The sequence below is a fragment of the Roseateles sp. genome (genome assembly GCF_039595595.1).
Classification (GTDB): domain Bacteria; phylum Pseudomonadota; class Gammaproteobacteria; order Burkholderiales; family Burkholderiaceae_C; genus Roseateles.
Map to the genome: position 1 here is coordinate 1 of NZ_JBCNLG010000028.1, position 55,090 is coordinate 55,090.

At 65.7% G+C, this 55,090-nt stretch carries 54 protein-coding genes; 27 read left to right on the top strand and 27 right to left on the bottom strand.

Annotation, left to right across the window (positions count from 1 at the left end; genetic code table 11):
- The 6 genes from ABDW61_RS22470 to ABDW61_RS22495 form a co-directional block, all read right to left on the bottom strand.
- The coding region (locus ABDW61_RS22470; protein ID WP_343641931.1) for an AAA family ATPase at window positions 1–554 on the bottom strand (554 nt) is incomplete at its 3' end.
- 21 nt (window positions 555–575) lie between these two features.
- Complete coding sequence (locus tag ABDW61_RS22475; protein WP_343641932.1) at window positions 576–2,240, bottom strand: TIGR03016 family PEP-CTERM system-associated outer membrane protein; 1,665 nt, start codon at window positions 2,238–2,240, stop codon at window positions 576–578.
- Entirely contained in the window at window positions 2,167–3,150 is a 984-nt protein-coding gene (locus ABDW61_RS22480; RefSeq protein WP_343641934.1) for an XrtA-associated tyrosine autokinase, read from the bottom strand. The genes ABDW61_RS22475 and ABDW61_RS22480 overlap by 74 nt, the downstream gene beginning before the upstream one ends.
- A gap of 13 nt (window positions 3,151–3,163) precedes the next feature.
- Complete coding sequence (locus ABDW61_RS22485; RefSeq protein WP_343641936.1) at window positions 3,164–4,756, bottom strand: XrtA system polysaccharide chain length determinant; 1,593 nt, start codon at window positions 4,754–4,756, stop codon at window positions 3,164–3,166.
- Window positions 4,757–4,889: 133 nt separating this feature from the next.
- On the bottom strand, window positions 4,890–5,495 hold the full coding sequence (locus tag ABDW61_RS22490; protein WP_343642004.1) for an XrtA/PEP-CTERM system exopolysaccharide export protein: 606 nt from the start codon (window positions 5,493–5,495) through the stop codon (window positions 4,890–4,892).
- 226 nt (window positions 5,496–5,721) lie between these two features.
- On the bottom strand, window positions 5,722–6,603 hold the full coding sequence (locus ABDW61_RS22495) for a ThiF family adenylyltransferase (protein ID WP_343641938.1): 882 nt from the start codon (window positions 6,601–6,603) through the stop codon (window positions 5,722–5,724).
- Between the two features lie 326 nt (window positions 6,604–6,929).
- Between ABDW61_RS22495 and ABDW61_RS22500 the strand changes: the two genes are divergently transcribed.
- The 7 genes from ABDW61_RS22500 to ABDW61_RS22530 all read left to right on the top strand — a co-directional run bounded on the left by ABDW61_RS22500 (window position 6,930) and on the right by ABDW61_RS22530 (window position 13,111).
- A complete protein-coding gene (locus ABDW61_RS22500) occupies window positions 6,930–7,886 on the top strand; it encodes a PEP-CTERM sorting domain-containing protein (protein WP_343641940.1) in 957 nt (318 codons plus the stop codon).
- Window positions 7,887–8,048: 162 nt separating this feature from the next.
- The gene (locus ABDW61_RS22505) at window positions 8,049–8,549 is read left to right on the top strand and encodes a hypothetical protein (protein WP_343641942.1); all 501 of its coding nucleotides are present in this window, start codon (window positions 8,049–8,051) and stop codon (window positions 8,547–8,549) included.
- A gap of 26 nt (window positions 8,550–8,575) precedes the next feature.
- Window positions 8,576–8,836, top strand: a complete 261-nt coding sequence (locus tag ABDW61_RS22510; RefSeq protein WP_343641944.1) for a hypothetical protein — start codon at window positions 8,576–8,578, stop codon at window positions 8,834–8,836.
- Window positions 8,837–8,845: 9 nt separating this feature from the next.
- Window positions 8,846–9,910, top strand: coding sequence for a DUF2169 domain-containing protein (locus ABDW61_RS22515; protein ID WP_343641945.1), 1,065 nt, complete (start codon window positions 8,846–8,848; stop codon window positions 9,908–9,910).
- A complete protein-coding gene (locus ABDW61_RS22520; protein WP_343641946.1) occupies window positions 9,907–11,052 on the top strand; it encodes a beta-ketoacyl synthase in 1,146 nt (381 codons plus the stop codon). Before ABDW61_RS22515 ends, ABDW61_RS22520 begins: the two co-directional genes overlap by 4 nt.
- Window positions 11,043–12,092 carry a DUF4150 domain-containing protein gene (locus ABDW61_RS22525; RefSeq protein WP_343641948.1) on the top strand — a complete coding sequence of 350 codons (1,050 nt, stop codon included), beginning with the start codon at window positions 11,043–11,045 and terminating at the stop codon, window positions 12,090–12,092. Before ABDW61_RS22520 ends, ABDW61_RS22525 begins: the two co-directional genes overlap by 10 nt.
- Window positions 12,093–12,121: 29 nt before the next feature.
- Window positions 12,122–13,111, top strand: coding sequence for a type VI immunity family protein (locus ABDW61_RS22530; protein ID WP_343641949.1), 990 nt, complete (start codon window positions 12,122–12,124; stop codon window positions 13,109–13,111).
- 99 nt (window positions 13,112–13,210) lie between these two features.
- Here the strand turns inward: ABDW61_RS22530 and ABDW61_RS22535 are convergent, their stop codons facing one another.
- From ABDW61_RS22535 to ABDW61_RS22550, 4 genes are read right to left on the bottom strand one after another with little or no spacing between them, the layout of a single operon-like run.
- Window positions 13,211–13,927, bottom strand: a complete 717-nt coding sequence (locus ABDW61_RS22535) for an ABC transporter ATP-binding protein (protein WP_343641950.1) — start codon at window positions 13,925–13,927, stop codon at window positions 13,211–13,213.
- Window positions 13,928–13,951: 24 nt separating this feature from the next.
- Complete coding sequence (locus tag ABDW61_RS22540) at window positions 13,952–14,743, bottom strand: ABC transporter ATP-binding protein (RefSeq protein ID WP_343641952.1); 792 nt, start codon at window positions 14,741–14,743, stop codon at window positions 13,952–13,954.
- Between the two features lie 21 nt (window positions 14,744–14,764).
- Window positions 14,765–15,880, bottom strand: coding sequence for an ABC transporter ATP-binding protein (locus tag ABDW61_RS22545; RefSeq protein WP_343641954.1), 1,116 nt, complete (start codon window positions 15,878–15,880; stop codon window positions 14,765–14,767).
- A 10-nt stretch (window positions 15,881–15,890) separates the two neighbouring features.
- Complete coding sequence (locus tag ABDW61_RS22550; protein ID WP_343641956.1) at window positions 15,891–16,814, bottom strand: branched-chain amino acid ABC transporter permease; 924 nt, start codon at window positions 16,812–16,814, stop codon at window positions 15,891–15,893.
- 270 nt (window positions 16,815–17,084) lie between these two features.
- On the opposite strand from ABDW61_RS22550, the gene ABDW61_RS22555 reads away from it, so the two are divergent.
- Window positions 17,085–18,983, top strand: a complete 1,899-nt coding sequence (locus ABDW61_RS22555) for an ATP-binding protein (protein ID WP_343641957.1) — start codon at window positions 17,085–17,087, stop codon at window positions 18,981–18,983.
- Window positions 18,976–20,316 carry a sigma-54 dependent transcriptional regulator gene (locus ABDW61_RS22560; RefSeq protein ID WP_343641958.1) on the top strand — a complete coding sequence of 447 codons (1,341 nt, stop codon included), beginning with the start codon at window positions 18,976–18,978 and terminating at the stop codon, window positions 20,314–20,316. The genes ABDW61_RS22555 and ABDW61_RS22560 overlap by 8 nt, the downstream gene beginning before the upstream one ends.
- A gap of 231 nt (window positions 20,317–20,547) precedes the next feature.
- Here ABDW61_RS22560 and ABDW61_RS22565 read toward each other — a convergent pair whose 3' ends face one another.
- Window positions 20,548–20,922, bottom strand: coding sequence for a response regulator (locus ABDW61_RS22565; protein ID WP_343641959.1), 375 nt, complete (start codon window positions 20,920–20,922; stop codon window positions 20,548–20,550).
- A 284-nt stretch (window positions 20,923–21,206) separates the two neighbouring features.
- Between ABDW61_RS22565 and ABDW61_RS22570 the strand changes: the two genes are divergently transcribed.
- Genes ABDW61_RS22570 through ABDW61_RS22590 form a run of 5 tightly spaced genes read left to right on the top strand, consistent with a single transcriptional unit; the run spans window position 21,207 to window position 26,847 of the window.
- The gene (locus tag ABDW61_RS22570) at window positions 21,207–21,818 is read left to right on the top strand and encodes a biliverdin-producing heme oxygenase (RefSeq protein WP_343641960.1); all 612 of its coding nucleotides are present in this window, start codon (window positions 21,207–21,209) and stop codon (window positions 21,816–21,818) included.
- Window positions 21,815–24,091, top strand: a complete 2,277-nt coding sequence (locus ABDW61_RS22575) for an ATP-binding protein (protein WP_343641961.1) — start codon at window positions 21,815–21,817, stop codon at window positions 24,089–24,091. Before ABDW61_RS22570 ends, ABDW61_RS22575 begins: the two co-directional genes overlap by 4 nt.
- A gap of 11 nt (window positions 24,092–24,102) precedes the next feature.
- Complete coding sequence (locus ABDW61_RS22580; protein WP_343641962.1) at window positions 24,103–24,561, top strand: response regulator; 459 nt, start codon at window positions 24,103–24,105, stop codon at window positions 24,559–24,561.
- Between the two features lie 3 nt (window positions 24,562–24,564).
- Window positions 24,565–26,586 carry a response regulator gene (locus ABDW61_RS22585; RefSeq protein WP_343641964.1) on the top strand — a complete coding sequence of 674 codons (2,022 nt, stop codon included), beginning with the start codon at window positions 24,565–24,567 and terminating at the stop codon, window positions 26,584–26,586.
- A 57-nt stretch (window positions 26,587–26,643) separates the two neighbouring features.
- Window positions 26,644–26,847: a hypothetical protein gene (locus ABDW61_RS22590; protein WP_343641966.1), complete on the top strand. Its 204-nt coding sequence runs from the start codon at window positions 26,644–26,646 to the stop codon at window positions 26,845–26,847.
- A 284-nt stretch (window positions 26,848–27,131) separates the two neighbouring features.
- Here the strand turns inward: ABDW61_RS22590 and ABDW61_RS22595 are convergent, their stop codons facing one another.
- Window positions 27,132–27,527, bottom strand: coding sequence for a type II toxin-antitoxin system RelE/ParE family toxin (locus ABDW61_RS22595; RefSeq protein ID WP_343641968.1), 396 nt, complete (start codon window positions 27,525–27,527; stop codon window positions 27,132–27,134).
- Window positions 27,528–27,678: 151 nt separating this feature from the next.
- Window positions 27,679–28,455: a glycosyl hydrolase gene (locus tag ABDW61_RS22600; RefSeq protein ID WP_343641970.1), complete on the bottom strand. Its 777-nt coding sequence runs from the start codon at window positions 28,453–28,455 to the stop codon at window positions 27,679–27,681.
- Window positions 28,456–28,971: 516 nt separating this feature from the next.
- Here ABDW61_RS22600 and ABDW61_RS22605 point away from each other — a divergent pair.
- From ABDW61_RS22605 to ABDW61_RS22615, 3 genes are all read left to right on the top strand, one after another.
- On the top strand, window positions 28,972–29,298 hold the full coding sequence (locus tag ABDW61_RS22605) for an EthD family reductase (RefSeq protein ID WP_343641972.1): 327 nt from the start codon (window positions 28,972–28,974) through the stop codon (window positions 29,296–29,298).
- 456 nt (window positions 29,299–29,754) lie between these two features.
- A complete protein-coding gene (locus ABDW61_RS22610; RefSeq protein ID WP_343641974.1) occupies window positions 29,755–30,363 on the top strand; it encodes a hypothetical protein in 609 nt (202 codons plus the stop codon).
- A gap of 651 nt (window positions 30,364–31,014) precedes the next feature.
- Complete coding sequence (locus tag ABDW61_RS22615) at window positions 31,015–33,069, top strand: LamG-like jellyroll fold domain-containing protein (protein ID WP_343641976.1); 2,055 nt, start codon at window positions 31,015–31,017, stop codon at window positions 33,067–33,069.
- Window positions 33,070–33,074: 5 nt separating this feature from the next.
- Here ABDW61_RS22615 and ABDW61_RS22620 read toward each other — a convergent pair whose 3' ends face one another.
- Window positions 33,075–33,557, bottom strand: a complete 483-nt coding sequence (locus ABDW61_RS22620; RefSeq protein WP_343642005.1) for a GreA/GreB family elongation factor — start codon at window positions 33,555–33,557, stop codon at window positions 33,075–33,077.
- A 151-nt stretch (window positions 33,558–33,708) separates the two neighbouring features.
- Between ABDW61_RS22620 and ABDW61_RS22625 the strand changes: the two genes are divergently transcribed.
- From ABDW61_RS22625 to ABDW61_RS22635, 3 genes are all read left to right on the top strand, one after another.
- The gene (locus ABDW61_RS22625; RefSeq protein ID WP_343641978.1) at window positions 33,709–34,113 is read left to right on the top strand and encodes a GFA family protein; all 405 of its coding nucleotides are present in this window, start codon (window positions 33,709–33,711) and stop codon (window positions 34,111–34,113) included.
- Between the two features lie 148 nt (window positions 34,114–34,261).
- Window positions 34,262–34,666 carry a hypothetical protein gene (locus ABDW61_RS22630; RefSeq protein WP_343641979.1) on the top strand — a complete coding sequence of 135 codons (405 nt, stop codon included), beginning with the start codon at window positions 34,262–34,264 and terminating at the stop codon, window positions 34,664–34,666.
- A gap of 7 nt (window positions 34,667–34,673) precedes the next feature.
- Entirely contained in the window at window positions 34,674–35,285 is a 612-nt protein-coding gene (locus tag ABDW61_RS22635) for a hypothetical protein (protein WP_343641980.1), read from the top strand.
- Between the two features lie 193 nt (window positions 35,286–35,478).
- On the opposite strand, the gene ABDW61_RS22640 is transcribed toward ABDW61_RS22635, so the two are convergent.
- The 3 genes from ABDW61_RS22640 to ABDW61_RS22650 form a co-directional block, all read right to left on the bottom strand.
- Window positions 35,479–36,201 carry a hypothetical protein gene (locus tag ABDW61_RS22640; RefSeq protein ID WP_343641981.1) on the bottom strand — a complete coding sequence of 241 codons (723 nt, stop codon included), beginning with the start codon at window positions 36,199–36,201 and terminating at the stop codon, window positions 35,479–35,481.
- Between the two features lie 148 nt (window positions 36,202–36,349).
- Entirely contained in the window at window positions 36,350–36,793 is a 444-nt protein-coding gene (locus ABDW61_RS22645; RefSeq protein ID WP_343641982.1) for a hypothetical protein, read from the bottom strand.
- Window positions 36,794–36,799: 6 nt separating this feature from the next.
- Window positions 36,800–38,050, bottom strand: a complete 1,251-nt coding sequence (locus ABDW61_RS22650) for a hypothetical protein (RefSeq protein ID WP_343641984.1) — start codon at window positions 38,048–38,050, stop codon at window positions 36,800–36,802.
- Between the two features lie 566 nt (window positions 38,051–38,616).
- On the opposite strand from ABDW61_RS22650, the gene ABDW61_RS22655 reads away from it, so the two are divergent.
- On the top strand, window positions 38,617–39,039 hold the full coding sequence (locus tag ABDW61_RS22655; RefSeq protein ID WP_343641985.1) for a hypothetical protein: 423 nt from the start codon (window positions 38,617–38,619) through the stop codon (window positions 39,037–39,039).
- 789 nt (window positions 39,040–39,828) lie between these two features.
- Window positions 39,829–43,320, top strand: a complete 3,492-nt coding sequence (locus tag ABDW61_RS22660) for a DEAD/DEAH box helicase family protein (protein ID WP_343641986.1) — start codon at window positions 39,829–39,831, stop codon at window positions 43,318–43,320.
- 196 nt (window positions 43,321–43,516) lie between these two features.
- Here ABDW61_RS22660 and ABDW61_RS22665 read toward each other — a convergent pair whose 3' ends face one another.
- Window positions 43,517–43,939, bottom strand: coding sequence for a helix-turn-helix domain-containing protein (locus tag ABDW61_RS22665; RefSeq protein ID WP_343641988.1), 423 nt, complete (start codon window positions 43,937–43,939; stop codon window positions 43,517–43,519).
- A 92-nt stretch (window positions 43,940–44,031) separates the two neighbouring features.
- Here ABDW61_RS22665 and ABDW61_RS22670 point away from each other — a divergent pair, with 92 nt between their 5' ends.
- The 3 genes from ABDW61_RS22670 (at window position 44,032) to ABDW61_RS22680 (ending at window position 46,966) form a co-directional block, all read left to right on the top strand.
- Window positions 44,032–44,985, top strand: a complete 954-nt coding sequence (locus tag ABDW61_RS22670; protein WP_343641989.1) for an aromatic alcohol reductase — start codon at window positions 44,032–44,034, stop codon at window positions 44,983–44,985.
- Between the two features lie 297 nt (window positions 44,986–45,282).
- Entirely contained in the window at window positions 45,283–45,855 is a 573-nt protein-coding gene (locus tag ABDW61_RS22675; RefSeq protein ID WP_343641990.1) for a hypothetical protein, read from the top strand.
- A gap of 4 nt (window positions 45,856–45,859) precedes the next feature.
- Window positions 45,860–46,966 (top strand): DUF4268 domain-containing protein, encoded by a 1,107-nt coding sequence (locus ABDW61_RS22680; RefSeq protein WP_343641991.1) that lies wholly within the window; start codon window positions 45,860–45,862, stop codon window positions 46,964–46,966.
- 123 nt (window positions 46,967–47,089) lie between these two features.
- Here ABDW61_RS22680 and ABDW61_RS22685 read toward each other — a convergent pair whose 3' ends face one another.
- The 3 genes from ABDW61_RS22685 to ABDW61_RS22695 all read right to left on the bottom strand — a co-directional run bounded on the left by ABDW61_RS22685 (window position 47,090) and on the right by ABDW61_RS22695 (window position 47,897).
- Entirely contained in the window at window positions 47,090–47,386 is a 297-nt protein-coding gene (locus ABDW61_RS22685) for a hypothetical protein (protein ID WP_343641993.1), read from the bottom strand.
- 14 nt (window positions 47,387–47,400) lie between these two features.
- Window positions 47,401–47,580 (bottom strand): hypothetical protein, encoded by a 180-nt coding sequence (locus ABDW61_RS22690; RefSeq protein WP_343641994.1) that lies wholly within the window; start codon window positions 47,578–47,580, stop codon window positions 47,401–47,403.
- Between the two features lie 74 nt (window positions 47,581–47,654).
- Entirely contained in the window at window positions 47,655–47,897 is a 243-nt protein-coding gene (locus ABDW61_RS22695) for a hypothetical protein (RefSeq protein WP_343642006.1), read from the bottom strand.
- A gap of 179 nt (window positions 47,898–48,076) precedes the next feature.
- On the opposite strand from ABDW61_RS22695, the gene ABDW61_RS22700 reads away from it, so the two are divergent.
- Window positions 48,077–49,486: a PLP-dependent aminotransferase family protein gene (locus ABDW61_RS22700; RefSeq protein ID WP_343641995.1), complete on the top strand. Its 1,410-nt coding sequence runs from the start codon at window positions 48,077–48,079 to the stop codon at window positions 49,484–49,486.
- 59 nt (window positions 49,487–49,545) lie between these two features.
- Here ABDW61_RS22700 and ABDW61_RS22705 read toward each other — a convergent pair whose 3' ends face one another.
- Window positions 49,546–50,559: a tRNA pseudouridine(13) synthase TruD gene (locus ABDW61_RS22705; protein WP_343641996.1), complete on the bottom strand. Its 1,014-nt coding sequence runs from the start codon at window positions 50,557–50,559 to the stop codon at window positions 49,546–49,548.
- A gap of 253 nt (window positions 50,560–50,812) precedes the next feature.
- Here ABDW61_RS22705 and ABDW61_RS22710 point away from each other — a divergent pair, with 253 nt between their 5' ends.
- Window positions 50,813–51,667, top strand: coding sequence for a hypothetical protein (locus tag ABDW61_RS22710; protein ID WP_343641997.1), 855 nt, complete (start codon window positions 50,813–50,815; stop codon window positions 51,665–51,667).
- A gap of 135 nt (window positions 51,668–51,802) precedes the next feature.
- Here the strand turns inward: ABDW61_RS22710 and ABDW61_RS22715 are convergent, their stop codons facing one another.
- The 5 genes from ABDW61_RS22715 to ABDW61_RS22735 form a co-directional block, all read right to left on the bottom strand.
- Window positions 51,803–52,081, bottom strand: coding sequence for a hypothetical protein (locus ABDW61_RS22715; protein WP_343641998.1), 279 nt, complete (start codon window positions 52,079–52,081; stop codon window positions 51,803–51,805).
- 8 nt (window positions 52,082–52,089) lie between these two features.
- Entirely contained in the window at window positions 52,090–52,338 is a 249-nt protein-coding gene (locus tag ABDW61_RS22720; protein ID WP_343641999.1) for a hypothetical protein, read from the bottom strand.
- 707 nt (window positions 52,339–53,045) lie between these two features.
- On the bottom strand, window positions 53,046–53,393 hold the full coding sequence (locus ABDW61_RS22725) for a hypothetical protein (RefSeq protein ID WP_343642000.1): 348 nt from the start codon (window positions 53,391–53,393) through the stop codon (window positions 53,046–53,048).
- 251 nt (window positions 53,394–53,644) lie between these two features.
- Complete coding sequence (locus tag ABDW61_RS22730; RefSeq protein ID WP_343642001.1) at window positions 53,645–54,262, bottom strand: 3'-5' exonuclease; 618 nt, start codon at window positions 54,260–54,262, stop codon at window positions 53,645–53,647.
- Window positions 54,255–54,905 (bottom strand): radical SAM protein, encoded by a 651-nt coding sequence (locus ABDW61_RS22735; protein WP_343642003.1) that lies wholly within the window; start codon window positions 54,903–54,905, stop codon window positions 54,255–54,257. Before ABDW61_RS22735 ends, ABDW61_RS22730 begins: the two co-directional genes overlap by 8 nt.
- Window positions 54,906–55,090: the final 185 nt, after the last annotated feature.

Sequence of the window (55,090 nt, forward strand, 5' to 3'; positions counted from 1 at the left end):
GCCGCGATGCGCTGGCGGAACTGCTCCATCTCGGGCCGCTGCAGGATGGCGCGGAACTCCGGCTGCCCGACCAGGAAGGTCTGCACCAGCGACTGGTTGCCGAACTGGAAGTTGGACAGCATGCGCAGCTCCTCGACCGCGCGCGCGGTCAGGTTCTGCGCCTCGTCGACGATCAGCAGGCAGCGCTTGCCGCGGCTGGCCTCGCTGACGAAGAAGGCCTCCAGCGCCATCAGCAGCTCGCTCTTGGGCAGGTCCTTGACCCGCACGCCGAAGGCCGCGCCCACCAGGCGCAACGTGTCCTCGGCATCCAGCTGCGTGGTGACGACATTGCCGATGACGACGTTGCTGCGGTTCAGGCTGTCGAGCAGTCCGCGCACCAGCGTCGTCTTGCCGGCGCCGATCTCGCCGGTGATGACGATGAAGCCGTCGCTGCGCAGCACGCCGTAGTCCAGGTAGGCCTTGGCGCGGCGATGCTGCTTGCTGCCGAAGTAGAAGCTGGGGTCGGGACTGAGCTGGAACGGCTTGCTGGCCAGCCCGTAGAAGGCCTCGTACATGGCGATGGGTGCGTGGATGCGTTAGAAGCGCTGCGACAGCGAGGCGTAGATCGCGTGCTCGCGATAGCCGGCGTTGCCGAGCGCGTTGTCATCGAACTTCGTGTACCGGACGCCGAAGCTGGCGTCGGCGCGCGGGCCCATCCGCATGACGACGCTGGCCAGCAGCGAGCTCATGTCGGTGGAGCCGACCTCGTCGCCGCTGGTGTGCTGGCGCGTGAGGCTGAGGCTGCCCGTGGTCAGCGGCGTGAAGCGGTAGCCCAGGCTGACCGAGGCGCCGCGCTGGGTCAGGCGGTTGGTCAGCGCCAGGTCGCCGCTGCCGGTGGGCGAGACGCCCAGGCGCCGGCTCAGGCTGTCGTTGGCGGCCAGCGTCACGACCAGGCGCGGGCCGGTGTAGCCGATGGACAGGTCGGTGCGCCGCTGCAGCATCGCGGTGTTGGAGATGAAGCCGTTGCCGGTCAGCGCGTCGCCGTTCAGGCCCATCGCCGCCAGCACCGCCCGCACCAGCGCGTCGCGCTTGACCGGGTCGGGCTGCAGGCCCTGGAACTGCAGGTCCAGCAGCTGGTAGTTGGTGGCCTGGCCGCTGGGCGAGTCGTTGGTCTGCACGCTCTGCGAGCTCGACGCGCGCAGCGCGATCTGCTGCATGCGGTGCTCGATCGCCAGGTTGTGGCTGTTGCCGTAGCTGTGGTGCTGCCACTCGCCGTCGATGCGGGTGCGCGGCGTCGGCGTCCAGCGCGCGGTGACGCCGTAGATCGTCGAGGTCTCGGGGCCGAAGTAGTCGCTGCGCTCGCGGCCGGTGTTGACGCCCAGCATCCAGTCGATGTCCGGGATCCAGTACAGCGAGCCCACCACCGAGGTGGTGCGGTTGTCGACACCGGTCTGGTCGAAGTGCACGCGCTGCGTGCTCGCGCTCAGGCCCCAATTGAAGACCCGGCCCTGCGGACCCGACAGGTTCAGCGACAGCGTGCCCTGCTTGCTGTCGCCGCTGCTGGAGCCGCCCAGCGTGCCATTGCCGCCATCGCTGGAGCTGCGGATCAGCCCGGTGGCGCGCAGTTCGAAGCTGGCCATGCCGGCCAGGATGCCGCGCCAGTACGGCGAGACCTGCAGCGAGCGCACTTCGGTGCGGTTGGGGCTGTCGAGCTGGTTGTTGACGGTCTGCTGGCCGAAGGCCGAGATCGACTGCTGGCTGATGTTGCCGCGCACGTCGACGAACAGCGCCTGCGGCACGAGCTCGGCCAGCACGCGCGAGTTGAGCTGGTTCTGCACGCGGGCCGAGCGCTCGCTCTTCGTGTAGACCAGGCCGTCCAGCGTGTAGTCGAAGTTGCCGCGCACCGCGCCGCTGTTGCTGGCGATGGAAACGCCGGGCGAGATGGCCGTGATGAGGGCCTTGTCGCGGAAACCGCTGGGCGCGAGCTGCAGGTTGTCGGTCCAGGTCTCGGTGACGGCGATCCGGGGTTCGAGCGTCCAGCCCTTGCGGCCGTCACTGCCGCCACCGCCCTCACCCGTCTGCTGGCCGCGGGCCGGCGCGTGCGCCAGCGCGCCCAGCATCGCCAGCGCGGCGAGGCTCGGCAGGGACAACGGCCGGCGGCGGTGGACGAGGGCCCGCGTCATCGCCTCAAGCCCGATCCCGGCCGGCACCGGCCGCGGGGTGCGCGGCATCGCCTTGGCCATCGGCCTGGCCATAGCCATACCCGTAGCCGTAGCCATACCCGTAGCCATAGCCGTAGCCGCTGCTGCGCTTGTTGCTGGCCTGGTTGAGCAGCACCATCTTCAGCGGGCAGCTCTCGATCGCGCTGACCGCCTGCTGCACCGCGCTCTGCGGCGTGCGCTCGGCCTGCACGACGATGACGATCTGGCCCATGTGCGTGGCCAGCACCCGCGACTCGGTGGTGAGCAGCAGCGGCGGGCTGTCGAAGATGATGATCCGGTCCGGATAGCGCTGGGCCATGTCGTCCAGCAGCGCGCTCATCGCGTCGGAGGCCAGCAGCTCGGTGGCCCGCGCGTGCGGACGGCCCGAGGGCAGCAGCGTCAGCTTGTCGACGTTGGTCTTGAGCAGCACGCCGGCCATGTCGGCCTCCTTCTCCAGCACGTCGAGCAGGCCCGGGCCGGGCGGCAGGCCCAGCATGCGCAGCATCGACGGGCGGGCGACGTCGGCGTCCACCAGCATCACGGTGTTGTCGAACTCGGCCGCGATGGACATGGCCAGGTTCAGCGAGGTGAAGCTCTTGCCCTCGCCCGGCAGCGCGCTGGTCACCATGATCAGGTTGGCGTGCTTGAGCGAGCCGGCCCCGCGCGCCATCGCGTTGCGGATCAGCGGGCGCTTGATGTTGCGGTACTGGTCCGCCATCACGGTGCGCGGGGCGTTGGGCGTCAGGAAGCCCTGCGCGGCCAGCGCCTCCAGGTCCAGCTCGACGCGCTTGGACTGGGCCTCGCCGGAGCGCGCCACGGCCGGCGCGGACGGCAACGGCACCACGGCGGGCGCGGCGGCCACGGGGGCCATCGCGGGCGCCGGGGCGGCCACCGGCGCCGGGCCGACGTCGACGCCGGCCTGCTTCAGTTGTTCCAGCCGCTGGGCGGCTTGTTCGATCAGGCTCGTCATGCGAAAACTCCCCTCACCCGGCCTGCCGGCTGATCCAGATGACCATGCCGATCAGGCCGACCGCGTACAGGCTGACCAGGCTGCCCGAGGCCACGCCGAAACGCAGCAGGTCCACCTTCAGGCGGCGCCGGTCCTCGGGCGTCTCCTGGCGCGAGACCGCGCCCAGGATCGGCAGCTCCAGGCGATGGCGCAGCTCGTTGAGGTCGTGGAAGACCGGGCGGATCTGGCTCGCGGCGAAGGCGGTCAGCAGCCCGGCCAGCAGCGCCACGACCATGCCCGCGGCCAGCAGCATCAGCCGGTTCGGCGCCACCGGCTTGGGCGAGGCGCGCGGCGGATCGATGATGCGGAAATCGGCCACGCCCGAGGTGTTGTCCAGGTCGGTGGACAGCGCGGCGGACTCGCGGCGCTCGACCATCTCCTGGTAGTTCTTCTTGATGATGTCGTAGTCGCGGTTGAGCTGCGCGAACTCGGCCTCGAGCTGCGGCGCCAGCTTGATCGCGCCCTGCGCGGCGTTGTAGCGGGCGGCGTATTCGTCGACACGGGCGCGGATCTGCGCCACTTCGACCTCCTTGGTCGCCAGCACGCGCGCCAGCTCCTGGTTGGCCAGGCTGTCGTTGCGGCCGCCGGCGGCCGCGGGCTGCGCCAGCGCGGCCTTCTGCAGCTCGGCGACCTCGCGCTTGCGCTGCTCTTCCAGGTCCTTGATCTGGCGCCTGGTGTTGATCACGTCCGGATGCTGGTCGGTGTAGCGCTGCTGCAGCTGGTCCAGGCCGCGCTTGAGCTCGGCGATGCGGGCGTCGAGTTCGGGCGTCGCGAACTTCTGCGCGCTCTCCTGCAGCAGGCTGGACAGGCTGCCGCCGGCGGCGCTGCGCTTGGTCTCCAGGTCGAGCTGGGCCTTGGCCGCGTCGCGGGCATTGACCGCCTCGCGCAGCTGCAGCCGGGCGGCCTCGAGCTGGTTGCTGGACTCGGCCAGCCGCGCCGCGGCGTCCTTGCCGTCGGCCTGCGTCAGCTGCAGGTTGCGCAGGCGGAATTCCTTGCGGCGCGCTTCCGCCTCCTCGAGCTTGGTCTCGTAGGTCTTGATCTGCTCGTTCAGGAAGGTCGCGGCGGTGGTGCTGTCCTTGCGGCTCGCGCCCAGGCTGGACTCCATGAAGATCGACAGCAGCGAGGCCACCACCTTCTTCGAGATCTCCGGCGAGGAGTCGCGGTACGACAGCAGATACAGGTTGTTGGCCGAATTGCCGGCGGTCTGGATCGACAGGTTGCGCGTGACGCGATCGATCAGCGCCTCCTGCTCGGACTTGCTGGTGGCCTTGAGGTCCAGGTCGGCCATGCGCACCAGCTTCTCGACGTTGGGCCGGCTGATCAGCGTGCGGCTGAGCATGTTGACCTGCTGCTCGGTGTTGGTCAGCACGGCCATGCCGGACATCAGCGGCTTGAGGATGGACTGGGTGTCCACGTAGACGCGCGCGCTGGCCTCGTAGCGATCGGGCACGACGAACACCACGATGGCGGCGGCGATGCCCACCAGCCAGGCGGCGATCAACCCCGGCCAGCGGTAGCGCCACATCCGCTTGAACACGGCCATCAGTTGCGCGATCAGGGAATCCATGCGGCGGTCTCGGTTGCGCCGGCGTCGATGCCGGCTGGGCCCGGCGCGGAGCGGGCCGGTACTGCGGGAATCGGGTGCGCGGAGGCCGGCGCGGGAGCCTGCGGACGGCCGGGCGCGGCGCTCCGGGCGCGGGTCAGAAGAAGCTCTGCGGAATGATGAGGATGTCGCCCGGGCGCATTTCGACGTTGGCCGACACGTCGCCGCGGCGGATCAGGTCCTTCAGGCGCACCGAGTACTGCTTGTTGCCTTCGGCCGTGCGCAGGATGGTGGCGGAGTTGCCGGCCGCGAAATCGGTCAGGCCGCCGACGGCGATCATCACGTCCAGCAGCGTCATCTTCTGCTTGTAGGGCAGGAACTGCGGCTTGGCGGCCTCGCCGACGACGCGGATCTGCTCGCTGTACGGGCCGACGAAGCTGGTGACGATCACGGTGACGACCGGGTCGCGCACGTACTTGCCGAGCTGCTTCTCGATGTCGCGGGCGATCTCGACGGAGTTCTTGCCCTGCACCGGCAGTTCGTCGATCAGCGGGGCGGCGATCTTGCCGTCGGGACGCACGGGCACGGTCAGCGACAGCTCCGGGTTGCGCCACACGATGATGTTGAGGTTGTCGCCGGCGCCGACCACGTAGCTGTAGTCGGCCTGGGAGGCGGACACCGGCGCGGGCGGGTGGTTGCCGGTGGTCGAGCAGCCGGCCAGCGCGGTGGCCAGCGCCAGCAGCGCGGCCTGGGCCGCCTTCATGGAAGCGATCTTCAATCCAGTGTTCTTCAACATGTCCACCCCTGCAGGAAGCTGACCGGATTGCACCTCAGCGCGCGCGGGTGTGGAACCCCCTGGACTGAGGGCGATCCCTCCCTGACGTGATGGATTTCCGTGCTAGCGGCGCCACCCCGAAAACCTGCGCGAACCCGCATGAATCCGGGGAAACCCGCTTTCCGGCCGGTATTTATCCCGTCCTGATCCGGTTTTATCGTCCCTTGAGCACCGGCTTGATCAGCGCGATCAGCAGGCGCTGCAGCGGATGCGAGTTTCCCCAAGGCCGCCAGGTGTGTTTGAGCGTGCCGCGATAGGCGTCGAAGTGCATTCCCCAGGGCGCGGCGCGCAAGGGCCCGCGATTCAGCAGCAGCTTCAGCACATTCGTTCCCATGACGCCGGCGCACAACTCGCAGGCCATGACCGTCGAGGGACCGCGCCGCTCCTTGAAATTGACCGCCTCGGGCGCCACCAGATACTGCCGGCTGAGCATCGCCGGCGATACCCCGGCGATGAAGCGCGCATATTGCTCCTCATGGTCGCGGCCCTCGACCTGGAAATAGTCCTCGAAACTCATGCCGGTGGGGCTGAAGTACAGAAAGGCGGTACCCATCCCCAGAGGCGCGGCGGTCATCGCCGGGATGCCCAGTTCGCGGCAGCGCCGGAACACCTTGCGGCGCACCTCCAGCACGAAGAAATCGAGGCTGTCGATATACACGTCGACGCCTTTGAGAAACTCGTCCATGTTGGCGTCGTTGATGCCTTGGCGAAAAAGCCGGACGTCGCTTTCGGGGTTGATGTCGCGCACCATCTCGCCGACCACGTCGAGTTTGGGGCGGCCCATCGTCGACATGAAGGCGGCGGCCTGCCGATTCATGTTGTGGACGTCGAATTCATCGAAGTCGGCGATATTGAAATTCGCCACACCGAGCCGCGCCATCGTCAGCGCATGCGAGCCGCCGACACCGCCCAGTCCCGCGATCGCGACGCGCGCCTTGCGCAATCGCTGCTGCTCGTCCTTCGTGATCCAGCCGATATTGCGCGAGAAGGCGCGGTCGTAATCGAAGGTGAAACCGGAAGGCGTGGCGCGGCTCATGGGGCTCCCTTTTTGTCGTATTTCCTGCCAGCGGCGAGTATGCGCCCGCGCGGTGACGGCCAAGCGCCGGGGAAGCCCGCTGGAGGGACGCGGTCGGCGGACGGCAGGTCCGTTCCGGTCCTGGGCGCGCCCCCGCGAATGTGGGGAAAGCCGCTGTCGAGAAACTTGACAAGGGACGCTGAAGATTCACGCCACCGAATGTCAAGTGCTTGATTTGAAAGGATGAAAGTGCGCTGGCACGCTCCTCGCTTTGAGGTCGGGCAAGAAGCCGGCACGTGCCGCTTCCTAACGTGCATCTGGCAAGACGCATCCTCAAGGAGAGACACATGTTCAAGCAAGCAAAGCTCGCACTGGCAGCCGCGGCGCTGACAGCGGCGACCTTGCCGGCGATGGCGGCCCCGCTGTACATCGACACCGGTCATGACTTCAACCTCGACCCCAACGGCCTGACCACCACCGCGGTGTTCGACCAGCTGGGCTACTCGGGCACGCTGGCCACCTCGATCTACCTGGGCTCGCCGGCCACGCCGGGCACCACGGTGATCGACACCAACATCCCGTCGGTGATGAACTCGTTCGGCTTCTCGGCCGGCAGCCACACGACGCTGAGCGGCGGCACCGCGAATTTCGCGTACCCGAACGCCCCGTCGCAGACCAACATCGACTCGCTGAACAACCCGCGTCCGGGCAATGACCTGAACGGCTTCACGGGCGGCGTGAGCTTCCCGCAGTACGGCGCCGGCAACGTCGGCGGTCTGGGCGGTGCCTGGGGCCTGACCTATCAGTATCAGATCACCGGCAAGACGGTGGACTCCAACGGCGACGGCGTGTCGGACTTCGTCCAGTACACCGGCGGCGTGTTCCACGTCTACTACCAGAGCGCCGCGACCGACCCGAACAACGGCAAGGAAGTCCTGCGTCTGGTGGTCACGGGTTCCGACATCCAGCTGACCAACCTGAATGTCAAGGGCTACGTCGACTACAGCTACGCGGCTGGCGATGCCTTCGTCCAGAACTTCTTCAGCTCCGGTGAAGGCCTGGGCACGCTGTACAGCAACTGGCTGAACAACAACATCTCGGTGAGCTGGATCCTGGACACCAACGTGGATCCCCCGATCCCGACCCCGGACCAGCTGTGGAATACCGGCTCGGGCCTGATCCGTCAGTCGACGCTGGACGGTTCGCTGGTGATCAACGTGCCGGAACCGGGCTCCCTGGCCCTGGCCGGTCTGGCCCTGGCCGGCCTGGGCTTCGCCCAGCGCCGCCGCAGCCAGCGCAAGTAATCCGGAACCCCTCCGGCCAAGGCCGCTCAGCGAAGGCTGAGCGGCCTTTTTCTTTGCCTGCTCTTTCCTGTGCGGGCTTGCTCCCTGAGTGCTCATGCGAACGAGCTGCCGAGTCGCGCAGCTCAAGTCCTTTGTCTCCACCAGCCAGATGCGGCGCGCGAAGTGCTGCGCGATCTGCTCACGCGAGCGCCTCGACTGGCTGTTCAGATGCTGGGTTGGCTCGGCGAGCCTGCGGGCGTGCCGACCTTGATCCATGCCATGCGCCATCAAGAACTGGCGCGTGCCGCGGGTACGGCGGCGAGCCTGATCACAGGGTCCCATCCAGGTCGCGACGGCTGGTCCGGACGAGGTCCTGATCGCCGCTCAGATGATTCGAGCCCCGATGCGATTCCCGCCATCGAGGCCGATGCCGATTGGCCCTGGCCTGATGCTGAAGCTTTCGCGGCCTGGTGGGCGAGCCACGGCGACGCCATCGGCACGCAGCGGCGATTCGCCGGCCTGCCGGCGGCGCCGCCAGGGTGGCGCGAAGTGTTACGCCGTGGCCCCTTGCCGTGGCGGCCGATGGCCGCCGAGCACCTGCAACACCACCACCAAGGGCCGGCATTTCCCACCGACGCGCCAGCCTTTCGCCAATTGACCTGGATGGCTGGGCTGCCCGCCTGACCTGCCCGTCGCAGAAGGATCGCACCGTGACCGTTTCCGTTGACCTTTCGACCGCCAAGCCCGAGGCGCCAGCCGGTGCCGCCAAGCCCTCCAACCCCGACACCGCCGAGCCCGCGCCGATGCCGCAGGAACTGGTCTTCGAGGCGAGTCGGCAAGTCACCATCCGCTGCGGCAAGTCCAGCATCACCTTGTATCCGAACGGAAAGATCGCCCTGCGAGGCGAGTACATCGTGAGCGATGCGGAGGGTGTCAACCGCATCGTCGGCGGACAGATCGAGCTGAACTGAGCGTCGCTCATGTGGCAGGTCGACAACCGCACGCGCTACGTCTCGGATGGCGTTTGGCACCGGGATTCGGAAGGGGCCGAGATCTGGGTCGTCGCGGTCAAGGCGACCTATGACGTACTCCCTTCCGGTGTCCTTCGCCTGGCGCGTGTTCAAGAACCCCTTCGGTCGGGTCCGGAGCCATTTCCCGGTCTGGAGAGCCCGCGCTGGGAGACCGACTTCGGTCCTCGCAAGGCGGCCACTGACGTCGTGCTGATCGGACACGCTCATGCCCCCGTCGGCTCGGACGGACAGCCGCGTGCGGTCGATCAGCTCCAGGCGGGCTTCAGCGTCGGACCGGTGCATCGGCGCTTGCGCGTGTGGGGAGACCGCCATTGGCAGTCCTCTGCGCCCGACGCCTCGGCGTCAAAGCCCACCCCGTTCCTGCGCGTGCCACTGGTTTTTGAACGCGCGTTTGGCGGGCCGGGCGAAATTGATGGCCGGATGGCGTTGAACCCTGTTGGCCTTGGATGGCCAAGCCCGACTCGATCCGGCCGGAACTCGCTGCCCAACCTGGAGGACGAGAACCATCCGATCTGCCGTCCCACCGATCAGCCGGAACCAGCCGCGGTCGGCGTGGTCGCCGGCCACTGGCCCTGGCGAAGCCGTCATGCGGGCACGCACGATGACGCGTGGATGCTTCAGCGCTATCCGCTGCCTCCTGTCGATCAGGATCCCCGGTTGTTCCAGATCGCTCCGCCAGCGCAGCAGGTGCCTGGCCACCTCCGGGGTGGCGAGCCCGTCTCCCTGCTCAATCTCACGCCGCCAGGCTTCGCACGGGAGGGCCGCATCGACTTCCGGCTGCCCCGGCTCAGCCTCGCGTTCACCACGCAGTTCAGTCAAGGGCCAAAGGAGCGAGGCCGATCGGTCATCCACACGGTGATCCTCGATACCGATGCGCCGCGAGTGATCGTCGTTCACCACATGGCGCTGCCGTGCCACGCGCGCGTGAACGAGCTGCGCAAGACCGTCGTCGAGGAACTGGCGCGACCGCTTGACCGCGACGCCATGGTGGCCGCGCACGAGGAACCGGCATGAGCGCGGAACTACCGCTGTGGTTGTTGGCGGCCTCCTGCTGCTTTCCGTCGGGGCCGACCATGGCCCTGGCTGACGCGGCGCTGCGCGCTCAGTTGAGCCTGACGCGCCGTCATCCAAGCTACCGGGACCGCGCGGGCGTTCCCGCGCGCGTGAGCAGCTTCCCCGATCCGGACGGCCGTATCGAAGGCAGTCCGGATGCGCAGCGCTGGGGCTGGCTGGCGCGCCACGCGCTCGCGCAGCTGACAACGTCGCTCGCGCCACATTGGGAGTCACTGCTGGATCGCCCGCGGTGGCTGTGGCTGGTGCTGCCCGACGAGCACCGGCCCGGCGTGCCGGCGGACCTGCCAGCCGCGATACGGCACGCGATGACGCAGGACCTCTGGCCGTGGTCGAAGGTGAACGTGGTCCGTGGCGGTCATGCGGCCGGGCTGCTGGCGCTCGAACAGGCGCGCGATGCGCTCAGGGCCGCATCGGCGCTGACGACTGAGCTTCAGCCGCTTGCCGTGGTGCTGGCCACGGATGCGGCCACCGACGCCGAATCGCTCGCCTGGCTGGATGCCCAGAACCTGCTGCATGGCGCGCACGTGCATCGTCCTGCGGGCCCTCGCGCGCTGGCGCATGGGCGCGTGCCGGGGGAAGGGGCCGCGGCGCTGGCCCTGATGGCGACATCCGAGGCCTCCAATCTTGCAGCGCCTCCCTGGGCTCGCGTGCTGGGGTGCTCGACGGACCTCGAGCCCACGGATCGCCACGGGGAGCGTCCCTGTGTCGGCGCCGGGCTCTCGGCCGCCGCGCGAAACGCGATCGCTCAGGCCGGAAGCGGCCGTCCGCCGATCGGACTGCTCTTCTCCGACATGAACGGTGAACCGTATCGGGCGGATGAGTTCGGATTCACGGCGCTGCGTCTCGGTCCTGAGCTGCGCGAGGGGTGGAGGCGGCACACGCCGGCGCTGGCGAGTGGCGACCTGCATGGCGCGAGCGGTGTGGCAAACCTCGCCATGGCGGCGTACCAGCTCTCGAAACTGTCGACCGCGCAGGGATGCCTCGTGCTGTCGAGCTCCGACGATCCCCTTCGCGGCGCGGCGCTTCTGGCAAGTGCCGGGACCGGAGCCCATCTGCCGATGGAGGCGCAGGCATGGCGGTAAGCATCAACATCAATGGGCTGACGCTCTGCCACAAGGGCAGCGATGGCGTCACTCGCAACACGCTGCCGGACGTCTGCAAGACGCCCGACAAGGGGCTGCCGCTGCCGTATCGCAACGAGGCTTACTCCCGCGATCTGGTCAAGGGCACCACCAGCGTCTTCGCCGATGGCCACATGAGCATCGCGAAGTACGGCAGCCAGTTCCACAAGAGCATCTATGACGAGGCCGGCAGCATGGGCGGCGTGGCCTCCGGCACCAACAAGGCCGAGGCCGACTGGATCACCCACAGCTTTGACGTCTTCTTCGAAGGCAAGCCGGCCTGCCGCCTGACCGACAAGATGTTCATGAATCACCGCAACACGGTGAACATGGCCGGGCTCAAACAGCGCGACCTGCCGCAGTCGGATCAGGACTTCTACGACGAGCTCTGCCGCATGGCGTGCGAGTGCCTGGCGCAGAAGGGATCCATGACCCAGGGGCAGACCTTCCAGGACTGCGTGCGCAAGAAGATCGACGAGGCGCATTACAACGGCCGCTATCCCAAGCCTGACGCGAAGATGTGGCGCGAGGTGCCGTACGACCGTGGCTCCGGCTGGGACATGATCGGCAGCAAGAACAATCCCGGGCTACCGACTTCCAACTTCATCCGCCCCGACTCACGTCGCCTGGACGTGGTCCGCCTCGGCGCGGACGGGAAGCCATCCAAGATCATCGACATGAAGTTCGGCGACGATTCCCTCTCGGTAGAAGCGGAGAAGGACTACAAGCGCATCGCAAGGAAGCACACCGGCTCGAGCGATGGATTTGAGGAGTTTCGTGTCGAAGAGAAGTGCGACTGCGACGATGGCGGCAATCCACCAGGACAGCCAGTCCCCGTGACCGCACCGGCTGAGCAAAAGGAAGGCTTCCTCGACAAGTTCGGCAAGGCGCTAGAACAGTCAACCGGCATCAAACTCGCCGGCGGCGCGCTGGTAGCCTTCTTCGTTGTCTCCGAGGTATCGCGACTCTTCCCTGCTCGCAACCTCGTACCGGTTCCCTGAGCGCCCGATCAAACGACGCGACCATCGACATGATGACCACAGACACCATCGCCCAGTTGGTTCAAGCGAACGGCGGCGCAGCCGTACTGGATCGCATCCATCTGCCCTATGCCGATCCCAAGGCCGGACCGGCAGCCAAGTTCGGGCTGGGCGCGGAGCTCTATCTGCCTGATATCGATCGATCGCTGCTGCGCGAGCATGCAGCGGAGTTTCTGTACGAGTTCTGGTCGATGTTTCCTGATCAGGTCAACGAGTTCCTGCAGCGCGATACAAAGCGCGCGAAGCGATTCAAGGGTGATCCGCGTGCCGCGATCGAAGCGGACATCGCAAACTATGCAGCGGAGACCGGTTACTCGGGCGCACTGTTCGGTCGCGTCGACATCGGACTGCCGAATGACGACGTCCCCCCCTACCAGGCAAATCTGCTCGTCAACCGAGCTGGGGATCCGGGACTGTCCTTCTTCCATGCAAACATGCCCCTCGCCTCTGCATCGGGACAGCTGCACACTTCGATGCTGCTCGAACGTTTCGTGGGCTGGTGCCAACGCTTCAGACCGCTTCATGGCTCGGCAGGTTTTGCAATCATCGTCTGTCCAGGCATGGGGCAAAACAGCGTCTACGCTTTACAGCTCATGACTCGGTTCCCGGGTTTTGATTTCCCAACCGCGGTCGATTTCACGCTGGAGGTCGATGACGTCCATGACCGAATCAAGTCCGTCAACTGGCTGACAGCATTGGGCGACGAACTCGTGGCGCAGCTCGGTGGCCTGGCAACGATGCGCGAGGCGCTCGAGCCGGCGTGCACGGTTCACGCGTATGACGGCGGCGTCGTGATCCAGGCGGGGCCGACGCCGCGGCTGGGGGATACGCACGCCGACGACATTCCCGCGGAATACCGGCTCGCGGCGCGTTTCACTCGGCCGGTGCGATTCGAAGATTACGACGAGGGATTGTTTCGAGTGCCGAAAGACCTCGACAAACGTGCCGAGACCTTGAAGTGGATCAGGCGCTTCGATTGATGGATGACGACTCGCCAGCCTTCCCCGCACATCGGCGAAGAACCAAGAAAAAGCGCCTTGCAGACCCTGCAAGGCGCTTTGTCGTGGACGGCGCTGCGCTTATTCGCCGAGGTAGGCGGCGCGCACCTTCGGGTCGTTGAGCAGGGCCTTGCCCTCGCCCTTCATCGTGATCGCGCCGGACTCCATCACGTAGCCGCGCGTGGCCAGCTCCAGCGCGCGGCTGGCGTTCTGCTCGACCAGCAGCACCGTCACGCCCTGCTGGTGGATGTCGTTCACGACCTCGAAGATCTTGTCCACCATGATCGGCGACAGGCCCATCGACGGCTCGTCCAGCAGCAGCAGCTTGGGACGCGCCATCAGCGCCCGGCCCATCGCCAGCATCTGCTGCTCGCCGCCGGACATCGTGCCGGCGAGTTGCGCGCGGCGCTCCTTCAGGCGCGGGAACAGGGCGAAGACCTTCTCGATGTCCGCGGCGATCTCGTTGTCCTTGCGGATGAACGCGCCCATCTGCAGGTTCTCGGTGATGGTCATGCGGGTGAAGGTCCCGCGGCCTTCCGGCACCATCACCAGACCCTGCTTGGCCAGGTTCCAGGCGCCCTGGCCCTTGATCGAGCGGCCCAGGAACTTGATGTCGCCCACGGCCACCGGCTGCAGCCCGGTGACCGCCTTGAGCGTCGTCGTCTTGCCCGCGCCGTTGGCGCCGATCAGCGAGACGAGCTCGCCCTCGCGCACGTCGAAGTCCACGCCCTTGACTGCCTGGATGCCGCCGTAGGCCACCTTGAGGCCCTCGACCTGGAGGAGGATGTTGTCTGCCATCTTTTCAATTTCCATGGGTCGGGTTCAGGGGGCCGCGTGGGCTTCCTGCGCCGCGTGGGCGCCGAGGTAGGCCTCGATCACCTTGGGGTTGCGCTGCACTTCCGCCGGCGTGCCGGAGGCAATGAGCTTGCCGTAGTCCAGCACCGACACGTGGTCGCACAGGCCCATCACCAGCTTCACGTCGTGCTCGATCAGCAGGATCGTGCGGCCGTCGTTGCGAATGCGGTCGATCAGCTCGCGCAGCACCACCTTCTCGGTCGCGTTCATGCCGGCGGCCGGCTCGTCCAGCGCGATCAGCTTGGGATCGGTCGCCAGCGCGCGCGCGATCTCGAGCCGGCGCTGGTCGCCGTAGGACAGCGTGCGCGCCTTGAAATCGGCGTGCTTGCCGATGCCCACGTAGTCCAGCAGCTCGCGGGCGCGGGCGGTGATCTCGGCCTCCTCCTTCTTGAAGCCGGGGCTGCGGAAGACCGCGCCCACCAGGCCCGAGTGCGTGCGCACGTGGCGGCCCACCATCACGTTCTCCAGCGCGGTCATCTCGGCGAACAGCCGGATGTTCTGGAAGGTCCGCGCGATGCCGGTCTTGGCCACCTGGTGCACCGCCTGCGGCTTGTAGGGCTGGCCGCCCAGCTCGAAGGTGCCGCCATCGGGCACGTACAGCCCGGTGATGACATTGAAGAAGGTCGTCTTGCCGGCGCCGTTCGGACCGATCAGGCCATAGACCTGGCCCTTCTTGATCTCGATGCCGACATCGGACAGCGCCTGCAGGCCGCCGAAGCGCTTGGACGCGCCGGCCACTTTCAGTACGGTTTCAGTCATTCGTTCTTGCTCCTGCGCTGATCAGACCGGCTTGGCCGCGGGCTTGGCCTCGGGCGGCAGCGGCCGGGACTTGCCATGCTCGGGCGACGGCCACAGGCCGCGCGGACGGATCAGCATGATCACGATCATCGCCAGCGCGATCAGCAGCTGGCGCAGGATGGCCGCGTCCAGGCGGCCGTCGGTCATCTCCTGCAGCGGACCCGCGACGTAGCGCAGCACTTCCGGCAGCGCCGCCAGCAGCAGCGCGCCCAGGATCACGCCCGGGATGTGGCCGATGCCGCCCAGCACCACCATGGCCACGATCATCACCGACTCCTGCAGGCTGAAGGACTCGGGCGAGACGAAGCCCTGGAAGGCGCCGAACATCGAGCCGGCCACGCCGCCGAAGGTCGCGCCCATGCCGAACGCGAGCAGCTTCATGTTGCGGGTGTTGATGCCCATGGCCTTGGCGGCGATCTCGTCCTCGCGGATGGCCATCCAGGCGCGGCCGATGCGCGAGTTCTCGAGCCGGTAGCAGATCACCACCGACGCGATCACCAGCGCCAGGAACAGGTAGTAGTACATCGACACCGAGTTGACGGTGTAGCCGAAGAAGTCGTGGTTCTGGCTGAATTCGAAGCCCAGGAAGTGCACGCCGTCGATCTGGCCGATGCCGCGCGGGCCGTTGGTGATGTTCAGCGGATATTCCATGTTGTTCAGGAACACCCGGATGATCTCGCCGAAGCCCAGGGTCACGATGGCCAGATAGTCGCCGCGCAGCTTCAGCGTCGGGGCACCCAGCAGCACGCCGAAGAAGCCCGCCAGGCAGGCCGCCAGCACGATCGCCACCAGCAGCGGCAGGTGCAGGCCCTGCGGGAAGCTGGCCGCGATGTTCTCGAAGTTCTCGGCCAGGTGCGGGCTGTTGAGCAGCGCGAAGAGATACGCGCCCACCGCGTAGAACGCGACGTAGCCCAGGTCCAGCAGGCCGGCGTAGCCGACCACGATGTTCAGGCCCAGCGCCAGCAGCACGTACAGCAGCGCCAGGTCGATGATGCGCACCGGGCCGTTGCCGAAGGACTGCGCGAACAGCGGCAGCACCAGCAGCAGCGCGCCGGCGACCAGGAAGGTGATGAGTTTGGAGGTCTTGTTCTCGAACATGGTCGGCTCCTCAGGCGCGGTCGGCGACGCGTTCGCCCAGCAGGCCGGACGGACGCAGCGTGAGCACCAGGATCAGCGCGATGAAGGCGAAGATGTCGGCGTAATGGCTGCCCAGCACGCCGCCGGTCAGGTCGCCGAGGTAGCCGGCGCCAATGGCTTCGATCAGGCCCAGCAGCACGCCGCCGACCATCGCGCCGGCGAGATTGCCGATGCCGCCCAGCACCGCGGCGGTGAAGGCCTTCAGGCCGGGCATGAAGCCCATCGAGTGCTGCACGGTGCCGTAGTTGGCGGCCCACATCAGGCCGGCCACCGCGGCCAGCGCGGCGCCGATGATGAAGGTCAGCGAGATCACCGCGTCAGGCTTGACGCCCATCAGCGCGGCCACGCGCGGGTTCTCGGCGGTGGCGCGCATCGCGCGGCCCATCTTGGTGTGGTTCACCAGGAACAGCAGGCCGCCCAGGATCACGACGGTGGACACCAGGATCAGCACCTGCGTCACGGTGATCACCGCGCCGCCGATCTGGATCGGGTCGGTGGGCAGCAGTTGCGGGAAGGGCTTGGGGTTGGGCTTCCAGATGATCATGGCCAGCGTCTGCAGCAGCAGCGACATGCCCATGGCGGTGATCAGCGGGGCCAGTCTGGGCGCATTGCGCAGCGGCCGGTAGGCGATCTTCTCGATCGCGAAGTTGAGCAGCGTGCAGACGACGATCGCGCACACCAGCGCGATGATCATCAGCAGCCAGCCCGGCAGGCCCGCGCCGGCCAGCGCCGTGACGACGGTCCAGCTCACCAGCGCGCCGGCCATCAGCACCTCGCCGTGGGCGAAGTTGATGAGGTTGATGATCCCGTACACCATCGTGTAACCCAGTGCGACGAGGGCATACATGCTCCCGAGCACCAGGCCGTTGATGATCTGCTGAAAAAGTATCTCCATAAGGCCCCAGCGTGTTGTTTGGCCACGGCTCGCGCCGCGTGACGAGGATCGGGGTGCAACCCCCGTGCCAGTCCGTCGATTTCAAGGGTAATCACCGACGAAGTGCGATACGTGCGCACCCGCCGAGCTTGTGTTCCCAGTCTCGGCCACGCCACGCGGTGCGGAAATCCGCACAAACCGCCTCGACAGCCGGGCGAATCCTCGCCAGTCACAAAAAAGCCGCCCCGGCGGGTGCGTGGCGCGCGCCAACTTGGGCACACTGGGCGGCGCATGTCGTCTCTCATGGAACCGGTGGTCACGTCCTCCTTCGCCTCGTCCTCGCTGAGCCAGCGGCTGGGCGTCTTCCTGAGCCGGCCCAGCTTCTACCTGTACCTGACCGGCATGCTGATGCTGGCCGGGCTGCTGCTGGGCCACCGGCTCAGCGAGCGCGCCAGCCTGGACCAGCTCAGCGCGCTGGCCACCGAGCGGCTCGAGCTCTACGCCTCCAACCTGCAGACCGAGCTGGGCCGCCACGCGTATCTGCCCAGCCTGCTGGCCATCGACGACGCGGTGGTGCGGCTGGTCGACCATCCCGATGACGAGGCGCAGCGCAAGGCCGCCAGCCTGATGCTGGCGCGCGTGAACGTGCGCGCGGGCACGACGCAGATCTTCGTGGCCGATCCGGGCGGCCGCGTGCTCGCCGCCAGCGAACCGCTGACCCCGCCGGCGCGGCTGCAGCAGGCCATCGAGCAGGACCGCCATCACTTCTTCGCGTCGGACGCCGGTCAGGCGGGGCTGAGCGGCTCGACCAACTTCTTCCTGCTGCACCCGCTGCGCCGCAACCAGCAGTTGCTGGGCGTGATCGTGGTGAAGCTCAACCTCGCGCCGCTGGAATCGACCTGGGTCGACCTGGGCCTGAGATCGCAGGGCGAGCGCATCCTGGTCTCGGACGACCAGGGCGTGGTCATCATGAGTTCGGTGGAGGACTGGCGCTACGCGGTGCTCAACCGCGCCGACGTCGAGCGCCGCGACCGCCTGCAGGCCAGCGCGCGCTATCCGCGCGTGGGGCCCGACCTGAACCTGCCGCCGGCGCTGGAGGCCTACAACAGCCAGCTGGTGCGGGCGCCCGCCCCGGCCAGCACGACGCTGCTGGCGCAGGAGCGTCAGCTGCTGCCGCTGGGGCTGCGGCTGCTGGCGCTGTCCGACCTGTCCGAGGTGCGCCGCCAGGCGCGCCTGGCGGCGTGGAGCGGCGCGGCCTTCGGCGCGGCGATCGGCATGCTGCTGCTCTACCTCGCGTCGCGGCGGCGCGCGCTGCGGCAGCTGTTCCACGCCAAGACCGAGCTGCAGAACGCGCATGCGCAGCTGGAGCGGATCGTCGACGAGCGCACGGCGGAACTCCGCCAGATCAACGAAGAGCTGCTCGAGCAGATCGCCCAGCGCCGCCAGGCCGAGGGCGAACTGCTGCAGACCAGCAAGCTGGCGGTGCTGGGCCAGATGTCGGCCGGCCTGTCGCACGAGGTCAACCAGCCGCTGACGGCGCTGCGCGCGCTGGCACGGAATTCGCAACGGCTGCTGGAGGCCGGCCGCACGCAAGCGGTCGCGGACAACCTGCAGACGATGGACGACATGGTCGAGCGCATGGGACGGATCACCCGCCAGCTCAAGAGCTTCGCCCGCAAGGCGGAGCCGGCGCGCGCGTCCGTGTCGCTGCTGGCCTGCGTCGACAACGCGCGGCTGCTGCTGGAGCACCGCACCCGCGCGCTGGACCTGCAGATCGAGGTCGAGGTGCCGGCGGGGCTGCGCGTCAGCGCCGAGTCCAACCGGCTCGAGCAGGTGCTGGTGAACCTGCTGGCCAACGGCATCGATGCGATCGCGTCCGAGCCCGCGCACGACGGCCACGAGCGCCGCCTGCGCGTGGCGGCCGTGCCGGCCGACGAGGGCCGGCGCGTGCGCGTGCAGGTGCAGGACAGCGGACCGGGGCTGAGCGAATCGCTGCTGCCGCGGCTGTTCGAGCCGTTCTTCACCACCAAGCCCGCGGGCGAAGGCCTGGGGCTGGGGCTGGTGATCTCGTCCAAGATCGTCCACGAGTTCGGCGGCGCGCTGAAGGCGCACCGTCTCGAACAGGGCATGAGTTTCGAATTCGACCTGGAGGTCGATACCTGGCAGGCCGAGGAGGGTCAGTATGTTTGAGGGCTACAAGGTCGTGTTCGTCGAGGACGACCTGCCGGTGCGGGTCAGCCTGACCCAGACGCTGGAGCTCGAGGGGTTGAGCGTGGTGCCATGCCGCTCCGCCGAGGAGGCGCTGCCGCACGTGCAGCCCGGCGCGCCGGTCATCGTCATCACCGACGTGCGGCTGCCCGGCATGGACGGGCGCGCGCTGCTGGCGCACGTGCAGGCGACCGATCCGCAGATCCCGGTGATCCTGATCACCGCGCATGGCGACGTGAACATGGCGGTGCAGGCCATGCGCAACGGCGCCTACGACTTCATCGAGAAGCCATTCGCCCCCGAGCGGCTGCTGGACACCGCGCGGCGCGCGCTGGACCTGCGGCTGCTGCGCCATTCGGCGGACGAGCTGCGGGCGCAGCTCTCCGCGGCCAGCGGCATCGAGGCGGCGCTGCTGGGCAAGTCGGCGGCGATGCAGCAGCTGCGGCGCCAGGTGCTCAACCTGGCATCGACCTCGGCCGACGTGATGATCCTGGGCGAGACCGGCACCGGCAAGGAACTGGTCGCGCGCTGCCTGCACGACCAGAGCCCGCGCCGCGATCGGCATTTCGTCGCCATCAATTGCGGCGGCCTGCCCGAGGCGCTGTTCGAGAGCGAACTCTTCGGCCACGAGTCCGGCGCGTTCACCTCGGCCGGCAAGCGCCGCATTGGCAAGATCGAACACGCCAACGGCGGCACGCTGCTGCTCGACGAGATCGAGACCATGCCCGTGCCGCTGCAGATCAAGCTGCTGCGGGTGCTGCAGGAAAGACGCGTGGAGCGGCTGGGCTCGAACGAGGAACAGCCGATCAACGTGCGCTTCATCGCGGCCAGCAAGGCCGACCTGAAGGAAATGGGCGAACGCGGGCAGTTCCGCAGCGACCTGTACTACCGGCTCAACATCGCCACGCTGGTGCTGCCGCCGCTGCGTGAACGCCGCGAGGACATCCCGCTGCTGTTCGAGCACTTCGTGGCGCAGGCCTGCAAGCGCTACGAGCGCCCCGCGCCGGAACTCACGCCCGACAAGCTGCGCGAACTGATGGCCCACGACTGGCCCGGCAACGTGCGCGAAATCCGCAACGCGGCCGACCGGTTCGTGCTGGCGCTCGACGACCTGGACAGCTCGGCCGCCCTCCAGGCAGTGCCGAATCTGGCGCTGGCGCGGCAGATGGAAATGGTCGAGAAGGCGCTCATCGAACAGGCGCTGCGGCGCTCCGGCGGGAAGGTGCCCGCGGCGATGGAGTTGCTCGGGACACCGCGCAAGACGCTCTACGACAAGCTGCACCGGCACGGGATCCAGCTCGACGATTTCCGCTGAATCGTTCTACCGGGCGCTTGAAACACCCTCGCCCCGGTACGGGGAGAGGGAGGGGTGAGGGGGGGTGGCAGTACGCCGTGCTACTTGCACGCCTCCCCCTCTCCCCTGCCCTCTCCCCCCTCGCGGGGGGCGAGGGAGTTCTTGCGGAGATCGCAGCACGCTTGCGTTCAGGCGCTCAGGCGCTCAGGCGTCCAGGCGCTCAGGCGCTCAGGCGTCCAGGCGCTCAGGCGTTCAGGCCGCCTGCCGCGTGCCCCGGATCGCGCGGTCGAGCACTTCCTTCAACTGATCGATCGTGGCGGGCTTGACCAGATACGCCGTCGCACCGCGGCGGATCGCCTCCGCCGCATCGCCAGCATTGGAGGTGCCCGTCAGCATGACGATCGTCATGGGGCCCTCGCGCAAGGCCTCGGACAGGAAATCCATCCCCTGACCATCCGGAAGCGCACGGTCCAGGATCAGGACGTCGGGGCGATGTTCGGACAGTCGCAACCGCGCGTCGCGCAGGCTCGCGGCCGTCGCCACCGTGTAGCCCTCCAGCTCGAGAAGAATGCCCAGCGTCTCGCTGGACTCAAGGTTGTCGTCGACGATGACGGCATGGAGTGGCATGGCAAACCCTGCGGCAAGACGTCCAGAAGAATCACCCGCGCGCGCGACAATCCGGCCGCAACACCAGACCCCATCCACACCTCGCAGGCAAGCGATCTCCCGACACGGCAATTTCCGTGCCCTCACCCGCCGCAAAGCCGCCTGCCGGCCTCCCCCTTCTTCGAGGGGGCGGGACGGGAAATTGCCCCCGCGACTCCTCCCTGTCATTTCCACCCACGCAGCCGCGGGCGCCAGGACGTCACCGCCCTGCCCGCCAGGACCTGCCGCCGAATGCCCCAGCGCCCATGACGACCGACGCCCCGATCGACACCGACCTCCTCCCCCGCCTGCGGCGCTGCACCCGCCCGCTGCATGACGACATCGAGGCCCTGCTCGGCCTGGAGGCGCCGATGCCGATCGCGCGCTACGGCCGCATCCTGCGCGGCTTCCACGAGTTCCTCCAGCTCTGGGAACCGCGCGTGCGCCACGCGCTGCCGCCGGCGCTGCGGCCGTGGTTCGACGGCCGCGGCCGCGCCAGCCTGGCCGCGCGGGACATCACCGCCCTGTCCGTCCCCGAGGACGCGCCGCTGCGCGCCGCCGCCCGGACCGCCCAGCAGCGCATCCGGCTGGACTCGCCGGCCGCGGCGATGGGCTCGCTTTACGTGATCGAGGGCTCGGCGCTGGGGGGCCAGGTGTTGACACCGCGCCTGCTCGCGGCGCACGGCCTGACCCCGGAGCGCGGCGCCGCCTACTTCAACGGCTTCGGCGCGCACACGGGCGCGATGTGGCGCGAGTTCCGCCAGTTCGCCGACGCCCAGGCCGGCCAGGACGCCGCGAGCCGCTCCGCGGCCTGCCGCGCCGCGGTCCAGACCTTCAAGGCGTTGATCGACACCTTCGACCCGGTGGCTGCGCCATGACGCCCGTGCCCGCCGACAAGACGCTGACCGCGCTGCAGCTCGCCCATTGCGCCAGCGAGCCGATCCGCGTGCCCGGGGCCATCCAGCCGCACGGCTGGCTGGCCGCGGTGGATGTGCGCCAGGGCAGCCTGATCGCCTACAGCGTGAACTGGACGGCGCTGCTGCCCTCCCCCGGCGACCTGCTCCCCGCGCGCATCCAGGGAGCGCTGGATCCGGTGATCGCCGGACGCCACGCCCTGATCGACGGCGAAGGCCCCGTGTCCTGCGGCGCGTTGACGATCGGCGGCCGCCGGCTGCATGTGTCGGGACACCGGCTGGGCGAGCTCGCCTACTTCGAGCTCGAGCCCGACGCCGAGGACGCCGGCGCCCGCGCGCCGATCTACAGCCTGGCGCGCCATCTCGTGCCGTTGATGCAGCGCACCGGCGCGGTCGGCGAGCTGTGCCGCGTCGTCGTCACCGAGATGAAGCGGCTGACCGGCTTCGGCCGCTGCCTGGCCTACCGTTTCGACGCCGACGGCCACGGCGAGGTGCTGGCCGAGGCCGCCGATCCGGGCTACGACCTGTACGCGGGCCATCGCTTCCCGGCCTCGGACATTCCGCCGCAGGCGCGCGAGCTCTACCGCATCAACCACATCCGGCTGATCGGCGACGCGAACTACGAGCCGGTGCCGGTGCGCTTCGTCGATGGCCGCGACGCCGCGACGCTGGACCTGTCGCAGGCGGCGCTGCGCAGCGTGTCGCCGGTGCACCTCGAATACATGCGCAACATGCGCACGCTGGCGTCGATGTCGGTGTCCATCGTGGTCCGCGGACAGCTGTGGGGACTGGTGTCCTGTCACGACCACGCGCCGCGCCAGCTGTCCTGGCAGACGCGCATGGCCTGCGAGCACCTGGGCCAGCTGCTGTCGCTGCAGATCGAGGCGAAGGAAGAGAACGAGCAGGTGTCCGAGCAATTGCGCCTGCGTCAGCTGACGCTGGCGATCGTCTCGCAGCTGGCCGACAGCGACGCGACGCTGCAGCGCCTGGTCGACGAGCCCGGCCCGCTGCTGCGGCTGGGACGCGCGGCTGGCGCGGCGGTGATCCTCAATGACCGCTGCTGGTCGGTGGGCGAGACGCCGGACCACGACACGCTGCTCGAGCTCGGCCAGTGGCTGGCCCACCGCGTCGATCAGGTCTGGCACAGCGACCGGCTGCCGGTGGAGGCGCCATCGCTGAGCGGCTCGATGGGCGCGATGACGGGCTTGCTGGCGATCTCGATCTCGCGGCTGCACCGGCACCACATCGTCTGGTTCCGGCCGGAGATCGCCCAGACCATCGTCTGGGCCGGCGATCCGCGCAAGGAGGCCGCGGCCGGGCCGCACGCGCGGCTGAGCCCGCGCCGCAGCTTCGCGAGCTGGAAGGAGCACGTCAGCGGCCGGTCGCTGCCGTGGACGCCCGGCGAGATCCATGCGGTGCGGGAGCTGCGGCAGGCGCTGATCGGCATCGTGCTGCGGCGCGCCGAGGAGATGGCCGAGGTGGCGATGGAGCTGGGCCGCGTCAACAAGGAGCTGGAGGCCTTCTCGTACACCGTCTCGCACGACCTGCGCGCGCCGATGCGCCACATCGCGGGCTTCGTGGACCTGGTGCTGGAGATGGAGGGCGAGGCGCTCTCCGCGCGCGCGCAGCGCTACCTCGCGCATGTGAAGGAGGCGTCGGCGCACGCGGGACAGCTGGTGGACGCGCTGCTCGACTTCTCGCGCATGGGCCGCTCGGCGATCAAGCATGGGTCGATCCACACCGATCACCTGATCGAGGACCTGATCGCCGAGCAGAACACCCTGACCAAGGGCCGCGCCATCGAGTGGGTGGTGCAACGCCCGCTGCCGCGGCTGTGGGGCGACCCGCTGCTGCTGCAGGTGGCCATCCGCAACCTGGTCTCCAACGCGGTGAAGTACACGCGGCCGCGCGAGCTGGCCCGCATCGAGATCACCGGCATCGAGGACGAGACCGGCACCGGGCTGAGCGTGCGCGACAACGGCGTGGGCTTCCAGATGAAGTACGTCGGCAAGCTGTTCGGCGTGTTCCAGCGCCTGCATCAGAACGAGGCCTTCGAGGGCACCGGCATCGGCCTGGCGAGCGTGCGCCGCATCGTCGAGCGCCACGGCGGACGCGTCGACGCCTGGGGCCAGCCCGAGGGCGGTGCGTGCTTCAGCTTCACCGTGCCCACGCGCGCCATGCTGGAGGCGCCTTCCGGCGACACTCCGTCCCTTCCCTCACCGAGAACCGACGACTGACGACCGACGCCATGTTGAAGCCCATCCTTCTTGTCGAAGACGATGCCCGCGACCTTGAGCTGACGCTGGTCGCGCTCGAACGCAGCCAGCTCGCCAACGAGGTGATCGTGGTGCGCGACGGCGCCGAGGCGCTGGACTACCTGCTGCGCGAAGGCGCGCATGCCGGCCGCGCCGAAGGCAACCCGGCGGTGATCCTGCTGGACCTGAAGCTGCCGAAGGTGAACGGGCTGGAGGTGCTCAAGGCGGTGCGCGCCACCGAGTCGCTCAAGAGCGTGCCGGTGGTGATGCTGACCTCGTCGCAGACGGAGTCGGACGTGGTGCAGAGCTATGAGCTGGGCGTGAACGCGTACGTGGTCAAGCCGGTGGACTTCAAGCAGTTCGTGGCGGCGATCGCGGACCTGGGCGTGTTCTGGGCGGTGCTGAACGAGCCGCCGCCCGGATCGCTGCGCGCCGCGCGGCGCTACGAATGAGCCATGGCTGAACCGATGACGCCCCCCGGATCGTCGACCGCGACGGCGCGCGCCGCGCAGACGGCGGCCAGCGCGCCGCCGCTGGAGATCCTGCTGCTCGAGGACTCGACCTTCGATGCGGAGCTGCTGCTGGCCTCGCTCGAGTCGACGCATCCGCGGGCGCGGGTGACCTGGGTGAAGGACGAGGCGGGGCTGCTCGGGGCGCTGGAGACGCAGCGTTTCGACCTGATCCTGTCGGACTACCAGCTGCCGGGCTTCACCGGCGCGGAGGCGCTGGCGCTGGCGCAGGAGCGGGTGCCGGGAACGCCATTCATCTTCGTGTCGGGCGTGATCGGTGAGGAGAACACGGTGGAGCTGCTCAAGCGCGGCGCCACCGACTACGTGATGAAGGGCCGGCTGGCGCGGCTGCCGGTGGCGATCGACCGGGCGCTGCGCGAGGTGCGCCAGCGCGACGCCCAGCATCAGGCCGAGGCGCAGCTGCGCGAGGCCGACGCGCTGTACGCGCGGGTGGTGGATTCGCTGCAGGACCACGCGGTGATCCTGCTGGACGCCGAGGGCCTCATCCGGGAATGGAACCGCGCGGCCGGGACCATCTTCGGGCATGCGCTGGACGATGTGCGGGGCCTGTCGGCGGAGATCCTGCTGACGCCGGAGGACCGGGCGGCCGGCGTGCTCGAGAACGAACTGGCCGTGGCGCTGACGCTGGGCCAGGCGCGCGACGACCGCTGGCTGATGCGGCGGGACGGCTCGCGGCTGCGCGCCGAGGGCGTGGTGACGCCGCTGTTCAGCGCATCGGGGGCGCCGACGGGGTTCTCGAAGATCATCCGCGACACGACGCCGGCCTACGAGGCGCAGCAGGCGCTGCGGCTCGGCAAGGAGGAGGCGGAGCGGGCCAACGAGTTGAAGGACCAGTTCCTGGCGGTGCTGTCGCACGAGCTGCGTTCGCCGCTGAGCGCGATCACGGGCTGGGCCGACATCCTGGGGAACTTCGCGGACGCGCATCCGCTGCTGGGCAAGGCGGCGGCGGTGATCCGGCGCAACGCGCAGCTGCAGGCGCGGATGATCAACGATCTGCTGGACATGAGCGCCGTGGTGGCGGGCAAGCTGGTGCTGCAGCCGGCGCCGCTGGACCTGGCGGCGCTGGCGTCGGAGGCGGTGCTGGGCGCGCTGCACGAGGCGCAGGGCAAGGGCGTGGCACTGAACTGCCACGCGCCGGCGCCGGTGTGGATCCCGGCGGACGCGCAGCGCTTGTCGCAGGTGATGGCGAACCTGATCGGCAATGCGATCAAGTTCACCGACGGCGGCGGCCGTGTGGACGTCGAGGTGGACGTGGACGAGGGCTGGGCGCGCGTGCGTGTGCGCGATACCGGGCGCGGCATCTCGCGCGAGTTCCTGCCCTATGTCTTCGAGCGGCTGCGGCAGGAGGACGGCTCGTCGACGCGCAAGGTGGGCGGGCTGGGTCTGGGGCTGGCGATCGCGCGCGCGATCGCGGAGCTGCATCACGGACGGATCAGTGCCGACAGCCCGGGGCCGGGCGGCGGCGCGGTGTTCGAGCTGAGGCTGCCGCTGCTCAAGGACCAGGGGCTGCGCCCGCCGCCGGCGGCGGAGCCGGTGGCCTTGTCGGAGGACCTGCTGGCCGGCGTGCGGGTGCTGCTCGTCGATGACGAGGAGGATGCGCGCGAGGTGGGCCAGGTGGCGCTGAGCCGGCTGGGGGCGCGGGTGGATGTCGCGGCGAGCGCGGCGCAGGCGCTGGAGCGGCTGACGAAGGAGCGTTTCGATCTGCTGGTGTCCGACATCGGGATGCCGGAGATGGATGGACGCTCGCTGATCCGCGCGGTGCGGCAGTTGCCGGGAGGCAGCGCCGAGGAGCTGCCGGCGGTGGCGCTGACGGCGTTCGCGATGGTGGCGGACCGTCAGGAGGGTCTGGCGGCGGGATTCCAGGGGTATGTGGCCAAGCCGATCGAGCTCGGGGCGCTGACGCGGACGATTCAGGACGTGCTGGGCAGCAGGACGGGCTCGGACTGAGCGGTCAGTGCCGGGCCTTGCCAGGGCATGGCGCATCCATAAGCGGACGTTCTCCCTTTGCCGCTCCTTCGCAACCGCCTTGCGCGCTACCACCGTCTGGCGTCGCGAGGCGAGTCGCCGCTGCTGGTGGTGCCCTCGGTGATCGTGCCGGAAGAATCGAACGTCCTTATCAATCCGGCACACGCCGCCATCAAGAGTGTCACGGCGACCAAACTGCGCGCCTGGCAATACGACCGGCGGCTCAAGCAGAGCCGCCTGTGAGTCACCTGCGGAGAACAGCGCTCAACGATCGGCGAACCCATGAATCACTGCAGGCCACGGCATCGATCGAGGCTGGCGCAGTCCTCGGCAGCCTTCAGCGACGCGATGTGCGGCGGCCCGCAGCGCTGAGCGCCCTCGCCTTGCGGGGCCGGATCGCTTCGGCGGGGAGCCTCGGCTGAAGCCGCGGACGATGCCGGGCCTGGACCGCCATGTAGGTCGCCCGATCGACGAGTCCCGCCCGCTTGAGGTCGAAGTAGGTCATCAAGATCATTCGGTCGAAAGGCCTAAGAGATTTGTGCATCGCAATTCACCTTGGAGAGGATTCCGTCATCGAGCTGTCGCGCACGCTGGCGCTCCGTCAGCGACAGGAACTCCTTCGCGGCCCGACGGCATTCGAGGTCCTCGGCAGCGCTGATGTTGGCCCTATCGCTCTTCGCGAAACCGTAGATGAAAAGCCAGTAGCCGGACCCATGCCGCGCGACGAACGTCCGATAGCCGCCACGCTTTCCTTGACCGATCCTCGCGAGTCGCTTTTTCAAAAGCGCGCCGCCCAGATCCGCATCGATCAAGCCCCGGGCCATTTCGACCACGGCCCGACAGAGATCACGATCTCCCAGCCCCTGTTGGCGCATCCATCGGCGAAACCAACGCATAGCAAAGACTGCCACTTCGACCTCCACGCATCGCTGCGGTGAAGGTCAGTGCCGGGTCTTGACATCGACTGATTCGTCCTGAGGACGGCCTACTGATGAGGGGCGGCGACTCCCCCGCTCGGGGGAGAGCCATATGCGTTGAGGCTGCAGGCCCAGCCGCGCCGGGCCTGCCCCGGATTCACTTCACAGTGACCGAGAAGTTCTTCGAGCCGAAGTTCATGCCGCCGGCCGAGGACGTGATTTCGAAGCCGTACTGCACGTCGCCCACGACCAGGTCACCCATCCAGCCGAGGTTCTTCAGATAGTTGAGGATGGCGCGCACGTCGACTGTCGTGTTGTTGGTCTTCGTCGTGCGCAGGAACGAATACACCATGTTGTTGCCGTTGTTGCCGCGGTAGACGTTCCAGGTGGAGCCGCCCACGGAGACATTGGTGTAGACGGGAATGGCGCAGCCGGCGGAGGTCCAGTTGTAGGAGATCGGCTTGACGTTGCCGCAGCCGCCAGGCGTGCCGGTGTAGTTCAGCCAGAGCATGATCTCGTGGGCGTTGTTGCCGACCCAGATGTCGTAGGTGGACTCCCAGGCGCCGCCGGAGGGGGTGGTCGCGCTGACGGTCGAGGTCAGCGTGGCGAGTGAGCTGATCGTGCGGTTGACCGTGTAGCTGATGTGCGGATAGGACTTGATCCCGCCGGTGTTGGGCTGATCGGACCAGACGCCCCAATCAGCGTTGGAGTTGGCCCAGATGGTCTGGGCGCCGGCGGCCAGGTTGCTGCAGGGCGACCAGACGTCGTTGTTGAAGCCGTAGCTCCCGTAGCTCCAGGTGGCGAAGAGATTGGACGCCGAGCACGACGAAGTCGCTGGCGACGAGGCGGCCCAGGTGGCGGCCTGCGCGCCCGAGGCGGCGCAGGCCAGGGTGACGAAGGCTGCCGCGAGCAGCTGGCGGTGGGTTGATTCCATGGTCTCCGTGTCCTTGTTGTTGAGAGGCGCCGAGCCATCCGATCCGGGCGGCGTGTCCATCGGCGAATTAATTCGAGCCCTCAACAATTAGTTCAACCATCGGGATTACCCGCGCCGGTCCTCAGCGATCGCTCACGAGCGAGCGTCATGGATTCCTGGCGGCTCGACTGCGGCGGACCTCCGGCTCGTCCATGACAAACTGCCATACAGGAAACGCCTCGAGATCCGAGGCCGTGAGTTCGTCGACTGGTTTGCGTGTGGTAAGTGTGGGCGGCATGGTCTGCACTTCAAGGAAACGGCGACGAGTGTCGCGAATCGCGGAGGCCCGGGCAGTCATCGACTACCCTCACTGCCGGGCTTCAATCCGGACGTCGTCAGGTCGCTCCGCTTTCAGGCAGGCTGACCGCGTCGTCGGCTTCCTTCATGGAGCGGTGTCCGGACCCAAGCGTGTCCAGCTTCAGCACCCGATCTCGCATTCATTCCCCCGCTCGATTCATTCAGCAACAGGAGCACCCGATGATCAAAGTCAGTGTCATGTACCCGTACGCGGCAGGCGCGCGATTCGACCACGCGTACTACCGCGACAAGCACATGCCCATGGTGAAGCAGCGGCTCGGCGCGGCGTGCCTGTACTACACGGTGGACAAGGGCATCGCTGGGGGCGCGCCAGGCGCCGACCCGGTCTACGTGGCCCGATGCGATTTCATCTGCACCTCCCTCGAAGCCTTCATGGCAGCCCGCGCCCCGCACGCGCAGCAGATCAGGGACGACATCGCCAACTACACCGACATACAACCGGTGCTGCAGGTCAGCGAGGTGGTGGTGGAGCGGTCGGACGTCTGAATCGAGGCAACGGGCTTCGCATTGACCTCACAGAAGTAATGCAAGCTAGCCACCTTTACTGAATGAGTGGATCCAGTGAAACGAGTCGTCTTGCGCTTGCTGCTTTCGTGCGCCGTCGGTGGGGCGGCGTGGGTCGGCATGGCTTCAGCCTTGCTGGCATGGCTCCTTCCGGCGGTCGACCCCGGTACAGACGATCTCGGAGTTGGCCTGGTCGCCGCCTGCATCTTCGTTCCGACCTTGTACTTGGCGGCGGTAGGGGTCGTCGCATTCAACGTCCTCGCTTGGCGCGCCGACTTGCGCAGGCATCACCGTTGTGCGCCTGCGTTTTGCCACGAGGCTGCTCGTCATGGCGACGCGCGGAGAAGCGCTAGGCATGGCTGATCAAAGCAACGTTGTGGCCTTCAGGGTTCGAATCCGGCTGCAAGAAAACTCGGACCGGCGTCGACGGAGTTTTCCTTGCTCGGCTCTCAGCAACGGATGGCGGTCGCCAGATATCTCGACCACATCGCAGCACGACACATCGAGGCGGTGCGAAGTGAGTGCTGGGAGGACGTTCTGGCGGATGCCATGCAATCGTGGTCGGTTCATGACGGAGACCTCAGTGCAAGCGCCATGAACGCGTACGAGATCGCTTCTTTCGGAGCCGCTTCCCTCGACCGTCTGCTCGCTGATGTCGGTCGGACGAGAGCAGCGGGAACGGCCAATGTTTTCAGTGCCATTCGTACGTTCGTGGCTGGGGCTCGCGGTTACTTGGTGCGGTGGCCCAGCGAGATCGGACCGGACTCTGAAGACCTGAGCGTCTTCACGCATGACGGGAATGTGTTCCTGGTCCAACGCGACTGGCTGGGCATTGAAACGCTCATTGGAGAGTTGCGTGCATCACGCGCCTACGTCCGCGTCGAAGTCGCCGACGCGCTGTTCTGCGCGCTGCAATGTCTTACGAAGGGGGATTCGCCCCCCCTGCCCCGCCGCGAGGAGGTTTGGTGGATCAGTTATCTCAAGCGAGGCGACCCGGTGACATTGACCGGAAGCCCAGGTTCCGGCTGGGCAGAGCTCGGCCGCTGATCAAAGACAGATGCACCGTGCCAAGCCCCTGCGCCAATCGTGATATTGGGCCGCGCCCAATCTGCATCGGAACATCCTCTGGCTGACATCGCGACATCTGAATCAGTTCGTTTCACTTCGGTGAGGACAGCGTTCGGAATGCTGGTCTACCTTCGCACGCCGACGAGGAGTATCAAGGTGTCGAAGAGATCTGTGGACCACGCCAGCAACCTGAATGACGTCCCGGATCCGGCACGTCGAACGCTGTCATTGGGTCTGGGGCTGTTTCCCATGCTGCCGCTGCTGCCCGGATGCAGCGGCGGTCCGAACAATGAAGCGGGCACCCCGGTGCTCGGCACTGCATCAGAAACGAAGGGCGCGCCGGAGTTCGTCATGCCGCCTGCGTCGACCGGCGCTCCGTCGCCCGTGCCTGCGCCGGTGCCAGCTCCTGCAGCCTCTCCAGTCCCGGTGGCACCAGCACCATTGCCCCCATCGGCGCCCGCGCCCGCGCCCGTACCCTCTCCTGCACCCGCACCCGCACCCGCACCCGCACCCGCACCCGCACCCGCACCTGCCCCAGTACCTGCACCGGCGCCGGCACCCGCATCGGCGCCTGCGCCTGGCGCTGCGCCTGCCCCACCGCCGGAACCTGCCCCGGCCTCAGCGAGCGGCGTGTTCCGCCACCCGGGGTTGCTTGTCACCGAAGACGACGCCGTCCGCATCCGAGCGCTCATCAAGGCCGGCCAAGAGCCTTGGGCCGGCTGGTGGAACAAGCTTTGCGCCGATCGCTTCGCCACCCTGAACACCCGGCCCTCCCCTTTGCCGGCTGTCTACCGGGCCGACGGCAGCAAGAACAACCTGTACAACGACATCTGGCGCGCCTGGACCCTGGCCTTGCGTTGGAAGCTGTCCGACCCTCAGGACAATCGCTATGCCGACAAGGCAGTGGAGTTCCTGGACGCCTGGGCAAACACGCTGAAGGAAATCGGTACCGTGCCGCCGGGATCCACTGCCCACGATGACCACACCTTCATCATCCTGGCTGGCATTCAAGGTCACCAGTTGGCGCAGATCGGCGAGATCCTGCGCACCTACCCCGGCTGGGCGCCGGAGAACTTCAAGCGCTTCCAAGAGATGCTGCTCAATGTGTTCGCATCCATCTCGTCGAGGTTCCTGAAGGACGTTCACCTGGGGTCTCACGCGAATTGGGACATGGCCTCCCTGTGCGGTGCCCTGGCCATCGGCGTCTTCTGCGACCGGCCTGACCTGTACCGGCAGGCTTGCGACTACTTCGCGGGCGACGGCCGCGGCAAGCTGGCGATGTTCGGCAATGGCTCCATCGTGCATGGCGTGTATTTCATGCACCCGGGCCACTTCGGGCAGTGGGAAGAGAGCGGCCGCGACCAGGGCCACGCGACACTGGGCATGTCGCTGGGCGGTGACTTGCTGGAGATGGCCTGGAATCAGGGCGACGATCTCTACGGTCTGCATAACAACCGTTTCCTCGCGGCGGCCGAGTACGTGGCGCGCTCCAATCTGCTGGACGAGAACGGCAAGAACTATCCGATGCCCTATGCGCGCGAACAGGACCCATCGCAACCCCACACGCGGCTGTGGACCAGCGTCAACTATGGCCAGCACGGCCGCAATGCGTGGGAGCCGATCTACAACCACTATGTGAACCGCATGGGACTGGCTGCACCCAATGTCGCGCGCATGGTGAAGTTGTGCGAGCCGAAGTACGGCGGCAGCAGCGACGACGTCTGGTGGCCGACGCTGATCCATCGCCGCCCGGGCTATGCCGGGCCGATCAAGCCGGCGTCGGGCCTCACGGCCCATGTGCGCGGCGACCAGGTCGTGCTGTCCTGGTGGGGCAGCGTCGGCGCCACCGCTTATGCCGTCAAGCGTGGCACCCGGGCTGCGGGGCCGTTCGCGCTCCTGGGCACGGTATCGGCCGACGAGGTGCTGACCTACACCGATACGCCGCCCGGTGGCATCTGGTTCTACCAGGTCACCGCCCAGGGTGCGGGCAGTGCGGGCGGCGGCTCGAACGTGGTGCGGGCCGCCATGCCTGGCGAGTTGCGCCTGGCGATGCCGCTGAACGATGCCAGTCGCACGGGCACCATCGGCACGCTGATGCGGCCAGACGGAAGTTCGGCCACGGTGAACGGCGTGTTGCTGGACGGCGCTGCGTGGGGCCCTGGGCGCCGCAACGACAAGGCCATCGTGTTCGACGGCAAAGCGGCGGCGTTGCAGCTGCCCCCTGGGGTGTTCAGCGGCCTGGAAGATTTCACCGTGTCCCTGTGGGCCTATGCAAATTCGCTGCACTGGGACACCGGCCTGTTCTTCGCCGGACGCGATGGCTTCTCTTTCATGAGCATCGTGCCCCAGGGGGGCGCGGGCGGAATGCGTTTCTCGATCGCCGGCGCCGGTCACAACGACGCGCAGGTTGTGGAGGCCGGGAGTGCCATGCCCATCCGGCGCTGGGTCCACGTGGCGGTCACGCTTCAGGCGGGCACCGGGCGGCTGTACCTGGATGGCAAGGAGGTGGCGAGATCGGACGACATGCTGCTTTCACCCCACCAAGTGGGCGATCAGGTGATCTTCCTCGGGCGCGACTGCACCGGGGCCGGAACGGCGCACCCGTCCTTCAATGGCCGCGTCCAGGACTTCCGTGTTCACGCAGGTGCGTTGAGCGCGGCGGACATCGCAGCTGAGGCCCGTTGAGCGGCTCATTGAACCCACAGGACCTCGAACTGCCGCCGGATGCCAGCGACCTGGATCAAAACCTCGTCGCCTTCGCATTTGCCCAGCATGGCCTGGGCCAATGGGGCATCGGTGCTGAGGACCTGAACGGTTTGAGCGTCGCTCATCAACGTCATGCTGCCTCCATCGGGGCCGAGAAAGAGATGTTGCTGCCGGTTGTCGGCATCGACCAGGCAGACCAGCGCGCCGAGCTGAATGCCTTTCGCGGCGTCGTAGACGCCTGGGCGGAACTGACGCCAAGCAGCCATCGCCTGGCGGATGGCTTCGGCGCGGCGGGCTTGGCCGGTGGCCAGATAGGCGGCCTCCAGGCCCAAGGTGTCGTACTTGTTTTCGGCGATGTTCTCTTCGTGAGTCGCCGTTTCATGCGCCGCGCGCGCCGCCTGTTCGACATGCAGCAGGTCTTCGGCGAGCCGTTCCAGCACTTGCTGCTGCAGCAGGAATTTATCCATGAAGAGAGTGGGAATTTCGGAGAAGCGGTAGCCGGACAGAACGCGGCCTTGCGCCACCGCCGCCAGCGCTATAGTCACTTTTCCTTCTCGGGGCTGTGATCACCTCGCGCCCGCCGCTCGGTTTGCCAAGCATTGTCATAAAGGATTGCGCATGCTCAAGGAAGTTGGGGGAGTTGCCATACTCCCGAAGCATCGGGCGACCTGTCATTGTGGCGCTGTCGAGTTGGAGCTATCCCTTCCCAACGGCATCGAGAAACCGCGTCGCTGCGACTGCTCCATCTGCCGGCGCAAGGGCGCCGTGGTGGCCTCCGTGCCGCTGTCAGGGCTGCGCATTGTCAAGGGCGAAGAGCATCTGAAGCTCTACCAGTTCAACACGCACACGGCCCGCCACTACTTCTGCGGCATCTGCGGCATCTACACGCATCACCAGCGCAGATCCAACCCGGAGCAATACGGCTTCAACGTCGGCTGCCTGGAAGGTGTGAACCCGTTTGCCATCCCGGATGTCCCGGTGGAAGACGGCGTCAATCACCCGGCGGATCGCCATCGCGCATAGCCGCGCGTCAACTGACCTGCCACACAGACAGCCCGTAGAACAGGTCTCAAAGGGCCACTCCCATTCCTTCCCTATGGTCGCCACGGCCGAATACACCCACTTGTCTCCTCGCCGACTGCTCTGCTTCTTGACTTGTCTCGCGGGCGGCATGGCGGCTTTGGTCTTCTATCTGCATCTGGCTCGCTCCGGCTCGTTTGAGCTGCGCCAGGTTCAACTCGTAGAGAGCCACTGGGCAGAGAAGACGATCACGCACCGGAACACGCCCAGGCGTTTCACGGTTCTCTCCGTTGGGCTGCTTGACCGTGGACAACCGCTGAGCGTGGAAATCGGCGACATGGAGCGGGCCCGCGCATTTCTGGATACCCAACGGCCGGGCAATGAGGTGCCGCTCTGGGTGTCTGCGGACGGCTCGCAGCTTCATCGGCCGTCGGTCTTCGACTTGGCGCCGTACGCACTGGGGCTGTCCATCGCCGCAGTTCCGATTGCGATCCTGTCAGCGCTGCTGGCTTTCCGTCCTGGACTGCGGCAACGCACGTCGCCGGGTCAACGGTAGTCCTCCCATGGGCATCTACGCGATGTTCTGGCATTGCCATCCAGAGGGACTGGCACAAGAACTGTTATCTGGGCCGCTTGAAGAATTCTCAGCGTGGTGCCAACAGACTGCTGCAGACTTCCCTGACGACATCGAGCCTTCGTCGCTCTCTCTTTTGAACGCGATTCGAGCCCGAAGCATGACCGCGCTCAAGGCGACGACCAGCGATGAAGCCACTGCCATTGATCGCCTCGTGGACGCCTATTTCGGCCTGTTCTGCGATTCAGATCGTCGCGACCTGAAACGCGCCGCGCACCCTTCCCTGCTCCGAGCTCGCTATTTTCAGGGGATGTTTGGAAGCTCAAGGGAGACGAGCCAATGCCCTGCCGCATTCGACCTGTGGCGTTTCACGCTCACCGGGCGTGGCGTAGGGCGTGACTCGGATGCGTTCCCATATCGTTCCGGCGACGGCGTCTATCGGCTGGCTTACTGGACCTTGGGCGAAGTGGCCGTTCTGGACGATGCGTTTTCCGCAAATGCCGTGGCGGGTGATGTTGATCGCGATGCTGTCGCTGCAGCGCGGGCAGCCGTATCGACAGCACGTGCACAGCGGACAGGGTTGATCGTGGAGATCGCGTAGGTCGCCTCGCGAGGTGATTGGCGATTCGCAGGCGCTGTGGCGCTGGCGTTCTGTCGGCTCAGTGGCGGCCGGGTGTTCAACAATTCGGGAGAGTTGGATGGCAGTCCCAGCTTTGACAAATCGACCTTGCTATCCGCTTTCTACGCGGCCTTCATCACACGTCGATCACCGCGGCGGCGCCGTGTAGCAAACGCTAGCCGACCACCAGATAGTCGCCATCCTTCTTCACCACGTAGTGGCTGGATATGCCCACGACGGGCGTCGCGACACAAAGGACGCTGAGGCTCGCCAAGCTGGGATCAGGCTCGTTCCTGTCCAGGAACTCTCCGATCATCCCCTTGGTCGCCAATTCGTCTGCAAGCTCCAGGTTTCCCGAGCGTTTCATGCTGGCCCAGCGCTGCTTGCTCGGGGCTTCTCCGGTACTGGGCTCGGCGGTATCGACATGGCCGACGCGCGTCTCTCCTGAATGGTTGTAGACCGCCATGGTGCATCCCGTGAATGGCCCACTGATCGTTTGGAGACCATTCATCGGCGTGTAGCTGATCGCGCCCGCAACGTACGGCAGCACATTCACCGGTTGATTGCCGCGACCGTCAGCGAAGAACGTGACTGTGCTGCCATCCGCCGTGTAGCTGCCTTCCATGCCCTTCCTGACCTGCCCGTCGTCGTTGCCGATGACACCGCCGCCATCCAGGAAGCGCGCGAGCCCTTTGATGGTTGTTCCTCTTCTGAGGGCCAATCCGGCCGCAGCCTCGTCCATGTCGGGTGACGTGGCGTCCGGCGCCTTGGATGAGCGCGACTGCAGGCTTGCGTTGCTCTGCGGCTGCGCTTGTTTCTTGGGTCCCGTCGAGGTTTGGGCGTCATCGATGCATTGAGTCGATGGGCGACCCCAACATGACAGACCAGTAAGCTTCACGGCGGGCTCCGTCGATGTGAATGGTCGGCCAGTGTGTGGCCGACGCATGAAAGCCTCCCGCGAGAAGCGAACCCCTGCATGCCATGGCGAAGACGCTCCGGCAACGGCGACCGACATCCGGCGCAGGGTCACCCGATGCCTGGAGCCCTCACGCCGGCAGGAGCTGCCACCGCACGATGGCCTCCAACGACGGAAACTCCGCCGCCCCCTTGTCCGTTCGCAAACGCAGCAGGTAATACACGGCGCCCTGTGCTGGCGTGGACTCCAGCTCCAGCAGCAGCACTCGCGGCGGCCGCGGCGCGAAGAGCCCGTCCGCAGGCTCCCCCGCGTGATTGACCAGGTCGCCCGAGATGGACTGCACCGCGAAGAGCTCGATGTCGATCCGAACGGGCATCGGCACCCGCTGCGCTGCCCTGCCCATCCCGATCGCCGTCAACGCCCGTCGGGCCCGCGCGCGCCAGTTCGTTTCGGCCAGACGGCACTCGATCGCCAGCCGCAGATGCCGGCCGGGCACGTCCTCGAACGGCGCCAGCGACACCAGCCATCGATCCGATCCAGTCGGCGGCAGTCCCGCGAAGACGTCGTCGTTCACCGCGGCCTACTTCGAGTAGCCCTGGTCCTTGATGAACACGGCCCGTTGCTGGTCGCTGCTGAAGGCGAAGAGCACGCGCTCGGTCGAGCCGTTTTCGCGTTCGACCTGCATGGCCCAGCCCTCGAGCCGGTAGCGGCCGACGAAGTCCGCGCCATTGCGCCGCTGCTGCGTCGCGCCGCCCGCCCCCGCGCCGACCGCGCTCACCGACGAGGTCGAGGTGCTGCCGCCGCGCGAGTACGAGTTGGTCGCCATCCCGGCCACGCCGTTCGCGGCCGCCATCGCGCCGGTGCCGAACACCGACTTGCCGGTCTGCTCGAAGCTGCCATCGGGCTGGAAGTGGAAGCGGTTCTGCGAGCTGGCGCCGCTCAGGATCGAGTACCACGAATGCGTGTAGACGCCGGCAATCCGCTGCCCCGCCGACGCCGGCGCCGCTGGCGAGCCGATCACCGTTCGCCAGTCCTTGTCGTCGTGATCCTTGATCTGCCAGTCCTTGCCATTGCGGCGCCACTGGATGATGCGCTCGGGCTGCATGCGGCGCGCTGCCGCGATGTCGAGCTCATCGGGCGGCAGGTCGAGGTCGCGGTAGCCGGTGCCGTCCTTCAGCAGCAGGTGCAGTTGCTCGACCATGCTCTCGCCGCTGGGCTGATATCGAGTCCACAGCATGAAGGCGATGTCGCGCTCCGGCACGCCCTTGCCTGGCGCGGTGTGGATCGCGCGCTCCGCGGCCGCTCGCCGCTCCTGGGTCGCGGCCCGCTCGGCCTGCTCGCGTTGCTGACGTTGATCGCCGGCCAGGGACTTCAGCGTCGGCCACAGCTCGTTGGCATTGGTCGAGATCGCCTTCAATCCGCCGCCGTACTGGTGCAGCAGCGCCTCTTCCTGGGAGAACGCGATCCGCATCCATTCGAGCTGGCCGTCGCGCGGCGGGCGCATGTAGACCTGTGTCTCGACCGGAGCGCCGTTGATGCTGGTCACGCAGCTCTGCACCACGACACCGGCTGTGAGCGTCTCGGGCGGCTTGCAGGCCGGCTGGCCCGCGGCGCCGAGGCCGCGCAGTGGCTCCTTGATGCGCGCGAAGGCGGACAGGCCTTCGTCACGGCCGACCGCCATCGGCGGCGCGGCCCAGAACTGCATCACCTTCCCAGGCGGGAGGCTGGCGGGCTGCAGCAGCAGGCCGTCCTCATGGACTCGCATGGTCCAGCCGGGGGGCGGGGTGAAGGCCATAGCCGAGGTCAGCGGGGCGGCGAGCAGAGCCGCCATCGCGGCACGCGAGAGGAGCGAGGAACAACGGCGGACGAGCTGGGGACAGCGCATGGACTTCCTGCAAGGAGGCGAAAGGCGAAGTGTCCGGGCGATCCGGGCGGGAGGGTCCCCCAAGGACTAGGGAGTGCGCGTGGGGGACAGGGCTTGCCAGCGAAGGCGACTAACGCGGTGGGTACCCATTCCCCAGATGCGCATTTCAGTGATGCTGAGCACCAAGTTAGGCAACGTGTGCAGCGATGCCGGACAGACGGTTCCGCAGCAGAAACGGACATACCATCAGGGGGCAATGCAAGTTTTGGAGAACGCGTGAGCAGCAGGCACATTCATTCAGCGGTTCTGGCGATCCTTTTGGCGGGCTGTAGCGGCGGAAGGGAGCGCGTCGAGGTTGAGATACAGCCCAGCGGGCGGCGGCTCGGCGACTGATGGGGACATGTCTAAACCTTTTGCGCCGGCTTTCGTCTACAGCAGCACAGGTCTTGCGGCGGTGGCTAAGAGCCAGGCCTCGGCGCCCGGCTACTTTGAATGAAACGTCAGACCGTACTGCTGCGCAGCACATCGCAAGCATGAGCACGAATGGATCGCCGACCCCGCCCCCGATCCAGGTCTCTCGTCTCGGCATCACTGCTGACTCGCCGTTTCCGTCGGACCTGCCATTCGCGGCTGCTCTGCGTCTCTTGATGGAAGATCGGGACTACCGGTCAATCCGGATTGGCATCGATCCAGCCAGCTTCTACAGCGAGGTTCCGATAGAACTGCACGACTTCGTCGACGAGATAACTTATTGCTTCGTCGTCAACGAGGGCGCCCCGTTCCTCGCATACGAAGTCCACAACAGGCAGGGCGGCGTCTATCGAGAAGTCGCGTACGACGGGCAGGTGTTGCGGGAGTGGTGGATCCACGAGATCCTCATCGGAGCTCCCAACGAGTTGGAAGTCCTCCGCGAAAGGAGTGCCCGGATGGCCGTTACGCTGGGGCGTCCCACGTAGGGCGCCGAGGTGCTGCCACGCTGCTCGCAGCGCCACGGCAATCTCATGAGCGTCGCCAGAATCGCCCGACTTCGCCATTTCGCGAACAAGCTCGTCGGACTGGACCGCCCTGGAGCGCACGGGCTATGCGGTGATGTCGCAAGCGACGACTTCATCGTCACGACTTGGCACCGCGACGAGCCGCTCTCTGATGTGTTCGACTTTGCTTCGAGACTCGCGGAGCATCCGACTTTGAATCTTGAGGACTTGCTCGTCCTGCACTTGGCTCACCGTCCCGAGCCCAAGTGCGCATTTCGGGGGTGCTGAGCGACAAGTTGGGCGAGGTGCGCAGTGGAGCCAGACGGACGCTCTGCAGCGTCTCCCGTCATTCGGCCATAGCAGCCAAGTTCACGGTCGCGGCTGCATACCGGCCATTGACCTGGTCGGCGCTCGGTCCGTCTAACCGCTGAGCGGAGGGACGTTTCAGTCACTAGCTACGGCGTGGCGCGCCGCTACGGCGTCACGTCGTCAGATGACCGCTGCTACGGTAGGCGGACTCGCGCAGTAGCCCCATCTGAGACACTCGCCCCACTCCATTGCACACCGGATACCGGACACTAGCGAAAGCCGATAAGGCTCACCAGCAAGACTCTCGGCGACTCCAGACCAGCTACCGGTTTCGGCAAACGGCTGCCCATAAGGGCAGTGCGTTAGGTACAACTTTGGATGGCAGCGTCGCCGCGCGAGCCGAAGATGGGATGGCTACGGCGCACCACCAGGTGCCGCTGGTTACACGGGGGTAAGAAAAGAATGAAACGATCTGATCTGGACGTCGCTGCCCCTTCGAGCACCGATATGTCACGCCTCGGCGGTACCTGCTGTTTGCCGCCCATTAAGGGGGTCGCCGAAGAGCAATACTTCGAGCAAGCCATGACGGCCCTGGCGGCCCAAAAGTTTTGGACAGCGGCTGCTGACTCAAGCTCATACCGGCCGATGGATGGCCTCTGGGCGCCCCAGCGTCGTGCTGTGGGAACGGCAGTCGCCTATCTGGGCGCTGTCGAGGGGACGGCCCCTTTGGAGTCCGCGCTCATCAAGATGCCCACTGGAACTGGCAAGTCCGGCGTCATCGCCACGTTGGCGTGCGCGCTTCCAAAGGTCCGCAGGACGTTGATCATCACCCCACGGAGGGCGCTCGTTGACCAGATGCTGAAGGACGTCCATTGGAGGTTCTGGAAGCACTTTGGCCTGGTGTACCGCGAGTCGGGGCTGAGCAAGATCAACCCTGGTGACGCTGAGCCGAAGGACTCGCAGATGGCAGCCGATGGCGTCATCAGGTTGTTGCCCTCGATGACACCGGCCTTGTGCGCTTATCCCCAGGATCAGCGGCTGATCGTCGTGGGCACGTTCAGCGCTCTGGCCCAGATCCTCAGACCTCAACGCCCAGCGCATCGGCTGACTGGCGCCTACCCGAACGAGCGCGAGGAAAGCCCCGCCGATTCACCCAGATCGACGGAATGGAATCAGCCTGATGCGGACCTGGTCCGCACCATCCTGGCCAACTTCGATCTTGTGATCGTCGATGAGGGACACTACGAACCCGCATTCGTATGGTCACAGTGCATTCGTGCTTTGGCACGCCCCACGGTGCTGTTCAGCGCGACCCCCTATCGCAATGACTTCAAATACTTTCAGGTGCGCGGCAACTACGCGTTCAACCTTGGGTACGAAGAGGCGACGATCCATCAACTGATCCGCCGCGTCGCATTCGCCGATGCCAAGCACCTGCCTAGGGCTGGGTGCAGTCCCTCCGACTTTGCCGCTGCCCTGATTGCATTCAAGACAAACGTCCTCGACAAACAGCACTGGCCTATTGGACTCGGCATCAGGCGGGTAATCGTCCGCTGCGCTAACCATGAGTCGCTGCAACGCATGCGCGACGCGCTAAGCACCTTAGGTCGCAAGGCGGTACTGATCCATGACAACGTGCTGCGCGACAACGTGAACAAGCTGGAGTTCCAAACAGTGAAGTCGGCCTTGGACGCGGCCGAGGCCGCGCCCGTCGAATATTGGCTCCATCAATGGAAGCTTCTGGAGGGCGTGGACAACAGCACCTTCGCCGCCATCGCGATCTATGAGGCGTTCACCACTTCACGGGCGAACATCCAACAGCTCGGCCGTGTCATCCGGGTGCTTGACCGCGGTGCGCCCAGCAAGGAAATCGCAACCGTCTTCGCCAGCGCGGACATCCAGGCCGACGCTCAGGCCCGATTTGATCGATACACCCGTTATGAAAAGCACTTCGCAGATGATCCAAGGCGGGCTCTCGAACAAGAGTCGAACCTACCCGCGCTGCTTTTGGAGAACGTGGCGCCCTATCAGTACCTGGCGGGCGACTTCCGAGAGCGCATCCCGCTGAACGACCCCTACGAAGTGCCCAAGTTCGCTGACTTCGCAGTCCCGCTGAGGACGTCGATCTATCGGTACTCCGGCGCCGCACCGCTCGACGAATTGGCGAAGTCCTGTGCCGACGCCATGCAGCTCGAGGACCGGTATCACGTGACGATCCTCCAGCCCGGCGCTACAGAGACCAATTCAGTCCGGTTGATCCACTACCTGACTTGTAAGAACTCGGAGCTCCTGATTAAACACTCGCTGCCCATCTGGGGCCTAGGCGTCATGGTAATCGCACAGATCGGCCCGCGCGTATTCATCCTGGATACCGAAGGGATCGTGATCGAGCTGGATGCACTCGGGCTCGAGCCGGAGTCGGCAGAGCACCTGCAGCGTCTGATACCGGCGAACGGGCCCGGCGTCGCGTCCAGGGTGTCACAGGCGTCCGCCATTGGCTTGGACCTTTCGGAGACCGCGGTCCGTTCCATCACAGCCCGGATGCACGACTTCGCCAGCGGCTTCTTTGACCTCTCGCAGAATAGTCAGGCACTGCATTCAGTGCGGGCATCCATGCGGCTGCACGACACGCCTGTGACCCGCTACCTGTCAATCGATCGGGCCAGCGTTTCCGACCACAACGCCCGCACGCAGCGGCGCTCGGTGAACGAGTACTTCTCGTGGCTCCAGTTCTTGGCCGCGATCCTTGACTCGAACGATCCCATCAGCGGAGTGTTTGACCGGTTCGCGCGTTCTGTGGCTGCACCCGCTGCTCAGGATGCTGAGCCGATGAACGTCCTGTTCGACTTCTACGATCTGTTGGATAACGTCGTGGACACGGTAGGCTGGCACGCCGCGAGATGCGAGTCGCTTCGACACGCAGAAACCTGCGTGGACGTTGACAGCTCAGGAAATTTCACATTGGACGTCGCTGGCAAGACTTTGAGCGGGAAGATCACGTACACGGTCACCGGCAATGTCAGGCGCAAAGGGCGGTACGACATTGAATCGCCCGAGCTCGACGCGTTCGTCAGAGACCCGAACGCGCCATCGACAGAGCCCGCGTCATTGGTCCGCGCTCTCAACAGGGACCAGGCATTTCGGGTCATACCGAGCGGGTCGGACCTCACATATGCCAAACGGCTGTTCTACCGAACGGGACTGGACATTGCCGCCATCGCCAATGGTCGTGAGGAAGGGTCACCTCTGGAGATGCTGACGCCTTCGCCATGGCTGGAGCAGGTCACATCAGAGAAGGGGGGCGGACGGGCGGCGCAATGGGTGGCGCAGTCGGTATTCGGCGGCATGTTCGCGGAGTTCGGTCTCTCAAGACATGGCGCGCCGTCGGCTGCCACATTCCGGCCGCTGCTAGCATCGGATCCAACGCTCTCTCAGGAAATCCAGACGTTCGACACGTTGGTGTGTGACGACGGTGGTCAGGAGCAGGCGGACTTCATGTGCATGGGTGACGTGCCAAAGCGTGTGGTGTTCGTTCACGCAAAGGTCAACAGCAGCCAGATGAGCGTGAGCGCCATGCAAATCGTTGGCCGACAAGCTATGGCGTCTCTTGCGTTCATGGCTCGAGGAGCCAGACTTCCGGACCGCGCTGGCTGGTGGGCGACGCCGTGGTCGACAGATGATCACCGGCAAGTTCCTCATCGCCTGCTGAAATCAGCAAGTCCTGACCTCGCGACCACATGGAATGAAATCAAGCGCGGCATTCAATCCGCTCAGTTTGCTAAGGAGATTTGGATCTTCGCGGGCCGCACCCTCAGCAAGGCTGAGCTTGTACGGCAGCTAACTCGCCCAAGCGGACCAACGCCCCTGTCCCTGCAGATGACCTACTTCCTAGGGACGCTTCAGACTTCAGCAGCGAGGGCGAACGTTGCCCTGCGCATCTTCTGTTCCAGCTGATGGATGGCAGCTGTCAGCGGGTGGCGGCCGGTCGGGGCCGCCAAGGGCAACGACCGCTAATGATCGAAGCAGCTCTTTCTGTCGCCGGCGACAAACGACAGCACCCAGCCTTGAGCAGCCAGTAATCTTGACCACCGCCCTCCCCCGGCTCACACGCTCCCGAACCGGTTGATCAGGTCGCACTGCATCTGATGGGTCAACTGCGGCTGAGATGGCCGCCCTGCTGTCTGCTGTCGAAGTCCTGCCTCGCTTCTCGGAACCGGTCCGCATTGCCAACGATCCAGGTCCACAGCGGGACCATGCGCACGAGGAGCTCCATGCCCATCTCGGTGAGCTCGTACTCGACCCGGGGCGGCACCTCTTCGAAGTCATGACGAAGCACCAGGCCATCGCGTTCGAGTTGCCTCAAGGTGAGCGTCAACATGCGTTGAGTCACGCCATGCATGCGCCTGCCGATCTCCGCGTGGCGCAGCCGGCCATACACGCCGAGCGCGTGCACGACACCGAGTGACCAACGACTTCCAGCATGCGCGAGCACCTCTCGCCGCACCCCGTCGTCGTCCTCTCGCAGACCATCGCACACGGTCTGCGAATACTGAAGAATCTCGTCTCTGTTCACAGTGTTCAGCTCCTGGTATCACGCGTGTGCCTTCTTACGTTCGCGCACCTGCGTGACTAGACTGGCGCCACTTCCTTGCAGTGGTCTACACGATGAATCGATCCGATCCTAACGCTACGTCCCAGAACATCCTCGTCCTCGGCGCCGGAGAGCTCGGCCTGCCTGTACTGCGCAATCTCGCTCGCAAAGCGAAGCACGTGAAGGGCGCCAGGATCAGCGTGCTGTTGCGCGCCAGCGCTGTTGAATCCGCCGATCCGAGCAAGCAGCGGGATATCGCGAAGATTCGAGACCTGGGCATTGAGATCGTCGTCGGCGATCTGGTGAAGAGCTCCGTGGATGAGCTCGCCGCGGTCTTCGCGCGCTATGACACGGTCATTGGTTGCGCGGGCTACGCTGCAGGAATCGACACACCGATGAAGCTGGCACGAGCCGCATTGCAGGCACGCATCCCAAGGTATTTCCCCTGGCAGTTCGGAGTCGATTTCGACGTGATCGGCCGAGGCAGTCCACAGGACATCTTCGACGCTCAGTTGGACGTGCGCGAGCTGCTGCGCGGTCAGCATGAGACGGAGTGGGTCATCATCTCGACCGGCATGTTCATGAGCTATCTGTTTGAGCCCGAGTTCGGCGTGGTTGATCTGAAAGCGAATGCCGTCCACGCACTGGGCAGCCTCGACACTGCCGTGACGCTGACGACACCGGATGACATCGGCGCGCTGACAGCCGAGGTCGTGTTCGCCGTGCCCCGAATCCGCGACGAGATCGTGTACCTCGCCGGTGACACCGTCACCTATGGCGAGGTGGCCGACAAACTGCAGACCGGCCTCGGCCGCCCGTTCAGCCGCCACGAGTGGACGGAGCAGCAACTGTTGGATGAGCTGGCGCGCGACCCGACCAACATGATGCGGAAGTACCGCGCGGCGTTCGCCCAGGGACGGGGCGTGGCATGGGACAAGAGCGGGACATTCAATCAGCAGCGCGCCATTCCGGTGACTGACGTGGCATCGTGGATCAATGCCAACCTGGCCTCGGGTGGTGGCGAGTAGGCCGGCTTGCCCGTGCACTCAGCGGTGACTGGACGCATCCGCTCTGCATCATGACGCCAGCGAAGAACCGGCGTGGCGTCTGACATGGTGTCCGTCTCACATGTCTGGTTGGCACCCTCCTGACCGCCGCTTCGGGCCGTTCAAAGTGGGTGGAGGTCAGGACCAACAGACCGGCGAACAGCACGACGAAGACGGGGCTGATAATTTGCTTCTTCTGCGCCAAAGGCGCCGTCCCAGTTGAGTCGGCATATTCGGCTTTCCTGAGCTTCTCTGCCGTTTGTCCTGAATGTTGCCCACATGACCCGTCTCGGCTTCACCTTCGCTTCATGCCTGTTGTTCGCGGCCTTCGGTCCCCTCGTTGCAGTGCTAACCTACGTCGCCCTGCTCGCCGCCGACAACCAAGCGATTTATTTGCAGGCAAGCGCGATGGTGCTAGTGGTTGGTCTTGGCTATCTCATCGGTGCGCTTCAGGCGGTCTTCTATGGCGCGCTGACGTGTGTTGGCTTGCTCGGCACCGTGCGCTTCTGGCCCTCGTTAGTCGCAAACGCCTCGCCACTGCGCCGAATGTTGGTCGCGCAGTTGGTCGGCCTCACAGTCGTCTTACTACTGCAAGGCCCGTCGCTGATTCTTCGTGGCAAGAGAGTCCTGCTCGGTGGCACCGACTTGCTGGCCAGCGTTGCACGGGTGTGGGAGTTCGAGAGGAACGGGACGGCGTTGATTGGGCTTGTGCCGTTCGTCGCTTGGTATCTGTTCCCAACGATCATTTGTGCATCGCTCGTTGGGTGGCTGCTGCTCCCTCGACTCGGCCGGCAGTCGGCTTCTGGGTCACAGGCGACTCGAACACGGGGCCATGGCCCGAACGAAACCTAACGTCATGTCGATCTACCACGTCAATCAGAGAGAACTGAAGGCCGTCGCCGAGACGACCTTCGGCGCCGAGGGGATCATGGAGCGAAAGGATCTGCAGCGCATGCTGCGGGGGCAGATCAGCGTGCTCGACCAGAGGTTGATGGTCATCGCGGAAGAGTTCGGCGATTGGGTCGACAGTGCCAGACGCATCGACCTGCTGTGTCTCGACGCTGATGCAAACCTCGTGGTGGTCGAGCTGAAGAGAACAGAGGACGGCGGCCACATGGAGCTGCAGGCCCTGCGATATGCGGCCATGGTGTCTGCCATGACGTTCGATCAGTTGGTGGACACGCATGCCAGGTATCGCAACAAGGCGTCGCCGGACACGGACGCTGCCAAGGCCTCCATCATGGAGTTCCTCGGCTGGGACGAGGTGTACGAGGACCAGTTCGCCCAGGACACGCGGATCATCTTGGCGGCTGCGGACTTCAGCAAGGAGTTGACGACAGCCGTCATGTGGTTGATCAACCGCGGCATCGACATCCGGTGCGTTCGCATGAAGCCGTATCGGATGCCGGATGGCACGGTGCTGCTCGATGTGCAGCAGATCATCCCGCTGCCGGAAGCGACGGCGTTCCAAACACAGATCGGTGTCAAGAAGCAGGCCGAGCGCCAGAACCGCACCGTTCGGCATGACCTCCGCCTGAAGTTCTGGGAAGCCTTGCTTGAAGTGGCCAAGAGCAAAAGCGACGTGCACTCGAACCGAAAGCCGACCTCGGATGGATGGCTCAGCGGCGGCATCAATCGAGCAGGCTTCAATCTCACTTACGTCACCCGGCGGACCGATTCTCACGTGGAGCTGTGGATCTCGCACGGAACCGGCCAGGGCGCCAGGACCAAAGCGGCGTTCAATGCGCTTGCCGCACAGAAGGCGGCGATCGAGGCCGACTTTGGCGCCCCCCTGGAGTGGCAGCAATTGCCAGAGGGGGAAGGCTCAAGGATCCGGTACGTGGTCGACGGCGGATACAAGTCGCCGCCAGAGCGATGGCCGACAATCCACGAGGCCATGGTCAATGCCATGGTGAGGCTGGACAAGGCAATGCGCCAGCGGGTTGCGCAACTGAGCTACTGAGCAACTCCGACGCTTGGGCAGCATAGACGCCGGAATCGGTCGCTCAGACATTCGAGCCTGAATGGCTCAGTCCAGCCGGGACCTGACTTCCGCCCCACACAGGAACCGTAGGTACGCCGGCTGTCACGCTTCGGCGTCATGAACCTCCCGGCCGAGGGCCAGCGATAGTCGGGCGCAGAACATCGTCAGCCATCCAACCCAGAGCGCGGCGTCGAGCTGCGCCTCCAGGACGAGTCCCGAGGGCTCGACTGACGCAACGATGTACTGCTCGTCGCCGTCACTGCCAAACCAAGAGGCGATGGCTTGGCTTGGTTGCCACCCGGGCATCGTCTTGTAGACGGCATACACCTTCTGCCAATCCGATTCGGGCCAGTCATAGCGCAGGTTGAGAGTGATGCAATGAGGCATGGTGAGCTCCATCAATTCCGTTGCTGTCACCGAGACTCATCGGTAGCAGCCATGACCCCCTGAAGCTCATTCCTCCGCTTCCGCGTCATTTGAATCTTGCAAAGGAATTCGACTTCGGCGGTGTACGCGACGACATCGAGGATGACGAGGCCCGCCATGACCGTATGGATCATTCCGCGCAAAGGGGCCGCGACGGTCTTGTGCATTTCGTCCTCCAGCCAAATGGCGGCGGAGGTTAGAGCATGAGCCGTGAAGAGGCCATCAAGAGAAGCCCCTCCCCTCACGGCAAGCTCAAATCCAACCCCAGCGTCCTGCCAAGCCCGAAGGTCAGGACCAGCAGCCCCGCGAGCAGCACCACGAACACCACCACCGTGATCGCCCCCGCGCGGAGCACCGCGCGCTGTTTCTCCGCGCCCTGCTCCTTCTTCCCTTGGTCGTAGTGCCACTTGACGGCGAAGAACATGCCGATGCCCAGCACCAGGACCTTGAACGCGATGAAGACGGTGGGGACCCATTCCATGATTTCTGACTGCCCTCTTTTTTGGCTTCTCACTGTGCCCTGGGCGGCGCGGGAAATACAGATCCAGATTCCAGCAAAAACACCGGATCAGATCGGCATCCGAGAGGGAATTCACAGTGTGATGGCCGTTGCCAATACAGTGCGATCCTTTCGCACCTGCGGCCGTATCAGCAGCCCTCCTCATGAAGCGCTACGAAGTCCTTGCCGATGACCTGGCGGCCGCCATCTCCGCGGGTCAGTTGCGCCCCGGAGACCGCCTGCCTTCCGTCCGCGAAGCGAGCAAGGACCGCGGCGTCAGCCCGTCCACCGTCTTCGAGGCCTACTACCTGCTCGAGGCCCGCGGCCTGCTCGAGGCACGGCCGCGATCCGGCTACTTCGTCAGCCAGGCGGCGATCCCGCATCCCGAGCCGCACGCCTCGGACCCGCTGGCTGAAGAGCGCAGCGTCGAGGTCTCGGAGCTGGTGTTCCAGGTCCTCGGACTGGCGCGCAACCGGGCCGTGGTGCCGCTGGGCTCGGCGTTCCCCAGCCCCACCCTCTTCCCCCTGGACAAGCTGGCCCTGGCGCTCGGCAAGGCCGCGCGCGGGCTGGACCCGTGGCGCACGGTCGAGGACCTGTCGCCCGGCAGCGCGGAACTGCGGCGCCAGATCGGCCTGCGCTACCTGGGCGCCGGATGCAAGGTCGACGCGGACGAGATCGTCGTGACCAACGGTGCGATGGAGGCCTTGAACCTGTGCCTGGAAGCAGTCACCAAGCCCGGCGACCTCGTCGCCATCGAGTCGCCGACCTTCTACGGCGCCTTGCAGGCGCTGGAGCGCCGCGGGCTCAAAGCGGTCGAAGTCGCCACCCATGCGCGCACCGGCGTCGATGTGGCGGCGCTGGCGGCCGTCGTCGAACGCCATCCCGTGAAGGCGTGCTGGCTGATGCCGAACTTCCAGAACCCGCTCGGCAGCCTGATGCCCGATGCGGCCAAGGAAGCGCTGGTGGCCCTGCTCGCCGAGCGCGGGATCCCGCTCATCGAGGACGACGTCTACGGCGAGCTGTATTTCGGCGCTCGCCCGCGGCCCGCCAAGGCCTGGGACAAGACGGGGCTGGTGCTGCATTGCAGTTCGTTCTCGAAGTCGCTGGCGCCTGGGTTCCGCGTCGGCTGGGCCGCGGCGGGACGGTTCGCGCGGGACGTCAGCCGTCGCAAGCTCATGAGTTCGCTGGCCACGCCGGTGCCGATGCAGGAAGGCTTGAGCGAGTACCTGCGGCGAGGCGGCCATGACCGGCACCTGCGGCAGCTTCGGCAGGCGCTCGTCACGAACCGTCAGGCCATGCTGAGGACCATCGCCAAGTGCTTTCCGCCTGGCACGCGCGTCACGCAGCCGGAGGGCGGCTACTTCGTCTGGGTCGAGCTGCCGGCCCAGATCGACGCGCTCGAGTTGCATCGGGTCGCCCTGTCTCATGACATCAGCATCGCGCCGGGGCACCTGTTCTCGGCGGATCGCCGCTTCACGCACCATCTGAGACTCAACTTCGGCCATCCCGACCACCCGCGAGTCGAGCAAGCCTTGAAGACCTTGGGCGAGATCGCGAAGGCGCTCGTGCCGTAGTTGCCGCCGCCTTCCCGAATGTGGGACCCGCCCCTTGGCGAAGCAGCCGGCGGACGCGGTCATTCGACAGGTGCAGCCTCGTTCTCGGTGAGTCGCTCGGGCTCCGTGGCGCGGAGGATTTCATTCAGAACGGAGGTCGCGTAATTCCCGGCGGGCAGAGAGAACGTGAGCACCAGTCGATCGGCTTGCGGCCATTCCCACGACATGCCGGCCGGGCTCGCCACCAAGCTGCGGCGCTCCTGATCCAGACCGGCATGCTCCATGCCATCGCACAAGGTGGCGTGACGTGCGGCGACTCCGTTCTCCAAGGCCTGCGCTTGATCGGTGGTGGTCACGCGGCCGCGTCCCCAAAGCGGGCCGGTGGGCTGGCCCGCGTCGTCCATCACGTCGCCGGGCAGCGTCTTGCCCCAGAGCCCCTGCTGAATCCGAAGCGCCAGCACTTCATTGAAGACGAAGGAGCGCACCGCCGAGAGATAAATGCCCTTCTTCTTCGGGTTGCGCACGCGAATCTCGCGCGCCAGCATCGCGCGGCCTTGCTCGACATTGCCGCCGTCGTGGCCGAAGCGTTGCGCGCCGAAATAGTTGGGGACTCCCTGCGCGGCGACGGCCTTGAGATTGGCCTCGATGGCGCCGCGGTCGCCGATGACGTCGCGCAGCACGATGCGGAACCGGTTGCCCTGCAGATCACCGGGGCGGAGCTTCTTCACGTGGCGGCTCTGGCTGAGCACCTTGAATTCCGGATGCTGAAGCTGGGTCAGGTCGGGCGTCTCGCCTTTGGGCAGATAGATGCTGAACCACTGACGGGTGATGGCGTAGCGGTCCTTGAGGCCGGCATAACCCACGTCCCTGTCGCCGACGCCGGCGGCCTCGGCCAGTTGCTGGGCGACGAAGGCGGTGTTGGCGCCGTTCTTTTCGATGTCCAGCCAGAGGTGCTCGCCTTCACCGGAGGGCAATTGGAGCGGCAGTTCGGTCACGATGAAATCCTCGTTGAGGAGTTTCAGCGTGGCGCTGGCACCACTGGCCGGATAGGCGTTGGGCCATGGCGGCAGGGTCGTGTATTGAGCGTCGGTCATGAAGGGTCGGGCGCGGCCGGCGGCGCAGCGGGAGCGCTGTCGGGCCGGCTGGGGGAGTCAAGGGGGCGATTCTCTCCCGGGTGGGGCGACGGGCAACGGCGCGAGGAGCGCCGAACGTCCCAAGCAGAGCGGCCTCGTTTCTTCGTGCATGCGTTCGGGAGCTCCGACGGGGCTGTACAGGTCCCTCTCCTACGCTGCTGATTGCCGCAGGGCCGCTTCAGAAACGCGTGCCGAAGCCAAGGAGTTTGTCGCCATGATCACGCCCGTCTCGAGCCCGACTCATAGTCGTCCCTCCACCCCTACTCGGGAGACGTCCCGCGATTTGCAGCCGATCTCCGAGCAGGCGGCGCCGGCCCATCCCGTGCTGGCGGGTCGTGCTCGCAGCGGTTCAGCAAGTCCAGCGACGTCACCGCCGAGAAACGCGCTTCTGTCGTCCCCGGCCGCGGTCTCGAACGAGGCGCTGATCCGGGGCCTCGTGAACGAGGTCTCGGGACAGCTTTCAAGCGGGGCTCTGGCCACCTTGCAGCAAGGCGTCAATGACGGGTTCGCGTCGCTTCCGCCCGCCTATCGGGATCTGGGCATGCAGACCGCGCGCCTCGTGGGTCTGGTGAACGAGCCGGCGCCAACGGGCCCTGCGATGCCATTTCCGGCGCTCGCTCCGCGCCTCGAAGCCGTGGCGGTTGTTTCGTCACAGCTGGTCGAAGCAACGAAGCTCGATTCGGTGAGCGCTGCCTTGCTGCAGAACCCGCAACAGCGAGCCGACATGCTGGCGCCGCATGTGAAGCAGCTGAAGGACGCGGGGCATGTGACTGCGGCGGCCATCAACCAGATGCCGGTCGCCGAGCTTCGGGCGAACAGGGAGGTGGTGAAGGATCAGCTCACCGCGTGGGCTGGCGCGACCGAGACTTTGCATGATCAGCTCAAGGCCCAACTCGGTGAGACGCATCCGGTGACCGTGGCCGCGCTGGAGGCGAGAACCGAAGCCTCGGCCGTCTACGGCAAGACCATGATGCGCATGGCCATCGCGCGCCTGGGAGGCGGTCTGTATGACCTGACGGTCGGGAAGGCGGTGGCGGGTGTTTCGCGGTTGTTCGGGGCGGGGAACTGAGGGCGATCTCGGCATCGCTTGAGATCGCTGTTCGTGATCGGCGCCCCTGACTGCGGGATTTATGCATGGCAGTCCATTTCGAAGAGATTCCCACAAGCGACGTGATCGTCGCACGCCGACCCGTGGCAGATCCAATCAATCGACCGTACTGGCAGTTCCGTCAGCCATTGGAATAGGACCCTCGCGCCGGAGTTGATGCCAGGTCATCCCGGACCAAATCAAGCCGCTGAGCACTGCCACTGCGACGATCATGGCGATTCGCAGGATGGAGATGCCATGAGCCGAGAAAAGGATGGGGCCAAGTACCACGCCGGCGATCAAACAGGCGAACGGACTGCCATAACGAAGGCAGAACGACAAGAAGCCGCCTTCCAGAATTTGTGCCCGATGCGCTCGAATGTGTCTCAGCAGCATGGCTTGGCTCACTTCACAGAGCAGCTTGCAATGGCCCCGCCGATCGCCCCTCCCAGTGCGCCGACCACCATGCCTCCCAAGCCCGCGGTTATGCCGGCTATGCCGCCGCCAATTAAGCCGCCGGCGATTGCATTGCCACAGCCGCTACCGCCACCGCCCGCAGCGTAGCTACTGCCTCCCATACCCCCACTGACGCCTTCAAGCACGTCGAGAGGCAGTTCCTCCAGAATGTGATTCATATTTCCCTTGTTCAGCATAGAGCGCAACCCTCTTGCGCAAGATTGTGAAGGATAAAAGTCCCTCAAGAGCCATTCTGAAACAGGTAAACGCGGCTGTACTCTGTAAGAGTTTTCAGGTTTTACGACATCCTCACGCAGATTTCATTTTTTGGCTGCAAAAGCTTAACGGCACATTATCGACGAGCAGACAATACATTCGCACCCGTTGCATTCCGGCACCGCGAGCTTGTAGATCTCGATGGCGGACCCCTCTCGTAGGGCAAGGAGTTGGGCATACCACATCCCATACGGGATACTGTTCACCACCGTCTCCAAGGCAACACAGGTTTCCTGCCAACTCTCGCATGACTCTGGGATTCGTAGCAGCGATTGCGGTCCGGCGAATTTCAGCAGCGGCGTCACTTGGATTCCCGCATAAACGTCTTCCTTCAGCGCTATCGCGCGGTGCAAGCATCGAAGGTCAAATGCGTGGCGCTCGCCCGTGGTCGATTCCACCGACATAGTTTGTCCATAGACGTTGAGTTTCGCGACCTCTAATTCACCTGAGCGCCCCCGAACATGGGACAGGACCATTGCATTCAAGCGACGGAGCAATTTCAATCCAGCCTCACTTCAATCCCTTTGCTACGCGCGATTTATTGGCTCTCGGCCAATACCAAGCGACTGCGGCAAGGCCAACCAAAAGACCGCTTCCGAGGCCAATCCATCCAAGTCGCCACGCCTCATCAATATTTACCTCGGGGTTCGACAAAATGATGATGAGCATCCCGAGGAAGGCGCACACGAGTGGCGCCGTGATCGAGAGCAGTACTTTCCATCCCATATTCATTTGACGTGTAAAAAGTGCGTGGTTGATCTGAGAATCTCAACGGCGCAACGAGCGCCGGCCACCAGCGCTGAGCGCGTGCGGCTTTCGAGCCCCGAAAAGGCTCGGCAGGTTCGCGTGGCTGGACGCTCGGTCGGTAACGCGCCTGCACACCCATGTATTCGGCGCGTTCGACCAATCCAGCCCGGTACAGGCCGAAATAGGTTCGAAGCATCATTCGATCGGAAAGGTTGCGGGATTTATGCATGCAATCCACTTCGAAAAGATCCCACAAGCGACGTAGTCGCCGCATTGCAGAGTGTTTGACGTGGAGTAATTGCTTGGCTGCCAGTCGGATTGCTTTGCTGCGCCGGTGTCCTCGCGATCGCTGTGCGCGAAACCGTAGACGAAAACCAGCGCAAAGAACGCGAATTGCGAAAATCGTCCGATAGCCGCCACGCTTTCCTTGACCGTTCCGGACAATCCGTTCGCCGTAGGCTGAACGCCTTGGCAGTGACGCTAAAAAAGCGTCTGCTGCCCTTCCGAAAGAAGATCGGATTTCCCAACGCTCCCAATCTCGACCAGCCGCTGGACGCTAAGCGCGCCGTCGCGGTCGAGTAATCGAGCAATATGTAGGAACAGCTCCGCAGTTACTAAGGCATCTGCCGCAGCCCGATGAAGCTTGGCACTGGCGCCTTCAAGTCCGAGATCGTCAACTAAGGACCCCAGCGAATATGAGCGGTGGCCAGGTATAGCATTGCGCGCCAGTTTCAACGTATCCAGCGAGAGCGGCGAGTGCCACTTCGGTAGCCCTTCCTGAAGTAGCCGAACATCGACGGATACGTTGTGCCCTACGATGGCGCGCCCCCCCAACACGCACATAATCTCCTCACCAACCTCGGAAAACCCAGGCTTCCCGGCTAGATCGGCGTTTGAAATGCCGTGGATGCGGGTAGCTTGTGCAGTCACTGGACTCTTGGGGAGTACCAGCCATTCACGAGAATGCTCCTCGATCTTGCCTCGGCGGATCAACACGACCGCAATCTCAATGATCTCTTGAGGCGCCTGTCCGTTGCCTTCCACGTCGACGACCGCAAAGTCGCACAGCGTCCAATGCAAATTCAGCAGATTACGCATTTCGCTGCATCGTCTCGGGACTGCGGTGAAATATCATCGAATGCTGGGTAGCTGTCGGCTCTGCATACAGGCGCGCCTCCGCTTTACGAATCAACTCCAATAAGTCCAAGCGCCTGGAGCTGTCAAGAAAGAAGAGATGTCTGTTGAACTGGGCCGCCTTGATCTCAGCGATAGCGTCGGTCAACCTTGCCACACGCTGGGCCTTTGTGGCCTCATCGATTTGCCCAGCAAAGCTGGCCGCAGGCGTTCCCGGACGGCTAGAAAATGGAATTGCAACGCTGATCTGAAGATCCATTTTTTTGACTAGTTCGACGGTGCTCAGGAAGTCTTCCTCTGTTTCCCCAGGGAAACCAACCATCCAATTACCGTAAAAGACGACATTAGTTTCTTTCCTGAGTGCAGCATAAGCGGATACTGCAGGACTGATAGAGCCACGATTCATAGCCTTCAATATTCGGGAGGAGCCGCTTTGCAGAGAAATATAGAGCAGATCAATTCGCCCCCCAGCACATAGCTCGCGTAGCAGGTCCAAATTCTTGAAAAAGGGCTTCGGTTCAAGGTAGCGAATCGAGATTCGCACCGCCGGATCTAACGAGGTCAAAGCCCGTAGCAAATCGGGAAACGTCGCGCCCGAACGGTCCACGCCGTAGTTCCCAACTTCATCCCCTACCAAGATGAACCTGCTTATCCCTCGCTCGAGGGCAGGGCCGGCTCAAGGTTGAAGTGCGACACCTCGCATCTTGTAAGGTGTCGCGCAAATGGGAACTCACTACTCGCATCTGAGCCAGACCGATCGCGTCGCGATCCAGTTGTTGCTTCAGGCCGGAT

What these genes read in the sequence shown, in the direction of transcription:
- ABDW61_RS22485 (WP_343641936.1), bottom strand. Translation starts at nt 4,756, where the DNA reads ATGGATTCCCTGATCGCGCAACTGATGGCCGTGTTCAAGCGGATGTGG.
- ABDW61_RS22700 (WP_343641995.1), top strand. Translation starts at nt 48,077, where the DNA reads ATGAAGCGCTACGAAGTCCTTGCCGATGACCTGGCGGCCGCCATCTCC.
- ABDW61_RS22600 (WP_343641970.1), bottom strand. Translation starts at nt 28,455, where the DNA reads ATGGAATCAACCCACCGCCAGCTGCTCGCGGCAGCCTTCGTCACCCTG.
- ABDW61_RS22535 (WP_343641950.1), bottom strand. Translation starts at nt 13,927, where the DNA reads ATGGCAGACAACATCCTCCTCCAGGTCGAGGGCCTCAAGGTGGCCTAC.
- ABDW61_RS22725 (WP_343642000.1), bottom strand. Translation starts at nt 53,393, where the DNA reads ATGCATAAATCCCGCAACCTTTCCGATCGAATGATGCTTCGAACCTAT.
- ABDW61_RS22655 (WP_343641985.1), top strand. Translation starts at nt 38,617, where the DNA reads ATGAGCACGAATGGATCGCCGACCCCGCCCCCGATCCAGGTCTCTCGT.
- ABDW61_RS22565 (WP_343641959.1), bottom strand. Translation starts at nt 20,922, where the DNA reads ATGCCACTCCATGCCGTCATCGTCGACGACAACCTTGAGTCCAGCGAG.
- ABDW61_RS22575 (WP_343641961.1), top strand. Translation starts at nt 21,815, where the DNA reads ATGACGCCCGTGCCCGCCGACAAGACGCTGACCGCGCTGCAGCTCGCC.
- ABDW61_RS22550 (WP_343641956.1), bottom strand. Translation starts at nt 16,814, where the DNA reads ATGGAGATACTTTTTCAGCAGATCATCAACGGCCTGGTGCTCGGGAGC.
- ABDW61_RS22570 (WP_343641960.1), top strand. Translation starts at nt 21,207, where the DNA reads ATGACGACCGACGCCCCGATCGACACCGACCTCCTCCCCCGCCTGCGG.
- ABDW61_RS22555 (WP_343641957.1), top strand. Translation starts at nt 17,085, where the DNA reads ATGTCGTCTCTCATGGAACCGGTGGTCACGTCCTCCTTCGCCTCGTCC.
- ABDW61_RS22475 (WP_343641932.1), bottom strand. Translation starts at nt 2,240, where the DNA reads ATGGCTATGGCCAGGCCGATGGCCAAGGCGATGCCGCGCACCCCGCGG.
- ABDW61_RS22480 (WP_343641934.1), bottom strand. Translation starts at nt 3,150, where the DNA reads ATGACGAGCCTGATCGAACAAGCCGCCCAGCGGCTGGAACAACTGAAG.
- ABDW61_RS22710 (WP_343641997.1), top strand. Translation starts at nt 50,813, where the DNA reads ATGATCACGCCCGTCTCGAGCCCGACTCATAGTCGTCCCTCCACCCCT.
- ABDW61_RS22500 (WP_343641940.1), top strand. Translation starts at nt 6,930, where the DNA reads ATGTTCAAGCAAGCAAAGCTCGCACTGGCAGCCGCGGCGCTGACAGCG.
- ABDW61_RS22630 (WP_343641979.1), top strand. Translation starts at nt 34,262, where the DNA reads ATGGCGGCTTTGGTCTTCTATCTGCATCTGGCTCGCTCCGGCTCGTTT.
- ABDW61_RS22515 (WP_343641945.1), top strand. Translation starts at nt 8,846, where the DNA reads ATGTGGCAGGTCGACAACCGCACGCGCTACGTCTCGGATGGCGTTTGG.
- ABDW61_RS22520 (WP_343641946.1), top strand. Translation starts at nt 9,907, where the DNA reads ATGAGCGCGGAACTACCGCTGTGGTTGTTGGCGGCCTCCTGCTGCTTT.
- ABDW61_RS22540 (WP_343641952.1), bottom strand. Translation starts at nt 14,743, where the DNA reads ATGACTGAAACCGTACTGAAAGTGGCCGGCGCGTCCAAGCGCTTCGGC.
- ABDW61_RS22605 (WP_343641972.1), top strand. Translation starts at nt 28,972, where the DNA reads ATGATCAAAGTCAGTGTCATGTACCCGTACGCGGCAGGCGCGCGATTC.
- ABDW61_RS22525 (WP_343641948.1), top strand. Translation starts at nt 11,043, where the DNA reads ATGGCGGTAAGCATCAACATCAATGGGCTGACGCTCTGCCACAAGGGC.
- ABDW61_RS22530 (WP_343641949.1), top strand. Translation starts at nt 12,122, where the DNA reads ATGATGACCACAGACACCATCGCCCAGTTGGTTCAAGCGAACGGCGGC.
- ABDW61_RS22490 (WP_343642004.1), bottom strand. Translation starts at nt 5,495, where the DNA reads ATGAAGGCGGCCCAGGCCGCGCTGCTGGCGCTGGCCACCGCGCTGGCC.
- ABDW61_RS22635 (WP_343641980.1), top strand. Translation starts at nt 34,674, where the DNA reads ATGGGCATCTACGCGATGTTCTGGCATTGCCATCCAGAGGGACTGGCA.
- ABDW61_RS22495 (WP_343641938.1), bottom strand. Translation starts at nt 6,603, where the DNA reads ATGAGCCGCGCCACGCCTTCCGGTTTCACCTTCGATTACGACCGCGCC.
- ABDW61_RS22675 (WP_343641990.1), top strand. Translation starts at nt 45,283, where the DNA reads ATGACCCGTCTCGGCTTCACCTTCGCTTCATGCCTGTTGTTCGCGGCC.
- ABDW61_RS22650 (WP_343641984.1), bottom strand. Translation starts at nt 38,050, where the DNA reads ATGGCGGCTCTGCTCGCCGCCCCGCTGACCTCGGCTATGGCCTTCACC.
- ABDW61_RS22670 (WP_343641989.1), top strand. Translation starts at nt 44,032, where the DNA reads ATGAATCGATCCGATCCTAACGCTACGTCCCAGAACATCCTCGTCCTC.
- ABDW61_RS22685 (WP_343641993.1), bottom strand. Translation starts at nt 47,386, where the DNA reads ATGGAGCTCACCATGCCTCATTGCATCACTCTCAACCTGCGCTATGAC.
- ABDW61_RS22660 (WP_343641986.1), top strand. Translation starts at nt 39,829, where the DNA reads ATGAAACGATCTGATCTGGACGTCGCTGCCCCTTCGAGCACCGATATG.
- ABDW61_RS22680 (WP_343641991.1), top strand. Translation starts at nt 45,860, where the DNA reads ATGTCGATCTACCACGTCAATCAGAGAGAACTGAAGGCCGTCGCCGAG.
- ABDW61_RS22690 (WP_343641994.1), bottom strand. Translation starts at nt 47,580, where the DNA reads ATGCACAAGACCGTCGCGGCCCCTTTGCGCGGAATGATCCATACGGTC.
- ABDW61_RS22620 (WP_343642005.1), bottom strand. Translation starts at nt 33,557, where the DNA reads ATGGATAAATTCCTGCTGCAGCAGCAAGTGCTGGAACGGCTCGCCGAA.
- ABDW61_RS22720 (WP_343641999.1), bottom strand. Translation starts at nt 52,338, where the DNA reads ATGCTGAACAAGGGAAATATGAATCACATTCTGGAGGAACTGCCTCTC.
- ABDW61_RS22705 (WP_343641996.1), bottom strand. Translation starts at nt 50,559, where the DNA reads ATGACCGACGCTCAATACACGACCCTGCCGCCATGGCCCAACGCCTAT.
- ABDW61_RS22715 (WP_343641998.1), bottom strand. Translation starts at nt 52,081, where the DNA reads ATGCTGCTGAGACACATTCGAGCGCATCGGGCACAAATTCTGGAAGGC.
- ABDW61_RS22585 (WP_343641964.1), top strand. Translation starts at nt 24,565, where the DNA reads ATGGCTGAACCGATGACGCCCCCCGGATCGTCGACCGCGACGGCGCGC.
- ABDW61_RS22730 (WP_343642001.1), bottom strand. Translation starts at nt 54,262, where the DNA reads ATGCGTAATCTGCTGAATTTGCATTGGACGCTGTGCGACTTTGCGGTC.
- ABDW61_RS22580 (WP_343641962.1), top strand. Translation starts at nt 24,103, where the DNA reads ATGTTGAAGCCCATCCTTCTTGTCGAAGACGATGCCCGCGACCTTGAG.
- ABDW61_RS22560 (WP_343641958.1), top strand. Translation starts at nt 18,976, where the DNA reads ATGTTTGAGGGCTACAAGGTCGTGTTCGTCGAGGACGACCTGCCGGTG.
- ABDW61_RS22625 (WP_343641978.1), top strand. Translation starts at nt 33,709, where the DNA reads ATGCTCAAGGAAGTTGGGGGAGTTGCCATACTCCCGAAGCATCGGGCG.
- ABDW61_RS22545 (WP_343641954.1), bottom strand. Translation starts at nt 15,880, where the DNA reads ATGTTCGAGAACAAGACCTCCAAACTCATCACCTTCCTGGTCGCCGGC.